This window comes from Streptomyces sp. CNH287, from assembly GCF_000424825.1.
Map to the genome: position 1 here is coordinate 1 of NZ_AUKQ01000012.1, position 54,795 is coordinate 54,795.

The following is a 54,795-nucleotide window of genomic DNA, read 5'->3' on the forward strand; positions in this document are numbered from 1 at the left end:
CAACTTCCACCGCCACTACGACCCCACCACGGCCCGCTACACCACCCCCGACCCCCTCGGCCTGTCCCCAGCCCCCAACCCCCTCGCATACGTCCCCAACCCCCACACCTGGACCGACGTTCTAGGTCTGGCGCCAGGCGAATGCTCGGAGGAGTCCAAGGCTCAGAAAAGCAGAGGAAGAGTTGCTCAAGAGTATGGGGATGCATACGAAGCCCACCTGCTAGAAGAGTTGGGCGGCGGCGGAGGATTCTCCGAAATGGGTCGGCAGTTCGACGGCGCATTCATCGACAGGGCGACCGGGCATGGGACTTGGTACGAGGCGAAGTCTGGGAATTTTTGGGATAACCTTGAGGCGAACCCGAAGCGGATGGCTAAATTTCTGTCTACGGAAGGTCAGAAATTTGGAATAGCAGTTGAGAAGGGTATTGACTATATGGTTATATCGGAGAAGCAGATTCCTGAGAGTGTTACTAAGTGGCTGGACAAGAAGGGAATCCCTCATCGAGTGATTCCTGCTAGTTAGAGGTGCGTGAATGATATGAGTAGGAGTGCCGACATTGATTTCGTGTTCGAACGGCCAGTAACCGTGTCGGCTGTTCTGGATAGACTTTCGCGGGAGGGGATTCGCACGGCGAATGGCGGCATGATCTCGTATGTGGTCGACTCGGATCAGAGTTTCGACTGGGTGCGAGTCGCTGAGAGCGAGATCGAGCACGTCATTCACGAAGCGGATGCTGCGGACGTTGAGGGTACCAGTTTCGGTATCTCAGTTTATTTGGATGACCGAGAGACGGGAGGAGATTTTCTCTTTCACCCTGGACGAACTGAAGTATCTTTTATGGTTGAAATAAATCGAAAACACCTACCGGGGTCGAGGTTCTGTGACTTTGGCTGGTATATGCAGCGACTGGTGCCTTCTTTGGAGGAACTGGGCTTGATGGAACTTGTTGCACGTGATTCCTGAAGGCGTGAGTATCCGCGCGCGTAGACGGGTTGGTACCCGAGGAGTTGTGAGAGCACCGGCGAGCGAAGAGCTATCGCGAACTTACTGGAGCAGTACGTGGTTCGGTGGAAGTTCTCGGCCGTCTCAGAGTTTTTACTCCAGTCGTAGATCACGATTCTCATGACTGATTCGCGGCTTCTCGTCCGTAGTCGCGTGGTGCGGCTTGCCAGCTTGAAGTCCAGCGACCGGCGGGTGCGCCCGCGATCGTTCTGGTTTGGGCACTTTGGAAACGATGGATTGCTGCTGTGCTGTCAGGGCGCAAGGACGGATGGCGTCAGCAGCGGCAGGTTTTCGTATATGACAGATGGAAGAGAGGCATACACATTCGAATCTGATCTGCTTGTGCAAGAAGAACTTCCGGAGGGATTCTCATACCCTTCCGAATTTCTTCGCGTCGTTGAACTCGGACTTGTAAATCTGGAGCCGTGGTGGGTTTTCGACGGGCAGCAACTGCGTACGCGGGTGTCAGGATTGAAGACACGATTCCCCGACAGGAAGCTCATTCCTTTCGCCCGACGTGAGGACAACGACGATGTTGCCTGCTGGGACCTGGTCGCAGGTGACGTCGTCTTGATCCATGACTTTTCGAGTCCGGGTTACGAGCAGCGGAAGCGGTACGCGGATTTCTATGGATGGCTTCGCGAAGCAATTGAGGACTTGATCGAGCACGGGTGATTCTTCTGCTCCTGGCTGCACAGGAACGGAAACTGGATGCTGCATCGACGCTCATCGAATTTGGTGCACAAGTCGGCATAGTGAAGAGGGGAGAAGATGGCGAACAACCGTATTGGCATGTGTGACTTTAGTAAGTGGTGAATGAGTCGACTCTGACACGCAGAAGATCAAAGCTGGGAAAGTTTCAAGTTTGGCAATGCTCTGTCAGTCACGCGACTCTACTCTTGCGTAGCTATCAACCTAGTGTCCTGCGCCGGAAATTCTGGCGTTAAGTTGCTACGGTTTCAGGATGTCGTTTCCGGGACGTTCTTCCGTCGAGTTCGTGTTGACCGCTGGCGAGCGTGACCAGTTGGTGCGCTGGTCACAGGGGGCGTCTAGATTGGCTGTCCGGGCGCGCATTGTGCTGCGGTGTGCCGAGCCGGATGTTGTGTACGCACGGGTCGCCGATGACTTGGGTGTGTCGGCTATGACGGTCGGCAAGTGGCGTAAGCGGCTTTCGGAGTCGCGGCTGGAGGGCCTGGCGGACTCTGACCGGCCGGGACGGCCGAAGACGGGCCTGGTTCTGAGTGATCTTGAACGTGAACAGCTGACGCGTTGGGCCCGTCGGGCGAAGTCCTCGCGGGCTTTGGCGTTGCGGTCGAGGATCGTGCTGGCGTGCGCCGAGGACACGTCGAACAAACGGGTCGCCGCCCGGCTGGGGACCTCGGTGTCCACTGTGGCCCGGTGGTGACGCCGGTTCGTTGAGCTGCGGCTGGAAGGTCTGGCCGACGTACTGCGTCCGGGCCGGCCACCGTCGATCCTCCTCGACCGGGTCGAGGAAGTTGTCGTTGCCACGCTGGAGACGTCGCCGCGTGATGCCACGCACTGGTCGCGGGCGTCGATGGCCGAGCGGACCGGCCTGTCGAAGTCGACGATCGGCCGGATCTGGCGGCAGTTCGACCTCAAGCTGCACGTCCAGGACACGTTCAAGCTGTCCGCGGATCCGCAGTTCGTGGAGAAGGTCGTTGATGTCGTCGGCCTTTATCACCACCCGCCGGAGAAGGCGGTGGTGCTGTGTGTGGACGAGAAGTCCCAGGTGCAGGCTCTGGACCGCACGCAGCCGGCCCTGCCGATGATGCCCGGCATGCCGGAGCGGCGCACCCACGACTACCAACGGCACGGCGTGACCAGCCTGTTCGCCGCGTTCGACATCGAAAACGGGAGCGTCATCAGCTCCCTTCATCGCCTCCATCGGGCCGTGGAGTTCAAGAAATTCCTGGTCAAGATAGACAAGGCAGTGCCGGCTGAACTCGACGTTCACCTGATCTGTGACAACTACGCCACCCACAAAACGCCCGCCATCAGAGCCTGGCTCGGACGGCACCCCCGATTCCAGGTCCACTTCACACCGACTGGCTCCAGCTGGATCAATCAGGTCGAGCGGTGGTTCGGGCACCTCACCGACAAGCTCATCCGCCGAGGGACCCACCGATCGGTCCAAGCGCTCGAGGCCGACATCCGCACCCACATGGACCAAGAGCGCCGACGAGATCCTCAACTCGTTATCGAAATATATCGCCAGGATTTCCGGCGCAGGACACTAGCGTCCTGAGCAGTTAATTCGTGTGCAGCAGGTGGTGAGGGTTTCCAGGATCTCGTCAGCGGTTTTGGCCCCCACGAAGGGCTGGAGGCGCTGGGGCTCGACGGCGACGAGATCGTTCACGGGGTGGGGGTCCGGACGGCGTCGACGACGAGGAGTACTTCACGCTGTACTTCCTCGCCCTCAAGGAGGCGTACAGTGCGGCCGTTCGGGCGGACGCGGGGATGACGATGTCCTGGTACTGACGGTCCGTGCCGGCGTCCTGAGCATGCCGCCCACCGCATGGAGTGAGAACCCGCTCCGTCCCTCGCGATCACGTTTCCGGTCCGGCGGACCAGCGGTGCGCGGGCCGTCTACGCTGGGCTGGTGCAGGGTTCTCGGGCTGGGTCGGGCAGTGCTGACGCACTGGTGGCGGCCTTCCCCGTTCGGCTCGCCGGGGACGTACGGAGCGTGCTCGCTGTCCTGCCCGCCGCTGAGTTTCCGCCGGTCCGGCCGTTCCAAGTCCTGGTGCAGGGTGAGCCGGTCACCATTCCCGGGCGGATCTACCACGACGAGCCGGACGTCGGCGCCGAGCGTTCCCTCACCGGGACCCAGCGCTTGATTCTGGACTGCCTGTACTCGCGGAGCAGCGATGGCCGGGTTCGGCAGCGTCGACTGGAGCAGCTCGTGGGCTCGGGTGAGCCGTGGGTGGCGCCGTTCGTCGTGCAGTTGGCCGGTGAGTACGTGGTGGAGATCCTGGAGTCGATCCGCCGGGGGCTGCCCGGACTTGACGTGCCGGGGTCGCCCCAGCGGGAAATGTACGGGGATTGCCTCAGCCGGAACGCGTCGTTCTCCGCGCGGACAGAACGGCGATTGGTGAGCTACTGGTCCTGCTATTACCGAGCGAAGTTCCCGGTGTTCGGCACCTATCCGGGAAGTGCGCTGGCCGAGGCGTTCCGGGCCGCGGCTGCGGAGCACGCCGGTGTGGCGTGGCCCCGCCAGACGCCCCGCCCGCCCCGGTCGGGCCTGGGAGGATGAAGCGCGCACAATTCAGAACCCTGCGTGTTTATGGGGGCGGCGGTGCGACCCGTCGGTGGGGCGCTGGCAGGGGTGGGATACCGTGGTCGGTGGTGGATTGCCGGATGTGTGCCGATGAGCCGTGGGGTGATTTCGTGAGCGCGAACGCTACGCTGATTTTTCTGATCGATTTGTACGTGTCCGGCGAGAATCGATCGATGAAGCTTTTGGGCCGGGTCGAGAGCATGCTCGTCGAGGAGTTCTTCGGTACCGAGGTGTTCGACGCGCTGGCCGAGCCGATTTCGCTCTACCGGCCCGGGAAGAAGCCGCCGTACATCGGCGAGGCGGAGATGGTTGAGGCGTTCACGAAGGCGCGCGCGCTCGTCGCGTAGCGGGTGCCCGCAGGCGCGGCAGCGGTCCCGGCCGTCAGGCGGACTTGCGGTGCCGGATGAGGGCGGCGAGCGCGGTCGGTGTGGTGCGGATGGTCTCCCCGGGGGTGGCGCTCTCCCGCAGGGCTATGGAGGCGGCGGTGCTGGCCGCTGCCACTTCGACGCAGTTGTTGCCGTCGCCGCCGCCTGAGAACGAAGATTTCTGCCAAGAGTGATGCGCCATATCCAGTTCTTCCCGTCAGGTTCGTCGGTTACGCGGGGGCACTGGTCGCGTAGCGGGGTTGGCGGGTGCGCAGTCGTGGTCGCGGTGGTCAGGTCGCCTTCAGGTGGAGTATGAGGCGGGCGAGGGCCGTGGGAGTGGTGACGATGATCTCGGTTGGGGTGTCGCTTTCGCTCAGGGCGATGCCCGTATCGGCAACCGCGATTTGGGAGGCCTCAGAGTTCTCGTGCGATGTGGTGAATGAGATCCTGTGACGGGCCGGGCTCCAGCGAGGTGTACTGGGCCCGGAGATAGAGCGCACGGAAGCGGGCCAGCTGCGGTTCCGCGTCGACGAATCCGCTGCCGTACGGGGCGTCGCGCTGCACTGTGTCGAGTTTGGGCACCATGCCGCCCACATGGAGCATCGCGCACCCGGCTCCGGCGAAGCCGTCCACCACGAATGGGATGACGCGGACGGTGACGTGGTCAGCTTCCGACAAGTCCAGGATTTGGCGCAGCTGTTGCCGCGCGATGCCCCGGTCACTCACCTTGGTTCGGAGTGCTGCCTCGTGGACCAGCGCATCATAGGTGAGGGCAGCGGTGCCTTCGAGGACGCATCGTCTGTGCATCCGGTGCGCGACCCATGCGGCGAGGTCGCCCCGAGGCAGTTCGGGGACGGTGTAGGAGAAGACCGCTGCGGCGTAGGCCTCGGTCTGGAACAACCCGGGGACGTGCGCGATGTCCACACCACGCAGGAACGTGGCGTGGTGCTCCAGTTCGGCCAGGTCGAGGAAACCCGGCGGCAGGATGCCCCGGTACTCCTCCCACCAGCCACGGGTGCGGTCCGTCGCCATGGCGACCAGGGCGTCCACGAAGGCGTTGTCCGGGCAGGCGTAGTGCGAGGCGAGTCTGCGCAGCCGGGCCTCGCTGATGCCCGCGCGGCCGGTCTCCATGTGGCTCATCTGCATGGGATTGGTGCCCTGGAGCGCGGCGGCCTCCCGCGCGGTCATGCCTGCCGCTTCCCGTAGCTTCCGAAGCTCGGTGCCCAGCCTTTCCTGGCGGGCGGTGGGCTGGTTTCTGGGCGGCATGTGTCCCCCGAACGCTGGGCCTGCACGCTGTACGTACCCCATGACGCCCGCGCCATCGGCGTCGCGCGGGCCACGCTGCACGCCGTCCTCGTGCGCAACGAGCTGCCCCAACTGCTGGACACGGCAGTGCTGTTGGCTTCCGAGCTGCTGACCAACGCCTATCTGTACTCCGCCGGGCCCGCCTCGCTGCGGCTGCGCCGTTCGCACGGGACGCTGCGCCTGGGCGTGTGGGACACCGAGCCGCAGCCGCCGCTGCCCGGCAGCCCCGGTGCCGAGGAGGAGGGCGGGCGGGGGCTGCTGCTGGTCAAGGTGTACGCGGACCGGTGGGGGTGGTTCCCGCTGGGGGGCGAAGTGGGCGGCGTGCGGGGCAAGTACACGTGGTGCGAGCTGGGGACGGAGACGGTGGACGATCCCGCGTGCTGGGACGTCGCCGCGTAGGCGGGGCGGGGCTCGGGTCGGGGACGGAAGACCGTGGCGGGTCACGGCCAGGGGATGGCCGTGACCCGCCACGGTCTCGCTGGGCACGCGTCCCCGCCGACCTCGTCAGCGCAGCAGTTCGTCCACGACGCCCGTGCCGCCCTCGTCGGCGTGGCCGTCGGCGAGGCGCTGTGCCATCAGGTTCATGTACGGGGTCATCAGCTCGGTGCTCACGCCCTGGCTCTCCGCCGTGTTCAGCAGGGTGGAGTTGGCCGCGACCATCATGCCGAGGTTGTTGACGACGTCCTTGGTGTAGTCCCCGTCGTGCAGGTGCGCGGGCGTCGTACAGGGCGGCGGCGCCGGGCTCCGCACCGGCGTACGTGGTGCCCACGGGTTTGGCCAGCGTTGCCTGGTGGGTGTCGAAGAGGGCGGGACCGCCATGATCCCGGCGTCCAGGAAGCGGGCGCCGCGCTCCTGCGCCCAGGTGGCGCGGGTGCGGGCCTGGGCCGGGGTGGTGGTGGTGAGGTTGACCAGGTCCTTGCCGGTCAGGTCGGCGTCGGCCAGCGTGTCGTCCACGGAGGTGTCGTCGAGGAGGCAGAGCACCACGAGGTCGTTGGCGGCCACCGCCTCGGCCGCGGTGCGGCGACGGTCGCGCCCTCGGCGGCGAGGGCGTCCGCCTTGCCCCTCGTGCGGTTCCAGACGGTGAGCGGGTGGCCGGCGGCGAGCCAGACGCGGGCGAAGGCGGTGCCCATGGCGCCGAGGCCGAGGAGGGCGAGCGGGCGCTGCACGTCAGCGGCCTCACGTCCTTCCACGAGTGCTTCGGCAAAGCGTTCCACCCCGGCGCCCCGACGCGGGCGGTGGCCAACCTGGAGTGGGCGGGCCTGCCGCGGGCCGTGCTGCTGGACCGGGCAGTGCCGTACGCCTCGGCGCGGCACGTCTGGTTCGAGGGGGCGGACGCCGGGTCCTTCGACGGTGTGGACGGCCTCACCTACCTCAAGGAGGGGCGACCCGGAGGTCCGCGTCGCTGGCCCGGGCCGCCCGCGCCGGATCGAGGACAGAAGATGACCGGAACGCTCACTAGCTTGCCGGTGACAGACGCCTTCGAAAGGACCGCCATGCCTGAGTCGACCCACCCCGCCCCGCAGGGGTACACCACCGTTTCGCCCTGGGTGGTCACCGAGGACACGGGCGGATTCCTCGACTTCGTCACCCGGGCGTTCGGCGGCGAGGAACTGTCGAGGGTGGCGACCGAGGACGGCTCGATCGGGCACGCGGAGATCCGCGTCGGCGACACCGTCGTGATGGCCTTCGACCGCCAGGCGGACTGGCCCGCCATGCCGAGTCTGCTGAACGTGTTCGTGGCCGACGTGGACGAGACCTTCGCGCAGGCCCTCGAAGCCGGCGGCCAGGTCGTCACTTCGCCGGCCGATGACGCGTTCGGGCAGCGGGGAGGGCGCCTCAAGGACCCCTTCGCCAACATCTGGTGGGTGACCAGCCACATCGAGGACCTCTCGGAGGATCAGATGTGGCAGCGGCTGCAGAATCCCGTGTACGCCGAGGCCATGAGCGCTGCACAGCAGACGCTGGACGCCGAGTTGAGCGGCCGGCGCCATGGACGCAGCAGCGCCCCGGTGCAGGACGTGGGCTGACCGCTGCGCCCTCCGGCCCGAGGCGCGACGTGCGGGGCGGAGCAGGGCGTGCTCCGGGGCGGGTGTGCGGCGCGGCTGCCGGTGCTTCGTGCACAATCGTCTCCGGCCCGTCGAGAGCATCCAGAGGACACCCTTGAGTATCCGCACGACGCAGCGCGCCCTGCTGACCCGCCTGCTGCCTGACGACGAACCGGCTGAGCTGACGGAGCGTCAGGGTCAGTTCCACCTGGTGGTCATGGGCTCGGACCGGGTCGTGTGCCTGCCGCGCACCCCGGCGGCAGCCGCCCGCCTGCCCCAGCGGGCGGCCGTCCTGCGCGCCCTGGCCGGACTCGACCTCGGCTTCCGTACACCGGAGCCGCTGCTCCAGGACAGCCTGCCGGGCGCCGACGAGGGGCCGTTCCTGGTGCTCAGCCGCATCCCCGGGGAACCGCTGGAGCCCGGTGCCCTCGGCGATGCCCAGGTGGCCGCCACCGTCGCGGCGCAGTACGCCGCGCTGCTGTCCGGTCTGGCCCGTGCCGGCGCCGAGGAGACGGTACGGGCGGTACTCCCGCAGGCGGCGGAAGGCCAGTGGCGGCAGTTCGCGGAGCACGTACGCGCGGAGCTGTTCCCGCTCATGTCCGAGGGCGGGCGCCTGCGGGCCGAGCGCGAACTCACCGCACTCGACGGCCTCCCCCACCGCACCGGGGCGGTGGTGCACGGCGATCTCGGTGCCGAGAACGTCCTCTGGGAGTGGACGCAGGGCCTGCCGCACCTCTCGGGAGTACTCGACTGGGACGAGGTCACGCTCGGCGACCCGGCCGAGGACCTCGCCGCCATCGGCGCCAGCTACGGCCCGCAGTTCCTGGAGCGGGTGCTCGCCCTGGGCGGCGGGTCACAGCACGGACTCCGCACCCGCATCGCCGCGATCCGTGGCACGTTCGCCTTGCAGCAGGCCCTCTCCGCGCTCCGCGACGGCGACGAGGAAGAACTCGCGGACGGACTGGCCGGCTACCGCTGAGGCGCAGCGGCACGTCGGTACCTCCGCTGCCTCGCGCAGGTGACCGCAGCAGTCAGCCCGTCACGGCGTCGGGGCGGTCCGGTCGAGGAAGCTGCCCACGGCGGCGGCGAAGGCGGCGGGGTCGTCCGCGTAGAGCCAGTGTCCGCAGCCGGGGAGTTCGACCAGTTCGGTGTGCGGGCGCGCGGTGGCCATCCAGCGTGCGGTGTGCGGGGTGAGGAGGAAGCTCTCGGCGCCGCGAAGCAGCAGCGCGGGCTGCCGGGACGCGGTCCAGTCGGCGGAGAAGTCGCCGGTCAGGGCGTGTTGGGAGGCCATCATCCCGTCGGTGTCGAAGAGCAGGCCCCAGCCGTCGGGGAACTCGTGGGCGCTCTCCAGGAAGTAGCTCGCGTCCGGGATGCCGCGGGCTTCGATCGCGGCGCGCAGCGCGTCGCGGGTGGCGGTGCGGCGGGGCCAGCCGGTGATGTCGAGTACGGGGCGGGTCTCGGGTTCGTGGTTGCGGACGGTCATGTCGGCCACCACGAGGGAGGAGACCAGGTCCGGGTGGCGCGCGGCGAGGAGGTAGCCGACGGCGCCGCCCATGGAGTGGCCGAGTACGGCGGCCGGGGCCAGGTCGAGGGCGTGCAGCAGGTCGGCGGCGTCCTGGACGTACGCCTCGGGGGTGTAGTCGCCGCCGTGGTCGGAGAGGCCGTGGCCGCGCAGGTCGAGGGCGACGACGCGGTGGCGTCCGGCGAGCGAGGCGGCCAGCGGGGCGAAGATGCGGCTGCGGCCGAAGTGCCCGTGCAGGGCCAGTACGGGCGTCCCGTCGCCGCCGAAGTCGCGGTAGGCGAAGCGGCGTTCGCGTAGCTGGAGGAAGGTCTCGACGGGGAGCATCGGTGCGGGCCCTTTCGGGGAGGGATGGCGGGTGAGGTGGTGGGGCGACTCGTCATCGTGCCAGGGTCGGGGTGGGTGTGCCCGCTGGTTTTCCGTGGTGGGCCGCGCCCGGGCCGTGTCCGGGGCAGGCCGGTGGGTGAGGCGGGAGCAACGGGAGGTGGTCGCGCGATGGTGACGGGCATGGGCGGGTACGGCGACGCGGACGCGGACTTCCCGGACGCGGTGCGGCTCGTCGGGAGGGTCCTGTCGGCCGATCCCGGGGAGCGGGTGGCCGGGGCCGAGGAGGTGGTGCGCGGCGCGGCGGAGTACCCGGCGCGGCAGGCGGTGCTGCTGGCCACGAACCTGGCGCTGGCGGCCTGGGAGGAGGAGGACACGGAGTGCCGGAGCAGCCAACTGCGAGCGCTGGTCGAGCTGGTGGAGGCGGGCCAGCCGGTCCACACCGTGCTGTGGCCGGTCGGGCAGTTGGCCAAGGCGGCGCTCGACGTCTGGTCCCGTCGGTATCTGGACCATCTGCTGGCGGTGCTGGCCGCGCCGACGGCGGCCTCACGCGAATCGATCATGGACTACTGGCGGGTCCACTGGCACCACGACCACCCGGACGAACCCGCCGTCCTCTACAGCGAGATCGGCCCGGACGGCTACGAGGCGCGCAAGGTCGAGGAGTTCCGGGACGGGCGGCTCGCCTGGGCGGACGAGCACGGCGGGGCGGGCGGGGCGGGGCTGGGCGAGATTCCCGTCGGGTCGATAGAGGAGGTGCGGGCGCAGGAGGAGTTCACGGCGGCCGTGATCACCCGCGAGGAGTTCCGGGGCGTGTGGGGGCGGGCGATCCGGCAGGGCGGCTGAGCGGCGGCGCGGGGCTGAGCGGCGGCGCGAGCCGCCTCGGCAGGGCGCGGCGGCCCCGTCAGCGCACCGGCTCGCCGTCGCGGGGCTGGGCCCAGCCCGCCAGCAGCCGCAGCGCCGTCTCGGACGGGGAGCCCGCCTCCACGGTGTGGGCGATGAGCGCCTGGTCCGGGTCGTCCGGGAGGCGCAGGGTCTCGAAGCCCAGGTCCAGGTCGCCGACGGCCGGATGCCGGTACGCGTACCGCCCGTGCGTCTTGTCCTTCAGCTCGTGCGCCGCCCACGCGGTGCGGAACTCCGGGCTGCGGCGGGTGAGTTCGTCCAGCAGCGCGGCCGTACGGGCGTCGCCGGGATGGCGCGTGGCGTCCAGGCGCAGGTACGCGACGATGTCGCCCACCTTGCCGTGCCAGTCGGCGTACAGGCTGCGCATGCCCTCGTCCAGCAGGACCAGGCGGGCGAGGTTGCGCTCGTGGGGCGGGAGGGCGCCGAAGTCCGTGATCAGGGCCGCCGCGAGCCCGTTCCAGGCCAGCACGTCGGTGTCGCGGCCGACGACGTACGCCGGTACGTCGGACGCCGAGTCCAGCAGCCGCCGCAGCCCCGGCCGTACGTGCTGCCGCTCGCGGACCGGCTCGGTGGAAGGCGCGGCGGAAGGGTCGGCGGAAGGGTCGGCGGGCCGCTCGCCGGCCGGGGGCGTCTCCGGGCCCGGCCAGGGGCGGGCCAGCCGGTAGAGGTGCCCGCGCTCGACCGGGTCCAGGCGCAGCGCGCGGGCCACCGCGTCGAGTACGGCCTCGGAGAAGTGCAGGGTGCGGCCCTGCTCCAGCCGGACGTAGTGGTCGATGCTGACCCCGGCGAGCTGGGCCAGCTCCTCCCTGCGCAGGCCGGGGACGCGGCGGCGGCCTCCGTAGTGCGGCAGCCCCAGTTCCTCGGGTCGCAGCCGGGCCCGTCGTGATCTGAGGAACTCGCCCAGTTCGGTACGCCGGTCCAGTGCCATGCGGCGAGTATGGCCCGGCCGTGTGCCCGGGGGGAGTCCGGAGCCTGGTCGCGGGGTGACCAGGCTCCGGTGTCCCAGGCAGCCGACGGCGCTGGGCGGGCGGGCTGCGGGCGCCCAGAGTGTGGTGCGCACAGTGCGGTGCGGGACGATCGGCCGTCCCGCTCGACAGCGCACCCCCAACCTCCGCTCGCAGCACAGGAGTTCACCCGTCATGACGCTCACCGTGATCGCCCACTTCCTGGCCGCCCCCGGCCGGGAGGCCCGCATCCGCACCGCGCTGGAGGCGATGATCGAGCCGTCGCTGGAGGAGCCGGGCTGCCTCTCGTACCGCCCCTACGCGGACCCCAACGACCCGGCCCGGTGGGCAGTCGTCGAGGAGTGGACGGGCCCGGAGGCGCTGGCCGCGCACTTCACGACGCCCCACTTCCGGCACGTGCGGGCGGTGCTGGACGAGGTGCTCGCCGAGCCGATGACCATCAGGAAGCTCGTGGCCGCGCCGTAGCGGCACGGGATCGGGGGCGGGAGCGCCGCGGTGGGCACCACCGCGGCGCTCCCGGCATGCCGAGGCCGCCCGGCCGGCCCGGACTCAGCTGTGCTCGGAGACGAGGACGGCCGCGGTGTCGGGCTCCAGGGCGCTGAAGACGTGCGGGAGGTCGCCCGGGTAGGCGGTGTAGTCGCCCGGCCGCAGCTCGACGGGGTCGTCGAGCAGGCCGACCAGGGCGCGGCCGGTGCTGAGCACGACATGTTCGACGACGCCGGGCATGTGCGGCTCGGACTCGCGGGGCGCGCCGGGCTGGGCGTGGATGAGGTACAGGTCGCGGCGGGTGTGCGGGGGCGCGGTGGAGAGCACGGTGGCCAGGTAGTGGGAGCGCTCGGCGGCGATGCCGGGGCCCTCGCCCGCCCGGATGACCTGGACGGTCGGACGCGGGGGCTCGACCAGGTGCGCGAACGGCACGTCCAGGGTCACGCTCAGCGCCCAGAGCGTCTCGACGCTCGGGTTGCCGCCGCCGGACTCCAGCTGCGACAGGGTCGACTTCGCGATGCCCGCCCGCCGGGCGACCTCGGCGAGTGACAGCCCGGCACGCCGGCGCTCCCGCTGGAGGGCGGCGGCGATGGCCGCGAGGGGGGCGCCGCCGTGCTCCCGGGCGGGTGTCTGTTCGCCGTGCTGCGGGGGCATGCGGGGGCTCCGTTCGGACTGGGCCGGATCGTTCGTCGTACGAGTCGATACGTTCGATTTGCCGAACGCCGTCTTCTCGTCCAGTCTAGAAGGCATGCGTTCGATATGGCGAACCCCCGGTGCGCCGCACCCCCCGCGTGCCCTGGACCCCGCCCTGCGCCGGGACATCGCGCTGGTGTGCCTGGCCGACGGGGTCGTGGGCATGTCGTACGGCGCGATCAGCGTCGGGCTGGGGCTGGACCTCTGGCTGCCGCTCGTCCTGTCCGTGCTCGTGCTGGCCGGGGCCTCGGAGATCCTGTTCGTGGGCATCGTGGCCGCGGGCGGCAGCCCGGTCGCGGCGGCCGTCGCGGGACTGCTGGTCAACTCCCGGCACCTGCCGTTCGGGCTGGCGGTCAGCGACGTGCTGGGGCGTGGCTGGCGGCGGGCGTTCGGCAGCCACCTGCTCAACGACGAGTCCCTCGTCTTCGCCCTCGGCCAGCGGGACGCGGAGCGGCGCCGGGCCGCCTTCTGGGCCTGCGGGCTCGGCATCCTGCTGTGCTGGCCGCTGGGCACTCTGGCGGGCGCGCTGCTGGGCACGGTGGTGCACGACACCGACGTCTTCGGGCTCGACGCGATGTTCCCGGCCGTGCTGCTGGCGCTGGTCCTGCCGCAGCTGCGGGAGCGGGGCGCGGGCGCGCGGCGTACGGCGGCGCTGACCGGTGCGGTGATCGCGCTCGCCGCGACGCCGTTCCTGCCGGCGGGGCTGCCGGTGCTGCTGGCGCTGGTCGCGCTGTTCGCCCTGGTGCGGCGGCGGCCTGGCGGGTACGGGGGGTCTGGCGGGCCTGTCGGGTCTGGCGGGCCTGGGCGGACGGAGCGGGTGGACGCGGTCGGCGGCGGCGCCGAGGGGACCGCGCCCGCGCCCGGGGCACCGGCCGAGGCGGCGGAGGAGGCGCGATGAGCGGGAGCACCGCCGTACTGCTGGCGGCCGTACTGGTGCTGGCGGCCGGGACCTTCGCGTTCCGCTTCGCCGGACCGCTGCTGCGGGACCGGATGAGCGTGTCCGGGCGCGCGGAGGAGCTGATGACGACCGCCGCGCTCGTCCTCCTCGCCGCGCTCGTGGCCACCACGGCGCTGAGCGAGGGCGCGGACTTCGCCGGGTACGCCCGCCCGGCCGGGGTCGCGGTGGGCGGGGTGCTGGCCTGGCGGCGGCTGCCGTTCGTGGCCGTGGTGCTGACGGCGGCGGGGGTCACGGCGCTGCTGCGGCTGCTGGGCGTGCCGTGACCATGCCGCCGCCCGCCACCGCCCGCGCACCGCTCGCCGTCCCCGTGCGCGGCGAGCGGTGCGCGGCGGCGGACTCGTCACCACGGCACCCGGTCGGCGTCCGCGAAGAAGCCGCCGGTGGGACCCGCGTCGTCCAGTGTCGCGAGCCGGATCGCGATCACCGCGCCGTCGGCCGCCGTACGGGTCAGGCCGCGGACCGAGGCGGTGAAGTCGGTGGCGCAGGCGCCCGGGTCGGCCGCGTTGACGAGGATGCCCTCCGGCCGCAGCTGCTTGGCGTACTGCACGGTGAGCTGGTTGAGCGCCGTCTTGGACGGCGCGTACGCGAGCAGCGCGGGCAGTTGCGCGAAGTAGTGGCCCTGGTCGCTCATCAGGCCCAGTGAGCCCACGCTCGACGACATGTTGACGATCCGCGCGGACGGTGCGCGCCGCAGCACCGGCAGCATCGCCTCGATCACCAGGAGCGCCCCGAACACGTTCGTCTCGAACACCTCGCGCACCGTGGCCAGATCGGCGGTACCGGGCAGCTGGCTCGGCACGTCCCCGGCGACGCCCGCGTTGTTGACCAGTACGTCCAGGCGGCCGAAGCGCCGCTCGACGTCCGCGGCGGCCTCCAGCACCGAGTCCTCGTCGGTCACATCCAGCCGCAGCACGTGCAGTTCGCCCGGCTCCGGGCCCGGCCCCGCCGCCTCCGCCTCCGCCCGCAGCTTGCCGGCCGCCTCGGCGCCCCGCTCCAGGTCCCGTACGCCGAGGAGCACGGTCATCCCGAGCGCGCTCAGCCCGGCGGCGATCTCCCGTCCGATGCCCCGTGCGGCGCCGGTCACCAGGGCGGTTCGTCCCGCTGTGTGCGTGTTGAGGTCCATGGCTTCAGCGTCGCAGCGGAGTGGGGGAATGCCCAGGACCAGGTGGGTCTGGGCGGATACCCTGACGGTATGGACCTGTTGGAGACCAGGGTGCTGGGCTACTTCGTGGCGGTCGCCGAGGAGTTGCACTTCGGGCGGGCCGCAGAGCGGCTGGGCATCGCGCAGCCGCCGCTGTCCCGGGCGATCCAGCAGCTCGAACGGCGGCTGGGCGTGGCCCTGTTCGAGCGCACCAGCCGCCAGGTCGCGCTCACGGCGGCGGGCGAGGTGCTGCTGCGCGACGGCACCCGGGCCCTCGACGCGATCGCCGGTGCGGCGCGCCGCGCGCAGCGGGCGGGCCGCGCCGCACCCGCCCTGGTGCTCGCCGTGAAGGCGGGTACGGATGCGGGGTTGCTCCCCGGCATCCTCAGCGCCTTCCGGGCCGAGCCCGAGGCGGTGCCGGTCGAGGTCGTCCACTCCACGGACGAACGGGTCGCCATGGTGCACGACGGCCGCGCCGACGCCGCGCTGCTGCACCTGCCGTGCAACGACATGACCGGGCTGGACACCGAAGAACTGCGGGTGGAACGGCAGTTGGTGGTGGTGCGGCCGGGCCATCGGCTGGCGGGGCGGGAGAGCGTGCTGCTCGCCGACCTGGAGCACGAGGTGCTGCCGCGCAGACCCGCCGAGCCCGGCCCCGACCCGGCGCCGCACATCCCGCACGCGCAGGCCCCGGACCTGGAGCCGGACCCGGACCCGCCGATCCCGGGTTCGCCGGGGCCGGAGGGCCCGCCCGGGCCGGACGGCAGGATGGTGCGCGATCTCGGGCTGCTGATGCACTACGTCTCCTCCGGCGCGGGCGTGGCGCTGCTGCCGGAGTCCGCCATCGGGCTGATCCCGCGTGCGCTGGTGTGCGTCCCGGTGCGCGACGCCCCGCCCGTCACGCTGGTGCTGGCCTGGCCGCAGCACAGCCGCTCCCGGGCGCTGGCGGCCCTCGCCCGCGTGGCGGGGGCCGTGTGCCGAGGCGGCGGGGGCCAGGGCGACGGGGGCCCGGTCGCGGTGGCGGTTTAGGACGTGTGACCTGGACGAGTGGTCCCGAAGTCTCGTCTGTGGGGCGGTGCCATGCACGCACGCTCCCCGCGTGGTGGGGAAGGCGAGCGCGGGTGCTGCGGGTCAACCACGCTCGATGCCGGTCGTGTGGTGGAGGAGTCTGCGGCCGTGGGGTGTGTGTACGAGGAGGGCGGGGCCTTGCCGGCCGACGGCGAGATGCCAGCTGCCTGCTTCCAGGTGTTCTGTCGGCGTCAGGGGGTTGCCTTCTTCGTCGGTCAGTTCACGGCGCTCCGGTACCGCGAACCAGAACGGTTGGAAATCCGCTGATGCGACGGGGTTCCGACACCTGGCGGCCGGGTCAAGCTCTGTGGGCGGATGTACCGCGGAGCTGCGACTCCGCGTGGGGAGGTCCCCCGCGGCGCTGCCCACCCCCGCAGTCGTCGTGCAGGCCATGCCGACGGGGGACAACGAGGCTAGGACCTCGGCCGTGGTTGGCCGATCGGACGGAGCGCGCTGGAGGCAGCGTGCGGCGACAGACCGCAGGGACGGGGGGAGGGCGGATACGTTCGCATCGATGTGTGCGGCCCGGTACATCAGGGCCATCGGCGAGCCCTCACCGAAGGCCCGGCCACCTGCCGCGTGTACCAAGACGGCTCCCAGCGCGAACAGATCGCATGCCGGCCCCACCTGCTTCCCGGTGATTTGCTCGGGTGAGAGAAATCCAGCGGTGCCGATCACTCCGCTGGTCACCGTCACCCCGGTCCCCTCCAGGGCTCGGGCGATACCGAAGTCAAGAACCCGCGGCCCGTCCTCACTCATCATGATGTTGGATGGTTTCAGGTCACGGTGGACCAGACCGCAGCCGTGGATGGCTCGCAGCGCTTCCGCAAGCGCTGCCCCTAGCGCACGCAGTGCGCTCTCGCTCAACGGGCCGTCCTCCGTAACCACCTGAGCCAGGGGCCGTCCGGGGATGTAGGCAGTGACCATCCATGGCGGGTCGGCTTCGGGGTCGGCATCCACCACCTGCGCCGTGTGGAAACCGCCGACCCGACGGGCCGCTTGGACCTCGCGGTGGAAGCGCACCCGGAATTCGGGATCGGCAGCCAGTTCTGCCCGGGCGACTTTCACCGCGACTGCACGGCCTCCAGGTGATCTCCCCAGGTAAACCTGGCCCATGCCGCCTTCGCCCAGTCTGCTTTCGATGGAATAGTCACCGACCAGACGCGGGTCGGTCCCGCTGAGACCGGACACATGCCCCTCCCCGACAGTTGGGCTGCCCGCCCGAAGGATAGCGACCTCGGTGCGTGGTGGGGCTCTCGAGGAGCGGTAGTTCCCCGAAGCCCCCGCCGTGCGTTCAGGTGGCGACGGGCACCCGGACCTCGTCGCGTATGCGGGCCACCTTCTCCGCGAGGGCCGCGAGGTCGACCTCGGCAGGGCCCGCCGCGACGGTCCCCGGGCTGCTGTCCAGCACGATGCCCTGCGTGTGCGGGTCCGCCCAGGAGCAGCTGGGGAGCGTCTCCGATCCGTCCCGCGAGGTCCGCACCTGCACCTCGCACACGATCTCCCCGCGCCCGTCCGGGCTGTACGACCTGCGCGGGACGGCTATCCGCACGCCCGGGTCGTCGGCCATGCCGTCCAGAATCGCGTAGCGCGGGTAGGCGGGGTCCGCCAGCGTCGAGGTGACGCCCTGGTAGACGAACTCGCCGTCGCCGGACGGCGCCGCGTACACCCCCGCCGTCGGCTCCAGCTGCCGGGCGAACGCGGAGTCGCGGGGCAGCGTACGGGCCGCGCTCGCGGACAGGTCGCGGGAGAGCGCGTACTTCTGGCCCAGCAGGGAGTCCGGCAGCGTCAGGGCGTACGCCGTCCCGGCCGGGTCCTTGCCGTCCGCCGCGTCCGGGTCCGGGTGGTACGCCTCCCAGACGATCCAGGCCACCATGAGCAGCGCCAGCACCCCGGTCACCACGGCGAGTACGGCGACCCGGCCGGAGCTGGGACCCCAGCCGGAGGCACCGCCCGAGCCCTCGTACGGGGCATCGCGAGCCGCCGCCGGAGGGGGCGCTCCGCAGCCGCCGGGGTGGTGCGGAGGCGGTGGCACGGACATGAGTCCCCCTCATCGGTCGTGGCAGGCGCCGGTACACCGTAGTGGCTGCGTACGAACAGGTGGCCAAAGCAGCGAAGACACCGAAAGTACTCTCGCAGTCACGGTGCGGCGCCACCAGGGTGCGGGAAGCACACGCACGACGCGGGCCGCCGCCGGTCGGCAGAAAAGTGCGGCGCGCGCGGGTTCCCCGCGTGCCACGATGGCGCCATGGCAGACGATCAACGCAGACTCCTGGCGGCAGAGTCACCGTTCCCGGACACGCTGGACGCGCGGCTGCGCGACCAGTTCACGTTCCTGGTGGAGGTGGACGCGCTGAAGACGGTGCTGCGCAGGTCCCCGCTGGCCGCCGCCCGGCGCCTGGAGAACGACGCGGAGCACTCCTGGCATCTGGCCATGATGGTGCTCGTCCTTGCCGAGCACGCCGACGAGCCGGTCGACATCGGCCACACGGTGCGGCTGGTCGTGGTGCACGACCTGATCGAGATCTACGCGGGCGACACCCCGCTCTACGACGCGGAGGCGGGCAAGGACCAGCGCGAGCGTGAAGTGGCCGCCGCCGACGAGCTGTTCGCGCTGCTGCCCGCCGACCAGGCCCACTGGCTACGGGAGTTGTGGGACGAGTTCGAGGAGCGCCGCACCCCCGAGGCGCGGTTCGCCAAGGCGATGGACCGGCTCCAGCCGCTGCTGCTCAACTGGATGGCGCAGGGCGGTACATGGAGTACGCCGGGGGTCACCGCCGACGACGTCCGGGCGCGCAAGGCCGTCATCAAGGACGCCTCCGGAACGCTGTGGGAGGCGGGGCGGCAGCTCATCGATGCGGGCGAGGAGCGCGGCTGGGTGCGCGGCGCGCGCCCCGGCATACAGCCCGGCGAGCCGGTGGAGGGCCCGCGTGCTTAAGGGGCTGCCGCAGTGCCGGGTGCGCCCCCGGCAGGCGCACGACCTGGACGTGTGCGTCGAGGTGCTCGCCGGGGTGCACGAGCGGGACGGCTATCCGGTCAACTGGCCCGAGAAGCCCGCCGCCTGGCTCGACTACCCGGCACTGCTGGCCGCCTGGGTGGCCGAACTCGACGGGCGGATCGTCGGCCACGTCGGGCTCTCCCGCAGCGAGGAGGGCGACGTGGCGGCGGCCCTGTGGAGCATGCGGGAGGGTGTCGCCGTCGAGGGCACCGCCGTGGTGAGCCGCCTGTACGTCGCCCCCTCGGCGCGCGGCCACGGCATCGGCGCGCTGCTGATGGCCCGCGCCGTACGGGAGGCGCGGGCGCTGGAGCTGCACCCCGTGCTGGACGTGGTGGCCTCCGACACCTCGGCGGCCGCCCTCTACGAGCACCTGGGCTGGGCACTGCTGGCGACCGTCGAGCAGCAGTGGGGCCCCGCCCAGACGGTCACCGTACGGTGCTACGCGGCCCCCGAGGACCCCTGAGCCTGCGGCGCGCGCAGCATGTCGATGAGCGCCGAGATGCTGTGCTCCCGGTGCCCGGCGGCGACGGCCCGCCGCAGCAGTTCGTGCTGGGGCTCGTGCCAGGAGGTGTCGAGGTTCGCCTCCTGGCCGATCTCGTGGTCGTAGGGGATGCCGTCGTGGAAGACGCCCACGGTGCTGAACGGCCGGGTGAAGTCGCCGCTGTCGATCTCCTCGGCCAGCATCGGCAGGACGGAGGAGATCATCTCCAGCCACTTGACGGTGTACCGCACCATCGTGCTCGCCGGGATGCCGCGCTCCGTCACGAGCGCGGCACCCTGGAAGAAGCCCAGCAGGGCGGGCAGCAGCAGGCCGCCCACCGCCGCCTCGTACAGGGCCGCGAGGTCCACGTCCTCCCCGAGGTGGACGGTGTCGCCGCCCAGCACCCGCAGCACCGGCTCGTAGGTGTCGAACACCGACCGGTCGCCGCTGTAGTAGAGCAGCGTGTCCGGCTTGCCGACGGCGTCCGGCACGTTCTTGACGGCGCCGCCGAGGAAGCGCGCGCCGTGTCCGTCCGCCCAGGCGGCCATCGTGCGGGCGCCGCCCGGGGTGCCGCTGTTCAGGGTGATCAGCGTCCGTCCGGCGAGCGCGGGCCCGGCCGGTTCCAGGGCTTCGGCGGTGGCGTCGAACGTGGAGAGGCAGGAGATGACCAGCGGGCTCGCGGTGACCGCCGCCTCCACCGTCGCCGCGTGCGCGGCGCCCTTGCCGATGAGGGGCGCGGCCTTGGCGGGGGTGCGGTTCCACACGGTCGTGGGGTGGCCGGCCGCGAGGAACGCCTCGGCCAGGGCGGTGCCCATCAGGCCCAGGCCGATCACGGTCACCGGGGTGCGTTCGGGGGTGTCGGTCATGCGTGTGCTCCGGTCCTTGGGGTTCCGTGGGTGTCGGGTCCATGCTGGGTGCCACACAGAACTCTGATCAAGTACCTACAATTTTGTCGGGTACCGGCAAAAATGTAGGTGGCAGCAGACCGAGGGAGGCGTGATGCAGAAGCGGCCGTACACCTGCGGGCTGGACGCGGCGCTCGACGTGATGGGCGGCAAGTGGAAGGCGCTCATCCTGTGGGACCTCCTGGACGGGCCGTGCCGCTTCGGCGAGCTGCGGCGCTCGGTGGCCGGGATCAGCGAGCGGGTGCTGATCCTCCAGCTCAAGGAGCTGGGCGCGGCCGGGCTGGTGCACCGCGAGAGCTATCACGAGGTGCCGCCGAAGGTGGAGTACTCGCTGACCGACTTCGGACGCTCGCTGATGGACGCGCTCGCCCCGCTCGGCGAGTGGGGCCAGGAGAACATGCAGCACATCACCGACGCCCGCCCGGACGCGTGACCCGGCCGCCCTTGGCGGCGGGAACGGCACACGGCTCGCGGTGCTGCTGACCGCGTATCCGATGCTGCGCGCGGCACCGTGGGCGAACTCGTGAGCCCGTGGGCGCGGGCCGCGTGAGGGTCCGCGCCTGGACTACCGGATGTCCGTGCAGATCCGGCGGGCCTCTGCCAGGTACTTCTTCACCTCGGCGTCGAACTTGAACACGCTGGAGTGACGCTTCTGCGCCTGGGCGAGGGCGTCCGAGAGCGGCTTGTACTCCCGGTCTTCCCGAGCCGCTGCGGCGGACAGGTCGAAGGCACCGCTCCAACGGTGGTGGGCCACCCAGCGTTCGTTGGCCTTCTTCGCCGTGTACTCCGACTCGTCGAAGCCGGCGAGAGCGTTGCAGGCGCCACGTGCGTCGGCCGCCGGCCCTGGCTTGGAGGTTTCCGCGGTGTCGCCGCCGGTGACCGCCCAGGCCACGCCCACACCTGCGGCGCCGAGCACCAGCCCGATCGCCAGGGCCGCCGCCAACAGGCCGGTGCGACGTGGCGCGGCGGCGGAGCCGCTGGGGCTGAGGGGTGCGGGCGGGACCGGCGGCTGCTCTGGCATGGCCCTGACCGTACCCTCCGGCCTTCAGGCAGCGGCAGGCGGTACCGGCCACAGCTCTGACCTGGAGGGGCACCACCGGGCCACGCCCAGGCGGGGTGCTCAGCGGCGGGTGGTGCCGCTGTGGAAGAGGGAGCGCGACCAGCCGTAACCGATCAGCGTGACCACCGCGCACCAGACGAGCGCGATCCAGCCGTCGTGGCCGATCGCTGTGCCGGTGAGCAGACCGCGCACGGTCTCGGTCATCGGCGTGAACGGCTGGTACTCGGCGAACCAGCGCAGGCCCGGCGACATCGACTCGGCGGGCACGAACGCGGAGCCGAGGAACGGCAGGAACTGGACGAGCAGCGGCTTGTTGCTCGCCGACTCGACCGTCTTGGAGATCAGCCCGAGCGCCACCGACAGCCAAGTCACCGAGAACGCGATGGCCGCCAGCAGTCCGGCCGCCGCCAGCCACTCCAGCGGGTTCGCGTCCGGCCGGAAGCCGACCGCGAGGGCCGCGCCGACGACGAGGACGACGCAGAGCATCGTCTGGATGACGCTGCCGAGGACATGGCCCGTCAGGAACGAGGAGCGCGTGATGTTCATGGTGCGGAAGCGGTTGATGATGCCCTCGGTCATGTCGGTGCAGACCGCGACCGAGGTCGACATCGAGCCGGCGGCCACGCCCATGATGATGATGCCGGGCGTCAGGTAGTTCACATACACGTCCCGGCTGCCGCCCGTGCCGCCCGTGCCGCCGAGCCCGGTGCCGAGGGAGTCGCCGAAGGCGTACGCGAACAGCAGCAGCATGAGGATGGGCGTGGCGGCCGTGGCGAACCCGACGGCGGGGTAGCGGATCGCGTGCTTCAGGTTGCGCCGCAGCATCGTTACGGAGTCCTGCACGGCGTAGGTGAGGGTGCTGCTCATCGGGGGGTCTCCTTCAGGTGCGGCACGGGTGCGGTGCTGGCGGCGCCGGGGGTGCCGGTGCGGCCGTCGCCGGTCAGGGCGAGGAAGACGTCGTCGAGGTCGGGGGTGTGCACGGAGAGATCGGCGGTGCGTACGCCGGTGGCGTCGAGCCGGTCCAGCAGGGCGCGCAGCGCGCCGAGGCCGCCGTCGCCCGCGATGCGCAGGGCGAGTTGCTCCTCGTCGCGGGCCGCGTCGGGGAAGGCGGTGGCCGCGCGGGCGTACTCCTGGGGGCCGGCGAAGCGCAGGCGTACGTGGCCGCCGGGGATCTGCGCCTTGAGCTGGTCGGCGGTGCCCTCGGCGACGATCCGGCCGCCGTCGAGCACGGCGATCCGGTCCGCCAGCTGGTCGGCCTCCTCCAGGTACTGGGTGGTGAGGAAGACGGTGACGCCGTCGGCGACCAGTTCGCGGACGATCCCCCACATGGTGCGGCGGCTGCGCGGGTCCAGGCCGGTCGTCGGCTCGTCGAGGAAGATCACCTGGGGGTCGCCGACCAGCGTCATGGCGAGGTCGAGCCGGCGCCGCATGCCGCCGGAGAAGAACGCGGCGCGCTGGCGGGCGACGTCCGCGATGTCGAAGCGCGCCAGCAACTCCTCGGCGCGGCGGCGCCCTTCGCGCTTGCCGAGGTGCAGCAGGTCGGCCATCAGGAGCAGGTTCTCCTCGGCGGTGAGGAGGTCGTCGAGCGCGGCGAACTGTCCGGTGACGCCGATGGCGGCGCGTACGTCGTCCGGTGCGGTGGCCACCGGGTGGCCCGCGACCTGGGCCTGGCCGCCGTCCGCGGCCAGGAGGGTGGAGAGGATCTGCACGGTGGTGGTCTTTCCGGCGCCGTTGGGCCCGAGCAGGGCGAACACGGTGCCGGCCGGGATGCGCAGGTCGATGCCGTCCAGGACGGTCTTGTCGCCGTAGGACTTGCGCAGGCCCACGGCGGAGACGGCGGCGGGCTGGCCGCCAGGGGTAGGCATGGGCATGACAGATGAAGGCATGTGCCCTCCCGTTTCGCGAGTGAAGTGGGTGAAGTGGGTGAAGAGGCGCAGCTGTGCCGTGAGTTGACGTGGCGTCAGGGGCGGGCGCGGCGGATGTCGATGTTGCCGCGCTGGGTGCGGGCCTTGATCTCGACGGTGTTCTCGGTCTTGTCCGGGCCGTCGGAGACGTCCAGCGTGCTGTGCACCTGGCCGGAGCCCGAGATGGCGTCGAGCCAGGCGGCCGTGCCCTCGCGGATGCCGATCTCGATGGCACCGTAGGAGGTCTCCAACTGCACGCTCCCGCGCGCGACTTCGTCGAGGCGCAGGGTGCCGTACGCGGTGGTGGCGGCGACGGAGCCCTCGGCGCGCTCGATGATGACGTCGCCCTTGGCGCCCCTCACGCGCAGATCGCCCAGGATGTGGCCGACGGTCGTGGTGCCGTGCGAGTTCTTCAGTACGGCCGGGCCGTCGACGGTGCCGACGCGCAGGCTGCCGGAGCTGGTGGAGATCTCGGCGGACCCCGCAACGCGGTCCACGGTGACGCTGCCGTGTGCCGTGTCCAGGTGCAGCGGCCCGGTGGTGTCGAGGCGGACATCGCCCGAGGAGATCTTGGCCCGCACCTCGCCGAGCCGTCCCTCGCCGTGCATCTGGGTCCAGGCGCCGGTCACCTCCACCTGTGAGCCCGTGGGCAGTTCGACCGTCACGTCCACGATGCCCGTGCGCCCCACGAGGTAGCGCGGCTTGGGCGTACGGACGGTCAACAGGCCGCCCGCACAGCGCACTTCGGTCTGCTCGGCGGCCTTCACGTCCTGGTCCCGCTTCGGGTCGCGGGGGCGCACCTGGACGAGGGTGTCGAGCCGTTCGGCGGTGATGAACCGGATGGAGCCGGCCGTCACATGGGCGGTGGCGGAGATCGTCGAGGGGGTGTCGAAAGAAGGCATGGCTGTCCCGTCCTCCTGGGTCTGGGTGGTGTCGCTGCTGGTGGGGCGCGGTGGGACGTGGTGCGGGTGCGGGGCGGGGCGCTAACGCACCCAGCCCGTGAAGCTCTGCCCGCCGGTGCGGGTGGCGCGCGTCCGCTCCGCCGTACGGGGCGGGGCGCCGCCCTCGACCGCGGCCGAGACGGCCCGTACCAGCCAGGCGTTGACCGACAGGCCCTCGCGGCTCGCGGCCTCCTCGGCGCGCCCCTTGAGGTGGGCGGGCAGCCGCAGGTTGACGCGGGCGGTGCCGCCGTCGTCGCCGTCGGCCGGTGCCGGGTCGGGGGCCGGCGCCTTGAGCGGCTCGGCGGGGGCGCGCTCGCCCTCGTACGCCTCGTCGCCCGCGGGCCGGGTGACCACGAAGTCGGGGTCGAGCCCGCGCAGCCGTACGTCGACCGAGCCGGGGGCGAGGTCGCGGGTGATCTCGTCCATCGCGGCGGAGAGCACGTGGAGCATCGTCAGGCGGGTCGCCGACTCCAGAGGGGCGGTGAGCCGCTCGGCCAGCTCGCGGGCTTCCTCGCCGCCCGCTTCGGCGGCCACCGCCAGCTCGCGGCGAAGGGTGTCGACATACGGCGTGAGGTCCATGACGCCATGATGGCGCCATTGTGGTGCCATATGCAAGTCGTTTCGAGATGCGACTTGAGGATGATCTCCGTGAGGCGGCCCTGAGCTGGGAAAATGTACGGACATCAATGATGTGCCATTGTGATGTCAGGGTGGCACATCTTTGATGTCAGGGTGGCGCATCGGGTGTCACGGGCGCCAGTGCTCCGCCCCGCCGTAGGCGTTCATCTCCACGACCTCCGCCGCGATGTGCACCGGCACGGTGCTCTCGCCCAGGTGTGCGCGGACCTGTTCGACGGCGATACGTGCCAGCGCGCGGTGCTCGTCCGAGAGCCTGAGAGGAGTCGCGATCTCAAGGTGCACGACCGCGCAGTCCGCACGGTCCCCGACGACCACCGGCTCCTCTATCCGCTGGAACCGGGTGACCGCCTCCCCCGCCCGCTTCTTCGGCACCGCCGCGAGGGCCGGGTGCAGGGCGAGCGCGAACCGCCCGCGGGCGAAGGCGTCGGCCAGGGCGGCGGAGTAGGCCACGGTCACGCGCGTCATGGGTGGTTCGGAGATCTGCTTCATCGCGGCAGCGTAAGCCAGTCGCCCGCGCCCTGCGCCCGCCCCTGCGCCAACTGCGCGGCGTACGCGCGCTCGCCGAGCGCCGTCCGCAGCGTGTCGCCGATCCGCTCGACGTCACCGCGCTCCCCCGGCGGCAACGGCGCCCCCACCGACTCCCGGGCGGCCTCGGCCGCGCCCAGCAGCCGGGCCGCCTCGTCGTACCGGCCGGCCAGCGCGCGCGCCCCCGCCGTCCCCTCCAGCGCGAGCGCCACCGCGCGGACGTCACCGGTGCCGCGCGCCGTCGTGAGGCCCTCCTCGTGCAGCGCGGTCGCGGCGGCGGTGTCGCCGCGCAGCTCGGCCACGAAGCCCAGTTCGGCCAGGATCAGCGCGACGCCCGGGGCGCCCTCCCACTGGCGGCACCAGGCCAGCCATTCGCGCAGGTGCGCCTCGGCCACCGCCAGCCTGCCCTGCCGCCGGGCGCCCAGGGCGAGGCCGACCTCGGCGACCTCCCGGGCCCGCTGGTCGGCGTGGTGTACGGCCAGTCGGCGGGCGCGCTCGTGGTACTCCTCGGCCTTGGCGAGGTCGCCGCGCAGCAGCGCGGTGCGGCCGGTGCGGGAGAGCAGGGCAGTGATCTCGGAGGACAGGCCCAGCTCCTCGGCGATGCGCAGGCCGTCCCGGTCCAGGCGTTCGGCTGCCGCGTAGTCCCCGGCGATCTCGACCAGTCCGCGCCGCACGCGCATCGCCCGGAGCATCCCCCAGCCGTCGCCGACCTGTTCGAACAGGGCCAGGCTCCGTCCGCTGTCCCGCAGCGCGGTGTCGGCGCCGGACGCGTGCAGCTGCGACGCCCGTACGCTCAGCGCGGCGGCCGTACCCCACGGGTCGCCGAGGGCGGTGAACCCGGCGTGGGCGCGGTCGATCAGGTCCCGGCTGACGGCGGGATCGCCGAAGCCGGTGTGCGCGAAGCCGAGGAACCACTGCGCCATGGCACGCGCGGCCGGATCGGTGACGGCTGCCGGGAACTCCGGGACCCGCTCCAGCGGGGCGCGGTCGGCGCCGTCCAGGATGAGCAGCGCGATGCCCGCGCGCCAGGCGCGGGCCCGCGCGCGCAGGTCCGGTACGGGGGTGGGCACGGGCGCGGGCACGTCCAGCGCCAGCGCCAGGTCCAGCGCGCCGCGCGCCTCGCCGAGCCGGCCGCGCAGGTACCAGTACCAGGACAGCGCGTTCACCAGCCGCAGCGCGAGTTCCGCCGCGTCCTCGCCGGTGCCGCGCGCCGCCAGGCCGTCCAGGGCCGCCCGCAGGTTGGCGGTCTCGGCGTCCAGACGGCGCAGCCAGTCGCGTTGCCCGTGGCCGCGCAGCCGGGGCTCCGCCCGCTCGGCCCACTCCACGTAGTAGCGGTGGTGCCGCGCCCGTACCCGCTCGGCCTCGCCCGGCACCGCGCACTCCGCCAGCCGTTCGCGTGCGTAGGCGTGTACGGACTCCAGCAGCCGGTACCGTGCCGGGGCTCCGGCCACCGCCACGACCAGCGAGCGGTCCACCAGCTGCCCCAGCAGTCCGAGGACCTCCTCCCGCCGCACCCCGTCGCCCGCGCACACCGCCTCGGCCGCCTCCAGCGTGCAGCCGTCCGCGTGCACGGACAGCCTGCGCAGCACGGTCCGTTCGGCTCCGGTCAGCAGCTCCCAGCTCCAGTCGATCACGCCGCGCAGAGTCTGCTGCCGCGCCGGGGCGGCGCGCCGCCCGCCGGACAGCACCGGGAAGCGGTCGTCCAGCCGGTCGGCCAGTTCGGCCGCGCCGAACATCCGCATCCGGGTGGCCGCCAGCTCCAGCGCGAGCGGCAGCCCGTCCAGCCGGCGGCAGACGGCGGCCACCGCGGCGGCGTTGTCCTCGTCGACGGTGAACCCGGGCGCCGCGGCGGCGGCCCGTACGGTGAACAGCCGTACGGCGGCCGACTCCCGCAGCGCCCCGTGCGGCGCGCCCGGCGGCGGGGTCTCCAACGGCGGCACCGGACACAGCAGTTCGCCGGGGATCTCCAGCGGCGCGCGGCTGGTGGCCAGCACGCGCAGTCCTGGTGCCGTCCGCAGCAGCGCCTCGGTCAGCTCGGTGACCGGGCCGATCACGTGCTCGCAGTTGTCCAGGACCAGCAGCATCCGGCGGGTGCGCAGCGCGTCGGCCAGCTGGTCGGCCGTCGTGGTGCGGCCCTCGTCCCGCAGGCCGAGGACGGTCGCCAGCGCCCGCGCGACCCGGGGCACGTCCGACGTCCGCTCCAGCGCGGCGAGTTCGGCCAGCCACACGCCGTCCTCGTACGGGCCGTGCGGGCCCTCGGGCGTGTGGGGCTCGGCCGCCTCGGCGGCTGCTGCCAGCGCGAGCCGGGTCTTGCCGACGCCGCCCGGGCCGGTGAGGGTGATCAGCCTGCCCCGCCCGAGCAGTTCCCGTACCCCGGCGAGGGCGGCTTCGCGGCCGATCAGTCCGGAGAGCGGGGCGGGCAGGTTCGTGGGCCAAGGCGGCGCGGCGCCGGTCGGTGCGGCGGCGTACGGGGCGGGGCCGGTGCCGGCGCCGGGGCTGAGGGCGGGCTCCTGGCGGAGCATCGCCGCGTGCAGCGCGGCCAGTTCGGGCCCCGGATCGACGCCCAGCTCGTCGGCCAGCAACCGGCTCAGCTCCCGGTAGGCGGCCAGCGCCTCGCCCTGGCGACCGGCCCCGTACAGCGCCCGCAGGTGCGCCGCCCGCAGCCGTTCGCGCAGCGGGTGGGCGGCGGCCGGTGCGCTCAGCTCGCCCGCCAGCGCGCTGTGCTCGCCCAGCGCGAGCCGCGCCTCCGCCCGGTCCTCCAGGGCGGTCAGCCGCTCCTCCTCCAGCCGGGCGCTCTCCGGCCGGACGAACGCCTCCTCGGTGAAGTCGGCGTACGCGGGACCGCGCCACAGGGCCAGCGCGTCGCCCAGCAGCGCGGCGCGCTCCGCCGGGGCGGCCGTCGTACGGGCCCGCGCCGTCAGCATGCGGAACCGCTCGGCGTCCACGGTCGCGGCCCCGTCGCCGGTCCGCAGCAGGTACCCGGCGGGGGTCCACCGCACCAGCTCCCGCGCGCCCGGTTCGGCCCGCTCCAGCGCCGCCCGCAGGCGCGACACCTTGGCCCGCAGCGCCGCCGCCGGGTGGACGGGCTGCCGCGTACCCCACAGGCCGTCGATCAGCCGGTCGGCCGTCACCGGACGCCCGGCGTGCACGAGCAGTGCGGCGAGCACGGCGCGGACCTTGGTCTCGCGGATCGCGACCGGCTCCCCGTCCGCCGCCCGGACCGCCAGCGGGCCCAGCACCCCGAATCGCATGCCTCCACGATAGGCGCCGCCCGACCGGCACCGGAGCGGCACCCGAGCGGCACACCGGCCAGCGACAGTCCCCCCATGACAACGAACGACAGCACCCCCGCCACCCCCGCCCAGGCCCCGGCCCCCGCGCCCGTGGCCGTGCTCGGCCTCGGCCTGATGGGCCGGGCCCTGGCCGCCGCCCTGCTGGCCGCCGGCCACCCCACCACCGTCTGGAACCGCTCACCCGGGAAGGCGGACGCCCTCGCCGCCCAGGGCGCCGTGCGCGCGCGGACCGCCGCCGACGCCGTCCGGTCCGCCCCCGTGGTGATCGTCTGCGTGTCGACGTACGACGTGGTCCACGAGGTGCTCGACCCGCTGGCCGCCGACGTGGACGGCCGTACGCTGGTCAACCTCACCAGCGGCACCCCCGAGGAGGCCCGCCGGGCCGCGTCCTGGGCGGCTGTGCACGGCGCCGACTACCTCGACGGGGCGATCATGGGCGTGCCCCAGATGATCGGCCTGCCCGAGACCCTGCTCCTGCACGGGGGCCCGCGGAAGGTCTTCGAGGCCCAGGAACCCCTGCTCCGCGTCCTCGGCGGCGTCAACACCTACCTCGGCGAGGACCCCGGGCTCCCGCTGCTCTACGACATGGCGCTGCTCACGCTGCTCTACGCGACCGGGCAGGGGCTCACCCACGCACAGGCCATGGTCGGCACGGCGGGCGTCTCCGCGACCGAGTTCCAGCCGCACGCCGCCAGCGTGTTCCACACGGTGCTCGCCGGGCTCTTCGACACCGAGGGTGCCCGCGTCGTCGACGAGGCCGACTACGCCACCGAGGTCTCCAACATCTCCACCAACCAGCTGACCGTCGGCCACATCATCCGCACCAGCCGCGAACTCGGCCTCCCGACCGACTGGCTGGTGCCCGTCCAGGAAGGGCTCGACCGGGCGGTCCGGGAGGGGTACGCGGCCGACAACCCGGCCCGCCTGATCGAGTACGTCCGCCCGGACGCCCCGGACGCCCGCTAGCCCTCCCGCTCGATCCACTCGCCGCCGCCCAGCGGGTAGTCGTAGCCGGGGCGGCCGGCGCCGGCGCTCGTGCGGAACGGTGTGCCGCTGCTGTCGATGTGCACGGTGCCGCGGCGGTCGCCGCTGGACCAGTCCAGCGAGAGGTCCCAGCTGACATCGTGCGCATCGGTGCGGGCGGTGACGTAGAAGACCTCCGGGTCCGTCTCGCTGATCTTGTACGGGAAGTCCCGCTGGCCGTTCTTGACCTCGACGGTGGGACTGCCGCTGTCGAGGTCGACGTCGAACGACTTGGTCTCGACGTTTCCTCCGCAGCCGACGCCCATCGAGTAGTCGTTCCACGCGAGCGGCGCGCCCTTGGTGACGACCCGTACGTGCAGCGCCTCCAGGACGACCGTCTCCTCCGCGGTGCCCTGCACGGTCAGCGCGACGCGCTGCTCCCCCGAGGAGACCGCGCCGTACGCACCGGCCCAGCGGGGCGCGTCCTGCTCGCCGGCGGGCGGGCCCACCTTCTCGGGCTCGTCGTCGACGAGGAAGTGCTGGCTGCACGGGCTGTCGTACACGTAGGGGCGGGTGGCGACGTTCAACGGCGCGCCCTCGTCGGGCCGGGCGGCGGGCCCGTCGTCGCGGGCGGCGGACTCCGGGGACGGCGCGGCGGGACGACCGGTCTCCGCGCGCTTGGCCGGGGGCCGGGAGGCGGACGCGGACTGCCGCCCGCCGTCCGCCCGTTCGGAGCCGGCGTCGCTGTCGCCGTTGCCGTCGGCGCGGGGCGCGGCGTCGCTCCCGGCGACCTCGGCGGCCGTCGGGCCGCCGTCGCCGCCTCCGGAGGAGGGGAGGTTCACGGCGAGCACGACGGCTCCCAGCACGGCGGCAGCGGCGGCGGAGGCGATGAGCGCGGTACGGCGCCGTGAGCGCCGCGCGGGTGTGGACGGGACGGCGGCGCTGACCACCGGTTCGGTCGGCTCGGTCGGCTCGGCGGGCTCGGGACGCTCGGCACGCTCGGCGCTGGCGGCGGGATCGCGGGATTCACCGCCGCCGCCGGCGGACGCTGCGGGCTCCGCCGGGCCTGCCGTTGGCGTCGCCGCCGCGTCTGTCCCCGCCGCGTCTGCCCGCGGTCCCGCCCCCGGCGCCCGGCGCCCCTTCGCCGCGTCCGCCAGAATCCACCGCCGGTGCAGCTCGACCAGTTCCTCGGGAGTCGCCCGGCACACCCGGGCGAGCCGTTCGACCGGCGCGTAGTCGGCGGGCACCGCGCTGCCGTTGCAGTAGCGGTGCAGCGTCGACGTGCTCAGGTGCAGTCGCCGGGCGAGCGCCCCGTAGCTCTGCCCCGAGCGTTCCTTGAGCCTGCGCAGCAGCTCCGCGAACGCGTCCGCGTCCCCGGCGCCCCCCGCCGCTCCCGTGGACCCGGTGGAGCCCGTCACCCCTGACACGGTCGATCCCCTTCCCCCTGCGGCACCCGCGCGTCCCAGGACCGCGTTCCAGGCGCCTGGTGTTTTCCCTGGTCAGAGCCCGTTCCGCGTCCCAGCGTCCCCAACTGCCCGGCATACGTGGCGGCTGGGACGGATCACCCCGCAGGCTCAGGCCATCCAAGCATCACATCCGCCGTACCGCCGAAGGGGCTCAGCCATGTTCCGCATCCGCAACTCCCGTACCCGCAATTCCCGTACCCGCCTTCTGACCGCCGCCGCGACCGGCACGCTCGCCCTCCTCTCCCTGACGGCGTGCGGCGACGGCTCGGGGGTACGCGACGAGGGCTCGTCCGCGAAGCCCGCCGCCGCGTCCCGCTCGGCCGACTCGCCCGCCGACTCCCCTTCGGCGGAGGGCGCGAAGCCCGCGCCCCACGGCGCCAAGGGCGGCGGTAAGGAGCCCGCGGAGAAGACCGGTGCGGCGGGGAAGGCCGTCACGTGCGAGAGCGGCACCACCAAGACGACCGCGGCCCCGCTCAGCCGCCCCGTCAACCACCTGCTGCTCACGGTCACCAACACCGGCAGCAGCACCTGCCACCTGTACGGCTATCCGGCCGTCAACTTCGGCGACGCCCAGTCCGTACCGCCGGTCATCGAGGAGTCCCAGCCGCAGGCCGTCGTCACGCTCGCCCCGGGCGAGGCGGGCTACGCCTCGGTGAACCTGTCCTCGACCGACGGCAGCGGCCAGGGCGGCAGGACCGCGAAGTCCCTGGCCGTCTTCCTCCAGGACCGTGACGGCGAGTTCGCCTCCGCGTCCGCCCGGCCGACGCTGCCCGACGCGGGCGTGTACGTCGACGACTCGCTCAAGGTGACGTACTGGCAGCAGTCGCTGGACGACGCCGTCAGCTGGTGACACCGCCGCACGCCGACGCAGCGCAGCGCACGCGGGGGCCGTCGCCCCGGCGTGCGCTGCCGCGTTCGAGCCGCCGTTCAAGCCGCCATGCCGGCCGCCGCGTTCAGGCCGTGGCCGTGCCCGCCGCCGCGTCGGCGAGGGCGCGGAAGACCAGGGCCGTGGAGGTGGCGCCCGGGTCCTGGTGCCCGACGCTGCGCGTGCCCAGGTAGGAGGCGCGGCCCTTGCGGGCCTGGAGCGGGATGGTGGACCGCATGCCCTCCTCCGCCGCTTCGGCGGCGGCGCGGGCGGCCCTGGCGAAGTCGCCTTCCGCCTCGGCGGCCTGCTGGAAGGCGGCCAGCGCCGGGGCGTACGCGTCGACCATCGTCTTGTCGCCGACGGCTGCCGCCCCGAGCCGCTGGAGGCTCTCCAGTCCGGCGGCGAGTGCCTCGGCGAACTGCCGGGCGTCCGCGGTCGGGCCGGTGAGGGCCTTGCCGACGGCACGGAAGACGCTGCCGTAGAGCGGGCCGGAGGCGCCGCCGACCTTGGAAACCAGCGTGCGGCCCGTCAGGGCCAGCACCTCGCCGGGACCGGCCGCCTCCTGCTCGTCGAGCGCGGCGGTCACGGCGGTGAAGCCGCGCGCCATGTTCGCTCCGTGGTCGGCGTCGCCGATGGCGGAGTCGAGTTGGGTGAGCTGGTCCTTGTGTGCGTCGACGGCCGTGGCGACGGCCTGCACCCAGGTGCGGGCGAGGGCGATGTCCACCGGAACTCCTTCGTGTGGCGGGTCGGTCGTGCGGGGTGGGGAGCGGTGCCCGGAGGGGGTCTACACGCCCCAGCGCAGGGCGGGGGTGTCGACGGGCGCGTCCCACAGGTCGAGCAGCGCGGCGTCCGCCCGGCACACGGTGAGGGATACCCCGGCCATGTCGAGGCTGGTGACGTAATTGCCCACCAGGCTGCGGGCGATCCGCACCCCGCGGTCGGCGAGGACGGCGGCGACCTCGTGGAAGACGACGTACAGCTCCAGCAGCGGTGTCGCGCCGAGGCCGTTGACCAGCACGAGCGTCTCGTCGCCGGTGCTCAGCGGCTGGTCGGTGAGGATCGCGTCCAGCGCGTCGGCCACGATCTCGCGGGCCGGGCGGATGCGCTCGCGGCGGCGGCCGGGCTCGCCGTGGATACCGACGCCCACCTCGATCTCGTCCTCGGGCAGCTCGAATCCGGGCTTTCCCGCGGCCGGGGTGGTGCACGCGGTGAGCGCGACGGCGAAGGAGCGGGAGGCGGCGTTGACCTGGCGGGCCGCCTCCGCGACGGTCGCCAGGTCGGCGCCCCGCTCGGCCAGCGCGCCCGCGATCTTCTCGACGAACAGGGTGGCTCCGGTGCCCCGGCGGCCGGCCGTGTGCGTGGAGTCCTGGACGGCGACGTCGTCGTCGACCAGGACCGTCTGCACGGTGATGCCCTCGTCCTCGGCCAGCTCGGCGGCGACCTGGAAGTTCAGCACGTCCCCGGTGTAGTTCTTCACCACCAGGAGCACCCCGGCCCCGGTGTCGGCGGCGCGGGCGGCGGCCAGCACCTGGTCGGGCACGGGCGAGGTGAACACCTCGCCCGGACAGGCCGCGTCCAGCATGCCCGCGCCGACGAAGCCGCCGTGCAGCGGCTCGTGGCCCGACCCGCCGCCGGAGATCACCGCGACCTTGCCGGGCGCCTTGCCGGTGCGCCGGGTGATCACCCGCGCCTCCGCGTTCACCCGCAGGCCGGGATGGGCGGCGGCCATCCCGGCGAGCGCGTCCTCCAGGACCGTCTCGGGGGAGTTGATGAGCTTCTTCATGAGCGGGCTCCTTGGGAGGGACAGCGACCGACGCCCTGGTCTCGTTCGTCATGAATGAACGATGTTCGGAAGTTAAATCGCTGTTTCACGGCTGTCAAGAGGCGCGCCGTACGGGGGCGCCGCGCGGGGCGCCCAGGTCGCGGGAGAGGCTGCGCGCGGTCTCGCGTACGGCGACGGCCAACTCCTGGCGCGCCGCGCCGTACGGGGCCGCCGACCCGTCCGCGCCGTGCGTCCCGCCCGCGCCGTCCGCGTCGCCCGGTGGGGCCGCGAGCAGCCGCTCGACCGGACCGACCAGGCCGATCGCGCCCGCCACCTCGCCCGAACGGTCGAAGACCGGCGCGGCGATCCCGGCGTCGCCGAGCGCCGACTCCTGGTCCTCCAGTGCGTACCCCGTCCCCGCCACCCGCTCCAGCTGCGCCGCGAGCACCGCCGGGTCGGTGACGCTGGCGCCGGTGAGCACCGCCAGCTCGGCGCCCAGCAGCCGCGCGCGGTCCTCCTCCGGGGCGAACGCCACCACCGCCTTGCCCAGGGCGCAGGTGCTCCACGGGATGCTCGCGCCCACCTCCAGGATCTGCACGGCGCCCGCGGGCCGGAACGCGTGGTGCACGACGAGCATCTGGTCCCCGTTGCGCACGGCCACCCACACCGCCTCGCCCGTACGCGTGGCCAGCAGGTCGGCCCAGGTCACCGAGCGGGTGCGCAGCTCCTGGGTGTCCAGGTAGGCGTTCCCCAGCTGCACGAGGTCGGGCCCGAGCTGGTACTTGCTGCTCTCCCGGTCCTGCACCACCAGGCCCTCGGCCTCCAGGGTGCGCAGCAGCGCGTGGGCGGTCGGCTTCGCGACGCCCATGCGGTCGGCCAGCTCGGTCACGCCCAGGCGGGGCCCGCTGGTGGCCAGCTCCCGGAGTATCCGGGCGGCTCGCTGTACCGCCTGCACCATGGAGTGTCCTCGCAATCTCGGCGTGCGGGTCCGGATGCGGATTCAGTATTCGGTATTGCTGAACGCTGTTCCGGAATCTAGTATCCCCGTTCATGACCAGTTCAGTCGGCATCGTACTCGTGTCCCACAGCGCCGAGATGGCGCTCGGCCTGCGCCGGCTCGCGGAGCAGATCGGGTCGGACAGCGTCCCCGTGGCCACCGCGGGCGGCACCGAGGAGGGCGGCGTCGGCACCAGCTACGCCCTCGTCCTCGCCGCGCTCCAGGAGGCGGACCGGGGGGCGGGCGTCGTCGTGCTGCCCGACCTGGGCAGTTCCGTCCTGACCGCCCGTGCCGTCCTGGAGGATCACCCCGATTCCCGGGTGCGGATCGTCGACGCGCCGTTCGTGGAGGGGGCGGTGGCCGCCGTGGTCACCGCCGCCACCGGCGCCGACCTGGAGACCGTCGTGAACGCCGCCGAGGAGGCCCGCCATGTCCGTAAGCTCTGACACGCCCGCAGGCGCGGAGACAGCCGCAAGCGCCGCCGCCCCCGATCCCGGGGCCCGGCACGAGGCGAGCGTCGTCCTGCCCGCCCCGCTGCACGCCCGCCCGGCGGGCCAGCTCGCCCAGGCGGCGGGCCGCTTCACCAGCACGCTGGAGCTGGCCGTAGGCGACCGCACGGTCAACCCGCGCGGCGTGCTCGGCCTGATGAGCCTCGGTGCCGCCGAGGGCACCACCGTGGTCGTACGCGCCCAGGGTGACGACGCGGCGGAGGCGGTCGCGGCCCTGGCCGAGGTCCTGCGCGCGGCCACCTGACCGGCGGGGCGAGGCGCGCAGCGGCCCGTCACGCCTCCGGGCCGAGGTCCGTCTCCTCGAAGACCAGCAGGGTGCGGGTGCTCAGCACCTCCGGGATGGCCTGGATGCGGGTGAGGACCAGGTCGCGCAGTGAGCGGTTGTCGACGGTGTGCACCAGCAGCAGGACGTCGAAGTCGCCGCCCACCAGCGCCATGTGGGCGGCCCCCGGCAGCTCCTGGAGGCGCTCCCGCACCGAGCGCCAGGAGTCCTGGACGATCTTCAGCGTGATGTACGCGGAGGTCCCGTGCCCCGCGCGCTCCTGGTCGATGCGGGCACTGAAGCCGCGGATCACGCCGTCCTCGATCATGCGGTTGATGCGCGCGTACGCGTTGGCGCGGGAGACGTGCACCTCGTCCGCCACGGACCGTATCGACGCGCGCCCGTCCGCGCGCAGCAGGCGCAGGATGTCGCGGTCGATGGAGTCCAGCGGGCGGACCGGGGGGCGGGGCTCGGCGTCCGGTGCCCTGGACGGCGGAGTGCGCAGCGGGGGCGGGCTGGCCATTTGTTCGTCCGGCATAGGTTCAGGCTTCCCGCTGGTGGACGTCCTGCACTCAGCATTTGTATTACCGGGCAGTTTGTCCACAGCGTGGGGCTGTGTGTAGCCAAAGTGTGCGGGCGACCGAACAATCGGTAGGGAAGCCCGCCACGCTTTCGTCCATCCCGGAGCCGTAGCCGGAGCCCGCCGTCGCCCGGCGACCGCCACCAGCGGTCCGCCGCCGCCCGCGCCCCCGTCCGCGTCGCCCCGGTGCCGACGCCCCCGTACGGAGGAGGTGCTCACCATGACGGTCCTCGAGCAGCCCGGTGCCTACCATCTCGCCCCGCCCCCCGGCTGGCGCCCGCAGGCCGACCCGGCGCCCCTGCTGCCGGACGCCGAGCCCTACCGGCTGCTGGGGACCGGCGCCGGGCCGGACGAATCCGCCGCGCTCGATCCGGCCCTGCTGCTGCGGCTCTACCGCGAGCTGGTGCGCGGCAGGCGGTACAACGAGCAGGCCACCGCCCTGACCAAGCAGGGCAGGCTGGCCGTGTACCCCTCCTCCACCGGCCAGGAGGCCGCCCAGGTCGCGGCGGCGCTCGTCCTGGAGGAGCGGGACTGGCTCTTCCCCAGCTACCGCGACACCCTCGCCGCCGTCGCGCGCGGCCTCGACCCGGTCGAGGTGCTGTCGCTGCTGCGCGGCGACTGGCACAGCGGCTACGACTCGCGCGCCACCCGGGTCGCCCCGCTGTGCACCCCGCTCGCCACCCAGCTCCCGCACGCGGTGGGGCTGGCGCACGCCGCCCGGCTGGCGGGCGACGACGTGGTGGCCCTCGCGATGGTCGGGGACGGCGGCACCAGCGAGGGCGACTTCCACGAGGCGCTCAACTTCGCGGCGGTGTGGCGCACGCCCGTCGTCTTCCTCGTCCAGAACAACGGCTTCGCGATCTCCGTACCGCTGGCCAAGCAGAGCGCGGCTCCCTCCCTCGCGCACAAGGCCGTCGGCTACGGCATGCCCGGGCGGCTGGTGGACGGCAACGACGCGGCGGCCATGCACCAGGTCCTCCAGGACGCCGTTCGGCGCGCCCGCCGGGGCGGGGGGCCGACCCTCGTCGAGGCGGTCACCTACCGGATGGAGGCGCACACCAACGCCGACGACGCCACCCGCTACCGCGCCGAGGGCGAGGTCGACTCCTGGCGCGAGCACGACCCGATCGCCCTGCTGGAGCGGGAGCTGCGCGCCGGGGGAGCGCTGGACGAGGACGCCGTACGGGAGGCGGCGGAGCGCGCGGAGGAGCTGGCGGCCGGGATGCGCACCCGCCTCAACCAGGACGCGCGGCTGCGTCCCGACGACCTCTTCGCCCAGGTGTACGCGACCGGGACGGCGCAGCTGCGGGAGCAGCGCGAGCAGCTCGCGGCGGAGCTGGCGGCGGACGAGGCGGCGGGCCAGGCGGCGAGCCAGGCGGCGAGCCAGGCAGCCGCCGCGGCGCAGAGGAGCGGCCGGTGAGCACGCAGGAGACCGCCCGCGCCGCAGCCACCGCCGCCGCCGTCCCCCCGGACGCAGCCGCGCCCCGGAAGCCCGCCAGCATGGCGCAGGCGCTGAACCGCGCGATGCGCGACGCCATGGCCGCCGACCCCTCGGTCCACGTGCTCGGCGAGGACGTCGGCACGCTCGGCGGCGTCTTCCGCGTCACCGACGGGCTGGCCGCCGAGTTCGGCGCCGACCGCTGCACGGACACCCCGCTGGCGGAGGCCGGAATCCTGGGTGCCGCCGTGGGCATGGCCATGTACGGGCTGCGGCCGGTGGTCGAGATGCAGTTCGACGCCTTCGCCTACCCCTCGTTCGAGCAGCTGGTCTCGCACGTGGCCCGGATGCGGAACCGCACGCGCGGCGCGCTCCACATGCCGATCACCGTGCGCGTCCCGTACGGCGGCGGCATCGGCGGCGTCGAGCACCACAGCGACTCCTCCGAGGCGTACTACGTGGCGACGCCCGGCCTGCACGTCGTCACCCCCGCCACCGTCGCCGACGCCTACGGGCTGCTGCGCGCCGCCATCGCCTCCGACGACCCGGTGGTCTTCATGGAGCCCAAGCGGCTCTACTGGGGCAAGGCCGACTGGTCGCCGGAGGCGCCCGAGGAGGTGCCGGGGATCGGCCGCGCGGTGGTGCGCAGGCCGGGGACTTCCGCGACACTGATCACCTACGGGCCGTCCGTGCCGGTGTGTCTGGCGGCGGCGGAGGCGGCCCGCGAGGAGGGCTGGCAGCTGGAGGTCGTGGACCTGCGCTCACTCGTGCCGTTCGACGAGGAGACGGTGGTCTCCTCGGTGCGGCGGACGGGGCGCGCCGTGATCGTCCACGAGTCGCCGGGCTTCGGCGGGCCGGGCGGGGAGATCGCGGCCCGCGTGGGGGAGCGCTGCTTCCATTACCTTGAGGCACCGGTGCTGCGGGTCGCGGGATTCGACATCCCCTACCCGCCGCCGATGCTGGAGCGGCACCACCTGCCGGGCGTGGAACGCGTCCTGGACGCGGTGGCGCGGCTCCAGTGGGAGAGCGACTGGACGGAAGGCGGCGGTAAGTGATGGCGGAAGTCCGCGAGTTCGCGCTCCCCGATCTGGGGGAGGGCCTGACCGAGGCGACGATCGTCCGGTGGATGGTCGCCGTCGGCGACATGGTCGCGGTGGACCAGGCGGTGGTCGAGGTCGAGACGGCCAAGGCGCTGGTGGACGTCCCGTGCCCACACGCCGGCGTCGTCACCGCGCGGTACGGGGCGGAGGGGGACGAGGTCCCGGTGGGGACGCCGCTGGTGGCGGTGGCGGTGGGCAGCAGCCCCGGGGACGCGGGAGCGGCTGCCGCGCCGCCTGAGTCCGCGCCCGGGTCCGCATCCGGGTCCGGGTCCGCATCCGGGTCCGCGTCCGGGTCCTCCGCCGCGGCACCGCCCGCGCCTGCCGGTGACGACGGCTCGGGCAACGTACTCGTCGGCTACGGCACCCGCGCCCCCGCCGCCCGCCGCCGCCGTCCGGTGCGCACCGGCGGTGCGGGCGTGCCCGACGCGCGCGCCGTCGGCGGCGAGGCGACCGGCGGCTCGGTGCCCCGCACCGACGACGCCGAGCGCGCCTCGGTCGCCGTCATCTCGCCGCTCGTGCGCCGCGTCGCCCGCGAGCACGGCATCGACCTGCGCACCGTGACCGGCTCCGGCCCCGAGGGCCTGGTGCTGCGCGCCGACGTCGAACGCGCCGTACGCGCCCCGGCCGCCGCCCCTGCCCCGGCCGCCGTCCCTGCCCCTGCCGCCGCGCCCGCCGCCTCCGCCACAGCCCCCGCGGCCTCCGGCACCCGCCTGCCGCTGCGCGGCCTGCGCGGCGCGGTCGCCGAGAAGATGTCCCGCAGCCGCCGCGAAATCCCCGACGCCACCTGCTGGGTGGACGCCGACGCCACCGAACTCCTGGCCGCGCGCCGGGCGATGAACGCCCCGCCGGCCACCCCCGGCGCCGCCCCCCGCGCCCCCATATCCCTGCTCGCGCTGCTCGCCCGGATCTGCACGGACGCGCTCACCCGCTTCCCCGAACTGAACTCCACCGTCGACACCGAGGCGCACGAGGTGGTCCGCCTCGACGCCGTCCACCTCGGCTTCGCCGCCCAGACGGACCGGGGGCTCATCGTCCCCGTCGTCCGCGACGCGCACACCCGCAGCGCCGAGCAGCTCTCCGCCGAGATCACCCGGCTCACCGGCGCCGTCCGGGGCGGCGCGCTCTCCCCCGCCGAGCTGACCGGCGGCACCTTCACGCTCAACAACTACGGCGTCTTCGGCGTGGACGGCTCCACCCCGATCATCAACCACCCCGAGGCGGCGATGCTCGGCGTCGGCCGCATCGTGGAGAAGCCCTGGGTGGTGGCGGGCGAGCTGGCGGTGCGCAGCGTCGTTCAGCTGTCGCTGACCTTCGACCACCGGGTGTGCGACGGCGGTACGGCGGGCGGATTCCTGCGGCATGTCGCGGACTGCGTGGAGCAACCGGCGGTGCTGCTCCGTACTCTCTGAGCGTGACCCCGCACCCGTACGGCCCGCCCGCCGCGTCCGCCGCCCTGCCGTACGGCCCGCCGTACGACGCCGTCGTGCTGGCGGGCGGCGGTGCGCGCAGGCTGGGCGGTGCGGACAAGCCGGCGCTCACCGTCGGCGCCCGCACCCTCCTGGACCGCACACTGGCCGCGTGCGCCGACGCGTCGGCCACCGTCGTGGTCGGCCCGCGCCGCGCCACGTACCGCCCCGTCACCTGGGTCCGTGAGGACCCGCCCGGCGGCGGCCCGCTCGCCGCGCTGGAGGCGGGCCTGCGGCGTACGGCGCGGGAGACAGTCCTGGTGCTCTCCGCCGACCTGCCGTTCCTGCGGCCCGCGACCGTACGGGCGCTGCGGGAACTGCGCACGGCCGGCGACGCCGCGGACGGCGCGGTCCTGCACGACGGCCGGGACCAGCCGCTGGTGGCGGCGTACGGCGCGGAACCGCTCCGCCGCGCGCTGGACCTGCTGCGTGCCGGACACGGCACCCTGCACGGGCTGCCGCTGCGCCTGCTGCTGCCCGGACTGGAACTGCGCCGCGCCGCCGCGCCGGACGCACCGGACGCCCTGGACTGCGACACCTGGCAGGACCTGGCCACGGCCCGGGCCCGGATCAGGGAGCATGGCAGCGTGCTGGACGAATGGACTGCCGCAGTCAAGACCGAACTGGGAATCGACCTCGACGTCGACACCGCCGCGCTGCTCGACCTCGCGCGCGACGCGGCGCACGGCGTGGCCAGACCTGCCGCACCGCTGACCACCTTCCTCGTCGGGTACGCCGCCGCGCAGCGCGGCGGATCGGCCCAGGACGTCGCGGAGGTCGCCCGCCGGGCGGCGGAACTCGCCCGGCGCTGGGCGGCGGAGGCGGAGCCGGGGGAGGCGGAGGCTCCGCCGGGAGCGGACGCGGGGCCGGGGACGCCATGAGCGGCCCGGACGAACTCGACGAGGCCCTCGCCCTCGCCAACGGCGCCCAGCCCGAGGCCGTACGCCCCACCGCCGCACCCTCCGACGACGACGGCCTCCTCCCCGGCTGGCTCAGCCCGGGTACGGAGTCCGGGGGCCGCGCAGGCCCCGTCCCAGGTGCGGATCGTGCGGCCGTTCGGCGGGATGGCGCGTCGCCGACCGGCGCGCCCGGGGACGACGTCTTCGCCGCGCCCTGGGTGCCGCCCGAGCGCCGCCCCGGCCCCTCCGCACGGGGCGGCGCCGAGCGGCCCCCGGCCCCCGGCCGTCCGGCGCCTCGCGCCACGGGAGCGGATGCGCCTGTGTCACCGTCTGCGGCGCGTTCCAGCCGCCCCCGGCCCCCCGCCGCCCCCGCGCTCCGCGCGGTCCGCTGGGGTGAGGCCCGCCGCCTCGCCACCCGGGCGGCCACCACCGCGCCGCCCGTCACGCTGCCGCTGGAGCGGGCCCTGCACCACGTACTCGCCGCACCGGCCGAGGCGCTGACCGACCTGCCCTCCTTCGACACCTCGGCCATGGACGGCTGGGCCGTCTCCGGCCCCGGCCCCTGGCGGCTCACCCCGGCCGGGCCGGGGGCGTCGCCGCACGGCCTCCTCGCGGGCTCCGGTTCGGCCTCCGGCTCCGGCGCCCCCGCTCCGCTGCCCGACGGCTGTGCCGTCCGCGTCGCCACCGGCGCCCGCATCCCGTACGGCGCCACCGCCGTCGTCCGCCGCGAGCACGCGTACGAGCACGCGTACGAGCAGGAACAGGCGCAGGAGCACGCGCACAGCACCCGGCTCCGGCTCCGCGACGACGCCCCCCGCCACGCGGCCACGCACGGCACCGACATCCGCCCGCGCGGCCAGGAGTGCCGCTCCGGCGACCAGTTGCTCACCGCCGGTACGCCCGTCACCCCCGTCGTGCTCGGGCTCGCGGCGGCGGCCGGCTACGACCAGCTGACCGTCACGCCCCGCCCGCGTGCCGAAGTACTGGTGCTCGGCGAGGAGTTGCTGCACCGGGGCCTGCCGCGCGGCGACCGCGTACGGGACGCGCTCGGCCCGCTGGTCGGCCCCTGGCTGGCGGCGCTGGGCGCCGACGTGCTGGTCACCCGGCGGCTGGGCGACGACGCCGAGGCCCTGCACGAGGCCCTCAGCACCACCACCGCCGACCTGGTGGTCACCACCGGCGGCACCGCCGCAGGCCCGGCGGACCACGTGCACCCCACCCTCCGCCGCCTCGGCGCCCGGCTGCTGGTGGACGGGGTGCGGGTCCGCCCCGGCCACCCCATGCTGCTCGCCGCCCTGGACGGCCCCCCGCCCGGCGAAGCGACGCCCCCCGGCCACGCCCCGCCCGGCGGCACCGGCCGGTACCTCGTCGGCCTGCCCGGCAACCCGCTGGCGGCCGTCTCCGGCCTGGTCACCCTCGCCGCCCCGCTCATCCGCACCCGTGCGGGCCGCCCCGCCCCGCTGCCCGTACACGCGGAGCTGACCGAGGACGTGCAGGGCCATCCCCGGGACACCCGCCTGGTTCCGGTGGCCCGCACCGCCGAACGGGGCGGCTCCAGCCCCGGGGTGGTGCCGCTGCGTTACGCGGGGCCTGCCATGCTTCGCGGTATCGCGGCGGGGACCCACCTCGCCGTCATCCCACCCGGTGGCGCGCCCGGCGGCACGCCCGTACAGCTTCTGGACCTGCCCTCTTGAACGCACGGAAAGTACGGAAGCCCAAGCGGGAGCCCGCGGACCAGCGCATCCTGCTGCCGCGCCCCAGCGTCGGCCCGCTGTGGCAGGTGGGGCGGCGGCTGCTCACCGCGCTCGCCGTGCTGTGGGCGACGGTCCTGCTCGTCTACATGGACCGCGACCAGTACTCGGACAACGACGACGGCAAGGTCGGTTTCCTCGACAGCGTCTACTACACGACGGTCACCCTCTCCACCACCGGCTACGGCGACATCGCCCCCGTAGGGGACGGCGCCCGCCTGATCAACATCCTGCTCATCACGCCGCTCCGCGTCGTGTTCCTGATCATCCTCGTCGGCACCACGCTCGAAGTCCTCACCGAGCGCACCCGCGAACAGTGGCGCCAGACGCGCTGGAGGTCCGCCTTGCGCGATCACACCGTCATCGTCGGCTACGGCACCAAGGGCCGCTCCGCCGCCGAGACCCTGCTGTCCACCGGCACGTCGCCGGAACGGCTGGTGCTCATCGACCCCAACCACCACGTCGTCAAGGCCGCCACGGAACAGGGCTTCGCGGGCGTGGTCGGCGACGCGACCCGCAGCGAGGTGCTCGTGCGGGCCGAGGTGCAGCGGGCCCGGCAGATCGTCGTCGCCCCGCAGCGCGACGACACGGCCGTGCTGGTCATCCTCACGGCACGGCAGCTCAACCCCAAGCTGCGGATCGTCGCGGCGGCGCGGGAGGAGGAGAACGCGCCCCTGCTGCGGCAGTCCGGCGCCGACTCGGTGATCATGAGTTCCAGCGCGGCGGGCCGCCTGCTGGGCCTCTCCATGCTCAGCCCGCACGCCAGCTCGGTGATGGAGGACCTCATCCAGCAGGGCACCGGCCTCAGCCTCAGCGAGCGCCCCGTCACCAAGCAGGAGGCGGGCCGCTCCCCGCGCGAGTGCGAGGACCTGGTCGTCACGGTCGTACGGGGGCACCGCCTGCTGGGCTTCGACGACCCCGAGGCGGCGCAACTCCAGCTCACCGACCGCGTGGTGGTCATCCACCGCTCCACCCCGTCCCACCCCTCGGTCGTGGACTAGACGAGGGGACCTCGGCGCGCATGGACCCGGAGCACGTACGCCTCGGCCCCGCCCCGTACGGCGGCCTCGCGGAGCTGCTGGGACGGCGTCGCAGCACGCGCCGCTTCGGCACGGCCCCGCTGACCCTCGGCCAGCTGACCGCGCTCGTCTGGGCGGCCCAGGGACGGACCGGCGACGGGCAGCGCACCTGCCCCTCGGCCCACGCGCTCCACCCGCTGGAGGTCACCGTCGTCGCGGGGCACGTCGAGGACCTCGCCCCCGGCGTCTACCGCTACGGCCCCGAGGAGCACGTGCTCACCCCGACCGCCTCCGGCGACCACCGTGCCCAGGTCGCGGACACGACCCTGGCCGACCGGGACTGGCTGCACCGTGCGGCGGCCCTGCTCCTGCTCAGCGGCGATCTGGACGTGGCCGCCCGGCACTTCGCGGACCAGCCGCCCAGGGGTCGCCGGGGCGAGCGGTACGTGTGGCTGGAGGCCGGGCACGCCAGCCAGAACGTCTACCTCCAGGCCACCGAGTCGGGCCTCGGCGCCGTCCTCGTGGCGGGCTTCGACGACGACGCCCTCCGCGCCCTCGGCCCCGCCCTGCTCCCCGCCGGACAGGCACCCCTCGCCCTGCTGGGCCTCGGCCCCGGCCTCGTCGGCGAGCGGGAGGGCGTGGGGTCTTCCCGCAGGCGCCCTGTCGGATGATGCCGTGCGGTTGCACCATGGATGGTCAACACCACCTGGGAAGGGGCGACCATGGGTGAGCATCGGAAGCCGGAGAAGGACGCACCTCCGCAGGAGAACCTGAGTGTCGCGGTTCGACGTGTTGCGGGAAGCGCTGGCGGTCGGGATGGAGCGTCGCGGGGAGTGGCCCGAGCGGTCCCCGTGGATCAGTCGAATCCCTGAAGCCGACGGAGGGGCACCGCGTACTCGAACTGGGCACGGGGACGGGTTGGAACGCCGCGTTGCTGGCTCAGCGTGCGGGCAGCACGCGGATCACCAGACTCCCCTCGGTCTCAGCCGGACAGCTCACCGCGCTTGAGCGCGGACACGAAGTCTGCCCAGCCGTTCACCCCGAAGAGCAGCGTCGCGTGCGGGGACTTGCTGTCACGGACGGGGACGACTCCGGAGCTGACGCAAGTCGGCGCCCACTCAACGCAGTTGGCGCCACCGTTGCCGCTGTAGCTCGACTTGACCCAGCGCGCACGGCTGAGGTCAGACGTGATGCTCATGTCGGAAGTGCCTCCATCACGGACCGGATGAATGCCGCCGAGTCGCCCGGCGACAGGGCGGACGCCCTCAGCAGATCGTATGCCCGCTGACGTTCTGCCACGCTCCTCGGCTCCTCCAGCAATGTGCCGGTGGTGATGCTCTCCTCGTAGGCCGCGCGTGAGCCGTCGTCCGAGGTTGTCAACGCCAGAGAGCCACCGACCAGCGAATGTCCTCCGTGTGCGAAGGGGAGAACCTGCACCATGGTGGTTTCCGTGTGCGTCAGCGCGACGAGCCGGGCCAGCTGTGCGTGCAACACGGCGGGTCCCCCGAAGTCCCTTCGGAGCACCGCCTCGTCCAGCACCGCCGAGTAGTCAAGCGGAGGGCCGCCCGTCAGCCACGACTGTCGGCTCATACGCGCGGTGACCAGCTCCTCGATCCTCTCCTTCCTGTCCCAAGGATTCGCCTCGCTGAACTGGGCCCGTGCGTAGTCCTCCGTCTGCAGGAGGCCTGGCACGATCTGCCCTCCGTACTCCCCGATGACCTGCGCCCGCGCCTCCAGCTCCATGCGGCGCTGGAACTGGTCCGGATGGATCTCCTTGCTCGCGAGCCGGTACAGCTCTTGGAAGATGCCGTCCGTACCGAAGGCGACATCCAGCTGTGCGGGCAGTCCGGGCGGCGGCATCGACTCTGCCGTCTCGATCCGGGCCAGATGGCTGCGACTGAAGTTCACCACGCCTGACAGTGCCTCAAGACTCATGCCTGCCAGCTCGCGCAGAGCACGCATCTTGGCTCCGAACAGGTGCCGGGCGCTCCGGTCGGGTGTCAGTTCGCGCGGGCGTGTGGGCATCGTGCAACTCCCATCTCCCCTATGACACATGGGACATGAACGCCTTCAGATTTCGGGCGCGCCGGGCGACTCTACACACGTACGGTAGTTGAACCCACACAGTGGTGACAGGGGGTGCATTCCAAGAGGGCGGCGCGCATCGACCGCAACCGCTGACCCCAGCTGAGCCGTCGCCGCGGCCTGGGCCCAAGATTCCCGGGCCCACTCCGGGCCCCCGGGACCTGCACCACCGAGTGCCGAGGAGGCATGTATGACCGTTCAACCGGAACGACCGGCCAGTCAGCACGGCGTCGGCAACGAGAGCCCCGGACAGGTCGGCTTCGACCTGGACGTCTCCCTCGTCGAGGTCTCCGACCCGGCAGGTCTGGTCAACCTGACCGACGACGGGTGCGGCAGCACATGCGGCGCCTGCGTCACCAACGTCGCGTGACCTGACGACTCGTGCTCCTAGAGGCCGGTGCCGGCCACACATCGCTGCGTGGCCGGCACCGGCCGTCCGCCCCTTCGCCCAACGGAGGTATGTGGTGGCTGCTCCGCTCTCAGGATTCCGAACCGGCACGACCGCTCTTGTACGAGCCGTAGCCCGGCAGACACCGCCGTGCCCTCCGCTTCCCGACCCTGACGACCGCTCTCCGGACGCCTCGGACGCCTGTGTCGCATGGCTGCGCACCGTCTGGTCGAACAGCGAGGTCGTCGAGGCCCTGCACCATGCCAGCCCGGTCCTGGGCGCGCAGGTACAGACGGTATGTGCTTCCGGGAATCCGTCTTTGCGCGACGTGCGGCGTACGTCCGTGTCCGTGGCCCGCTATCTGCTGCGGGCCGGACACCGGGCGACGCCCTTCGGGCTCTTCGCCGGTGTGACCACCGCAAGGTTCGGCCCGCAGGCAGACGCGGAATGGGGCACGGAGCACGTGGCAGTCGTCCGTGCGGGCGCGGAGTGGCTGTCCGCCATCGTCGGGCGGCTGGAGTCGTGCCCCGGCCTGCTCGAACGGCTGCCCGTGGTCATCAACAACACCGTGACGAGCCGGGGTGACCGGCTGATAGTTCCGTTTCAGTCGGACGACCAGGGCGAGCGGACGCGCGCGGTCGAAGTGTCCCTGTCCCTGACCGAACCGGTGCGCGCGGTCCTGGCCGCGGCCCGGGTCCCGGTCCGGTTCGGCGCGCTCGCTGACCAGCTCCGGGCACAGTTCCCCGCAGCCGGGCCGGAACAGGTCTGCCGCATGCTGGCGGAGCTGATCCGGCGGCGGGCGCTGATCACGAGTCTGCACGCGCCGAGCACCGAGACCGACGCGCTCGCGTATCTGCTCGGGCAACTCGATGCGATCGGCGCCGGCTCCCTCGCCGGGATTGCGGAGACGGTGCGGGAACTGCGGGCAGTCCAGGCAGGCCTGAAAGAGTCCACCACCAGCGTCGCCCGGGATGCAGCGGCTGCCCGGATGCGGGCCCTTGTGCCCGGCCTGCGCCGTCACCCGCTCGCACTCGACCTGCGCCTGAACGCGCGTTTCGTCCTGCCGGATGCGGTCGCCCGCGAGGTAGAACGCGCGGCCCTGGTCCTGACCCGCGTATGCGCCCGCCCCTACGGCACCGCGGCGTGGGGGGCCTACCACCAGCGGTTCTACGAGCGATACGGCATCGGCACGATGGTGCCGCTCCCAGAGGTCCTGGCGGACAGCGGCACCGGATATCCCGACGGCTACCCGGGCACGCCCACCGGTGCGCGTCGGCCACGCGTATCCGTCCGCGATGACGTCCTCGTACGGCTTGCACAGGGCGCCGCGCTCGACGGCCGCGACGAAGTGATCCTCAGAGACGAACAGATCGAGGCCCTGGGCGTGGGTCCCGACGAGCCCCGGCTACCGCCGCACATGGAGGTCGGGGTGCAGGTGCACGCGGCCAGCCTGCAGGAGTTGCAGCGTGGCCGGTTCCGGCTGGAGGTCGTCAGCGTGTCCCGTGGCGCCGGTGTCTGCTCGGGCCGGTTCCTGAGCGTGCTGGCCCCTGACGAGCGCCAGGACCTGACAGCGGAGCTGGCCGAGCTACCCGCGGCCGACGGCACCACCGTGCCCGTACAGCTCTCCTTCCCGCCACTTCTGCCCGTGAGCGCCCACGTCACCCGTACCCCGCGCGTCCTGTCCACGGTGCTCAGCCTTCAGGAGCACCGCGCCCCGGCAGACGACGTCCTTACCCCCGCCGACCTGGCAGTGGGGTGCGACGGCCGTCGCATGTACCTTGCCGTCCCCCGGCGCGGGCACCGCGTCGAGGCCGTCGGGATGCACGCGCTGCACCTCAGGACGCACACCCCGCCGTTGGTGCGATTCCTCACCGAACTGCCCCGCGCCCAGTGCGCGCAGGTCACCGTCTTCGACTGGGGAGCCGCGGCGGCCATGCCGTTTCTTCCGCGCCTGCGCTACGGGCGCACGGTGCTGGTCCCGGCCCGCTGGCGCCTGGAGACAGCCGAACTGCCCAGCGCTGCGCGCCCTCGGGCCGAGTGGGATTCCGCGCTCACCGAATGGCGGTCCCTGCGGCGGCTGCCACGGCGGGTCTGCCTCGTTCAGGACGACCGGCGCCTCTTCCTGGACCTCGACCAGGCCGGCCACCGAACCCTCCTGCGCCAGCACCTTGGCCGTACACGCGCGGCTGTGCTCACCGAGGCCCCGGAACCCGAGGCGTACGGCTGGTGCGACGGGCACCCGCATGAGGTCGTCGTACCGCTGAAGGCGACCCGGCCGTCGGCGTGGCCGCCTCTGCCTGCACCTACCCGGGACCGCGCCCTGTCTGCTGCCCAGATGCAGACGCCCGCCGCCTCCCCGGTGCTCCTGGCCGCCCTGTACGGCGACCCGCGCCGCCAGGACGTGCTGCTCTCACAGCACGTGCCCGGTCTCCTCGAGCAACTCGGCAATCCGCCTTGGTGGTTCATCCGCTTCCGCGACCCCGACCAGCACCTGCGCCTGCGCATTGCCCTCCGCAGCCCGGACGCCTTCGCCGAGACGGCCCGTACGGTGAGCGCATGGGCCGACACCTTGCGCGGGCTCGGCCTCCTGGCTGATCTGCGCTACCCCACTTCCTACCGTGAGATGGGCCGCTGGGGCTCCGGCGCCGCGTGGGAGGCCGCCGAGGAGGTGTTCCGGGCGGACTCACGCGCCGTCCTTGCCCAGCTCGGGCAGCCGCAACGCCCCGGTCAGCGCCCGATGGTGGCGGCCCATTCCGTCGCCGTCGCCTCCGCGTTCCTCGGCAGCACCGAAGCCGGGATGCGGTGGCTGATCGAACACATCCCGCCCACCGCCCCCGCGCCCGTTCCGCGTCCGCAGTTCGCCGAAGCCGTACGGCTCGCCGACGCGCGCGACAACTGGACGGCACTGCGCTCAGTGCCCGGCGGGACCGCCATCGTGTCGGGATGGGCCGACCGGGATGCGGCGCTCGCCGCGTACCGGCCGCACCTGCCCGGCCCTCACACCCAGGGCATCGCCATCGATGACGTCCTCACGTCCCTGCTGCACGTTCACTTCGTGCGGCACGTCGCTGTGAACTTCCCGGAGGAAGAGGCGTGCCTGCACCTGGCGCGCGCCGCCGCCCTAAGGGCTGTCCCGTAATCCGCGGTGGATCAGCGCACGGCGTCAGATGCGGTGCCCTGCAAGGCGGAGGGTCGTCCTCATACCGGGCCGTATTCGGACGATCCGACAACGCGGCAGGGGACCGTAGCTGGCGTCGTGCGCCCGCCGGGGATTACGGGACGGCCCTTAGCCTGGACTGCCCGCACAACCGGGAGGAAGCCGTGACCGACCGCCCCGTGCCCGGCCTTGCTGCCGCCGTCGCCGACCGGCTCGCCGACCCCGGCACAGCTCCTGTCGGGCCCCGAGCCGTCTCTTCGGACCGGCAGCACCTCGCCTACGGCCCTGCCGGGATTGCGCTGTTGCACATAGAGCTGGCCGCGAGCGGCCTCGGCCCGTGGCGGCGGGCCCACGACTGGCTTGCCGCCGCCGCGCAAGAGCCGCTCACCAGCGGCCCTGACAGCCACCCCTTCTACGGGGCCCCTGCCTTGGCCCACGCCCTGGCCTGTGCGGCCGACCATCTTCCCGGCGCCTACCGACGTGCCCTGGACACGATGGACCGGCAGGTCGCGGCCGACGCCGGGCGACGTCTCGACGCCGCACACCGTCGCATCGACGCCGGACGCCTGCCACAGCTCGCGGAGTTCGACACGATCCGGGGCCTCGCCGGATACGGCGCCTACCTGCTGCGCCGCGACCCCGGCGGCCCCATCGGTCAAGCCGTCTTCGACTACTGCGTGCGCCTCACCGAACCTCTCACCCACCATGGCGAGACCGTGCCGGGCTGGTGGGCGGAGACCGGACCCTCGGGCCGTCCGGACGACCGGTTCCCCGGCGGCCACGGGAACAGCGGCATGGCGCACGGCATCAGCGGTGTTCTCGCCCTCTTGGCCCTCGCCGCCCGCAACGGGGCCCTCCCCGACAGGCACCACGCAGCACTGCACACCATCCTTGCGTGGCTGGGCCGCTGGCGTGAGGAGACCGGCTGCGGGCCGGCCTGGCCGTATTGGGTGACCCGGGGTGAACTGCGCGCTGGGCGGCTTTCCCCGTCCGCGCCCCGGCGCCCGTCCTGGTGCTACGGCACCGCTGGCCTCGCCCGCGCCCAGCAGCTTGCGGCGCTCGCCCTCGGCGACACCGGCCGTCAGATCGACGCGGAGAACGTGCTCCTGGCCGCCCTCACCGATCCTGGCCAGATGAAGGCGACCACGGACAACGGCTTGTGCCACGGTTTCGCCGGCATCGCCCACCTCGCCGCCCGTACGGTCGCCGACGCCCACCCCTCAACCGAAGGACGGCTGCGCGCCGTGATCCCGGCACTTGCGGCCACGATCCACCCACCCGGCGTCGATCCTGCGCGCGTCGCGGAAGCACTGGTCCAGGACGAGGAGCGTGGGCCCGGCCTGCTCGACGGGGCCGCCGGAACGGCCCTGGCCCACCTCACGTCCGCCACCGTCGCGCCGCCCCGGTCCGCCTGGGACGCCTGTCTGCTCATCGCCTGACATCCCATCGACCGAAGGACCCCTGATGCCCACAGGCCACTGGCAGCAGCACGACATCACCTTCCCCGACCGGGAGACCGCACGGTGTGCCATCGCCGGACGTCTCGGCCCGGCCCTGCTCACGGCCGAGAGGCAAGGGCAGCTCACCGGCTGGTGGTTCATGAACAAGCAGCCCTGGCCGCTGCGGTACCTGGCCGACGAACCCTCACCCATCGTTGAAGCGCTGCTGCGTGAACTGGTCACCGACGGCGTGGCCACCTCATGGCTGCCGTACATCTACGAGCCCGAGACCGAAGCATTTGGCGGTCCGGAAGCCATGGACGCCGCCCACGAGCTGTTCCACCGCGACTCCCGCCACCTGCTCGCCCATCAGCGCGGGCCGGAACATCTGGGGCGCCGGGAGACGGCCGTGCTGCTGGTGGGCGCGATGATGCGGGCGGCCGGGCTGGACTGGTTCGAACAGGGTGACGTGTGGGCCAAGGTCGTGGCGTTCCGGCCTCCGGTCGTCCCTGTGACGCCCGAGCAATCGGCGGACCTGGCGCCTGCCATGCGAAAGCTCATGACGGCCGACACCCGCAGCCTGTGTCACCCGGGCGGCCCGCTCGCCGGACACGACGGATGGGTGGATTCCTTCGAACGCGCGGGAGCCGCGCTCGCGTCCCTCGCCCACGGCGGTGGTCTGGTCCGCGGTCTGCGAGCTGTCATCGCCCATCACGTGATCTTCCACGCCAACCGCTCCGGTCTCCCCCGGGACGACCAGAGCGCCCTGTCCCACATCGCGCGAGAGGTAGTCATGGGAACAAGGGGCAACACCGCGCCGACCGGCGAGTCCACGCCCGGGACCGATAGCGTCAAGGCGGTGAACTCAGCTACGCCCACCGCCCCGACGGCGGATGCCGAACGTCTCCGCAACGCCCTGGTCGACCAGCTCCACAAGGACGGACACGCCCGCACGCCCAGTGTCGAGAACGCGTTGCGCACCGTGCCCCGCCACCTCTTCGTGCCCGATGCGACTCTCGAGGACGCCTACGCCAACGCGCCGGTGAACATCAAGTACGACGCCGACGGCACGTCGATCTCCTGTGCCTCCCAGCCGGGCGTCGTCGCCCTCATGTTGGACCAGCTCCAGGTGGAGCCCGGACAACGCATCCTCGAACTCGGCTCCGGAACCGGTTACAACGCCGCTCTCCTCGCCCACCTAGCGGGCGAATCCGGGCACGTGTTCACCCTCGACGTCGATGACGACCTCGTGGAGGGCGCCCGAACACACCTCGCCGCCGCCAGGATCACCAACGTCCAGACGGTGACCCGGGACGGGGCACTCGGCCACGCCGAAGGAGCACCGTACGACCGGATCATCGCCACCGTGGGCGCGCACGGCGTACCGCACGCCTGGCTGAAGCAGCTCGCCCCCGGCGGCCGTCTCCTCGTCCCCCAACGCCTCAAGGGCAGCGTCTCCCGTTCCATCGCCTACGAGCAACGCGACGGCCGGTGGGTGTCCCTCGACAGCAAGATGAACACCTTCATGCCGCTGCGCCGGGGCATCGCCGACGACGGGCGCCGGGTCATCCCGCTCAGCGCCGATGGCACGGTCCGGCTTCAGGCACCCGCCGGGCAGAACATCGACGGCGATGCCCTCACCGGTGTCCTGGAGCAGCCGCACAACGAGGAGTGGACCGGTATGACGGTCCACGGCGTGGAGTCGCCGGAGTGGATGGAGCTGTTCGTGTCCTGCTCCGTACCCTCCGGTCTGATCCGGATGCTGTTCCCCCAGGCCGCCAAGGGCACTGTGCTCACCGCTGACCCCTACCCCTCGTCGACTGCGGCCGTCGACAAGGGCGCCGTCAGCTACCTCGCCCGGCGTCTCTCGGAGAAGAAGACCCCCGAGGGCGGCAAGCTCTGGGAGTTCGGCGTCATCGGCCACGGCCCCGGCAGCGACGAACTGGCCGCCAAGGTCGCCGACGCCGTCCGCACCTGGGACCGCGACTACCGCGGCCGTGAGGCCACATTCGAGATCCAGCCTCGCGACACCCCCGGCATCGAGCAGCGGCCCGGCCTGTTTGCCCTGGACACCCCGCTGAATCGCATCGTCGTCGACTGGCAGTGACGTCCCACGCCCAGCCGACGGTGGCCGCCAGCCGCACCGCTGGCGGCCACCGCCACCCGAGCTGTCACTCACACCCGGGGGACTCATGGACCCGCTCGGACCCATAGCCCAGCGCTTCCCGCTCGTCGCCCGCACCCGCCCCGCATGCCTCCCTCTGCCCCAGCGCGTGCACGCCCTGGCCGAACTCGCCGACACCGCGGCGAGACACGGAGACGCGAGCGCGGCCTCGACGGTCTGCAACCAGGCCGCGCTGCTCGCCTCCGACGCAGGAGACACAGACCTCGCCCGCGCGATGTGCCACCAGCACGCCGACGCCTACCTGCACGCCGCCCCGCTGTCCGGCGAAGCGGCGATCCGCGCCCTCGAACCCGTCGTCAACCTCGCACGCCTCCAGCTCCGCGCCGGACACCACGACGACGCACGACGACGTCTCCTGACCCTGTTCGACGCGGTCAGCACCGGGGCCCCGGCCTGGATCGAGGACATCGCCGTACCCGCCGACCTCACCGCGGATGCCGAAGGCCGCCACCAGGTCCGCGCGTGGCTGTGGCGGGTCGTCCTCGCCGACGGAACCCGCGCCCTGGCATGCGCCGGCCGCTGGCTGGAGGCACTCGTCCACGTCGAGGAGCACCGAGGCGTCGGACAGCGCATGCTCGACGGCCGCCAAGTCGCCGTCCTCGCCGCCCTCACCACCGGAGACAGCCCCGGGGCGCACCGCCTGCTGGCCGGCACCAAGCCCGGGGAGCCCTGGGAGAACGCCGTCACGCAATGCCTGGCCGTCCTCTGCCGCCGGGGTGCGGGCCGATCGTGGCAAGACCCCCTGCAAGGCCTGGTGAGCACCTTCCTCGAACGGCCCGACGAGGACGGCATGACCGTCTTCAACACGCGGCTCGGACTCGTAGCGCTGGACGTGATCGCCTCGCCCGCGGACCCGGCCACGCGCCTGGTGGTCGCGGAACTGCACCGCCGGACGATGGAGGCGAGCGACGGCTACGCCGCCCGGGAGACCCTGGCACACCCGTTGTTCACCGCGCTCGCCACCGAGCGGGAGGCGCAGGACTGCCGAAGTCTCCTCCACGCCTGCGCCCTCGGGACAGGGGTACTGCCCAGCGGCCTGCGCCGCCGACTTGCCGGGGCAGTGCGTAGGAGCGACCACACGATCAGGAGGAACGTCGCCCAGCGAGACCCGTCGGCCGCACCGTGAACCGCTCACGGCGCAAAGACGTGGATCGCGGGCGGACCGGTATATCACGAGAAGCGAAGGAAGGGGGATTCCCGGAGTCCTCGCCTTCGTGCCGGGCGGATGAGCCCGGAGTAGCGTCGGGGTCATGTACGCGATCACGATTTCCGAGCCCGGTGGACCGGAGGCCCTGGTGTGGGCGGAGGTTCCCGACCCCGTGCCGAGTGACGGCGAGGTGCTGGTCGAGGTGGCGGCCAGTGCCGTCAACCGCGCCGACCTGCTGCAGCGGCAGGGCTTCTACGAACCGCCGCCCGGCGCCTCGCCCTACCCGGGGCTGGAGTGCGCGGGGCGGATCGTCGCGCTGGGCCCGGGGGTGAGCAACTGGGCCGTCGGGGACGAGGTGTGCGCGCTGCTGTCCGGCGGCGGGTACGCGCAGCGGGTCGCCGTACCGGCCGGGCAGCTGCTGCCGGTGCCGCGCGGCCTGGACATTGTGGAGGCGGCGGCGCTGCCCGAGGTGACGTGCACGGTCTGGTCCAACGTCTTCAT

56 protein-coding genes and 2 pseudogenes (1 of these 58 only partly in view) are annotated in these 54,795 nt (G+C 72.8%); 34 read left to right on the forward strand and 24 right to left on the reverse strand.

Annotated features, from left to right (window positions below):
- From H299_RS38295 to H299_RS0112800, 6 genes and pseudogenes are all read left to right on the forward strand, one after another.
- On the forward strand, positions 1 to 523 hold a 523-nt coding region (locus H299_RS38295; RefSeq protein WP_486587255.1), incomplete at its 5' end, for an RHS repeat-associated core domain-containing protein.
- Between the two features lie 42 nt (positions 524 to 565).
- On the forward strand, positions 566 to 964 hold the full coding sequence (locus H299_RS39590; protein WP_158692319.1) for a hypothetical protein: 399 nt from the start codon (positions 566 to 568) through the stop codon (positions 962 to 964).
- A gap of 159 nt (positions 965 to 1,123) precedes the next feature.
- Positions 1,124 to 1,678 carry a hypothetical protein gene (locus H299_RS38300; RefSeq protein WP_199782438.1) on the forward strand — a complete coding sequence of 185 codons (555 nt, stop codon included), beginning with the start codon at positions 1,124 to 1,126 and terminating at the stop codon, positions 1,676 to 1,678.
- 289 nt (positions 1,679 to 1,967) lie between these two features.
- A pseudogene (locus tag H299_RS33825) lies at positions 1,968 to 3,261 on the forward strand (IS630 family transposase).
- A 446-nt stretch (positions 3,262 to 3,707) separates the two neighbouring features.
- A complete protein-coding gene (locus H299_RS33830) occupies positions 3,708 to 4,274 on the forward strand; it encodes a hypothetical protein (protein WP_486587256.1) in 567 nt (188 codons plus the stop codon).
- A 197-nt stretch (positions 4,275 to 4,471) separates the two neighbouring features.
- The gene (locus tag H299_RS0112800; RefSeq protein ID WP_158692320.1) at positions 4,472 to 4,645 is read left to right on the forward strand and encodes a hypothetical protein; all 174 of its coding nucleotides are present in this window, start codon (positions 4,472 to 4,474) and stop codon (positions 4,643 to 4,645) included.
- Positions 4,646 to 4,679: 34 nt separating this feature from the next.
- Here the strand turns inward: H299_RS0112800 and H299_RS38305 are convergent, their stop codons facing one another.
- Complete coding sequence (locus H299_RS38305; RefSeq protein WP_078512690.1) at positions 4,680 to 4,865, reverse strand: DUF397 domain-containing protein; 186 nt, start codon at positions 4,863 to 4,865, stop codon at positions 4,680 to 4,682.
- Positions 4,866 to 5,077: 212 nt separating this feature from the next.
- On the reverse strand, positions 5,078 to 5,929 hold the full coding sequence (locus H299_RS0112810; protein WP_027748737.1) for a Scr1 family TA system antitoxin-like transcriptional regulator: 852 nt from the start codon (positions 5,927 to 5,929) through the stop codon (positions 5,078 to 5,080).
- Between H299_RS0112810 and H299_RS33835 the strand changes: the two genes are divergently transcribed.
- Positions 5,930 to 6,367 (forward strand): ATP-binding protein, encoded by a 438-nt coding sequence (locus H299_RS33835; RefSeq protein WP_051262409.1) that lies wholly within the window; start codon positions 5,930 to 5,932, stop codon positions 6,365 to 6,367.
- 105 nt (positions 6,368 to 6,472) lie between these two features.
- Here H299_RS33835 and H299_RS33840 read toward each other — a convergent pair.
- A pseudogene (locus H299_RS33840) lies at positions 6,473 to 7,098 on the reverse strand (NAD(P)-binding domain-containing protein).
- A 363-nt stretch (positions 7,099 to 7,461) separates the two neighbouring features.
- On the opposite strand from H299_RS33840, the gene H299_RS40405 reads away from it, so the two are divergent.
- Both H299_RS40405 and vph read left to right on the forward strand, forming a co-directional pair.
- Positions 7,462 to 7,995, forward strand: coding sequence for a VOC family protein (locus H299_RS40405; RefSeq protein ID WP_027748738.1), 534 nt, complete (start codon positions 7,462 to 7,464; stop codon positions 7,993 to 7,995).
- Between the two features lie 133 nt (positions 7,996 to 8,128).
- Positions 8,129 to 8,992 carry a viomycin phosphotransferase gene (gene vph, locus H299_RS0112830; protein WP_027748739.1) on the forward strand — a complete coding sequence of 288 codons (864 nt, stop codon included), beginning with the start codon at positions 8,129 to 8,131 and terminating at the stop codon, positions 8,990 to 8,992.
- A gap of 60 nt (positions 8,993 to 9,052) precedes the next feature.
- On the opposite strand, the gene H299_RS0112835 is transcribed toward vph, so the two are convergent.
- Positions 9,053 to 9,859 carry an alpha/beta fold hydrolase gene (locus tag H299_RS0112835; protein WP_027748740.1) on the reverse strand — a complete coding sequence of 269 codons (807 nt, stop codon included), beginning with the start codon at positions 9,857 to 9,859 and terminating at the stop codon, positions 9,053 to 9,055.
- A gap of 168 nt (positions 9,860 to 10,027) precedes the next feature.
- On the opposite strand from H299_RS0112835, the gene H299_RS40410 reads away from it, so the two are divergent.
- Positions 10,028 to 10,702, forward strand: coding sequence for a DUF6881 domain-containing protein (locus tag H299_RS40410; RefSeq protein ID WP_486587257.1), 675 nt, complete (start codon positions 10,028 to 10,030; stop codon positions 10,700 to 10,702).
- 58 nt (positions 10,703 to 10,760) lie between these two features.
- On the opposite strand, the gene H299_RS0112845 is transcribed toward H299_RS40410, so the two are convergent.
- The gene (locus H299_RS0112845) at positions 10,761 to 11,687 is read right to left on the reverse strand and encodes an MmyB family transcriptional regulator (protein WP_037758889.1); all 927 of its coding nucleotides are present in this window, start codon (positions 11,685 to 11,687) and stop codon (positions 10,761 to 10,763) included.
- Positions 11,688 to 11,898: 211 nt separating this feature from the next.
- Here H299_RS0112845 and H299_RS0112850 point away from each other — a divergent pair, with 211 nt between their 5' ends.
- A complete protein-coding gene (locus H299_RS0112850) occupies positions 11,899 to 12,189 on the forward strand; it encodes a putative quinol monooxygenase (protein ID WP_027748743.1) in 291 nt (96 codons plus the stop codon).
- A gap of 84 nt (positions 12,190 to 12,273) precedes the next feature.
- Here H299_RS0112850 and H299_RS0112855 read toward each other — a convergent pair whose 3' ends face one another.
- Complete coding sequence (locus H299_RS0112855) at positions 12,274 to 12,864, reverse strand: helix-turn-helix domain-containing protein (protein ID WP_027748744.1); 591 nt, start codon at positions 12,862 to 12,864, stop codon at positions 12,274 to 12,276.
- A 94-nt stretch (positions 12,865 to 12,958) separates the two neighbouring features.
- On the opposite strand from H299_RS0112855, the gene H299_RS33845 reads away from it, so the two are divergent.
- Both H299_RS33845 and H299_RS0112865 read left to right on the forward strand, forming a co-directional pair.
- Positions 12,959 to 13,801, forward strand: coding sequence for an AzlC family ABC transporter permease (locus tag H299_RS33845; protein WP_078512692.1), 843 nt, complete (start codon positions 12,959 to 12,961; stop codon positions 13,799 to 13,801).
- Entirely contained in the window at positions 13,798 to 14,124 is a 327-nt protein-coding gene (locus H299_RS0112865; protein WP_027748745.1) for an AzlD domain-containing protein, read from the forward strand. The genes H299_RS33845 and H299_RS0112865 overlap by 4 nt, the downstream gene beginning before the upstream one ends.
- A gap of 77 nt (positions 14,125 to 14,201) precedes the next feature.
- On the opposite strand, the gene H299_RS0112870 is transcribed toward H299_RS0112865, so the two are convergent.
- Positions 14,202 to 14,984 (reverse strand): SDR family NAD(P)-dependent oxidoreductase, encoded by a 783-nt coding sequence (locus H299_RS0112870; RefSeq protein ID WP_027748746.1) that lies wholly within the window; start codon positions 14,982 to 14,984, stop codon positions 14,202 to 14,204.
- Positions 14,985 to 15,053: 69 nt separating this feature from the next.
- Here H299_RS0112870 and H299_RS33850 point away from each other — a divergent pair, with 69 nt between their 5' ends.
- A complete protein-coding gene (locus tag H299_RS33850) occupies positions 15,054 to 16,031 on the forward strand; it encodes a LysR family transcriptional regulator (protein WP_051262410.1) in 978 nt (325 codons plus the stop codon).
- Positions 16,032 to 16,133: 102 nt separating this feature from the next.
- Here H299_RS33850 and H299_RS33855 read toward each other — a convergent pair whose 3' ends face one another.
- Complete coding sequence (locus tag H299_RS33855; protein WP_486587258.1) at positions 16,134 to 17,261, reverse strand: serine/threonine-protein kinase; 1,128 nt, start codon at positions 17,259 to 17,261, stop codon at positions 16,134 to 16,136.
- A 103-nt stretch (positions 17,262 to 17,364) separates the two neighbouring features.
- Positions 17,365 to 18,111 carry a hypothetical protein gene (locus H299_RS0112885; RefSeq protein WP_027748747.1) on the reverse strand — a complete coding sequence of 249 codons (747 nt, stop codon included), beginning with the start codon at positions 18,109 to 18,111 and terminating at the stop codon, positions 17,365 to 17,367.
- A gap of 207 nt (positions 18,112 to 18,318) precedes the next feature.
- Here H299_RS0112885 and H299_RS33860 point away from each other — a divergent pair, with 207 nt between their 5' ends.
- On the forward strand, positions 18,319 to 19,008 hold the full coding sequence (locus H299_RS33860; RefSeq protein ID WP_051262412.1) for an HD domain-containing protein: 690 nt from the start codon (positions 18,319 to 18,321) through the stop codon (positions 19,006 to 19,008).
- A 61-nt stretch (positions 19,009 to 19,069) separates the two neighbouring features.
- Positions 19,070 to 19,531: a GNAT family N-acetyltransferase gene (locus H299_RS0112895; protein WP_486587264.1), complete on the forward strand. Its 462-nt coding sequence runs from the start codon at positions 19,070 to 19,072 to the stop codon at positions 19,529 to 19,531.
- Here H299_RS0112895 and H299_RS0112900 read toward each other — a convergent pair.
- Positions 19,507 to 20,415, reverse strand: coding sequence for an imine reductase family protein (locus H299_RS0112900; protein ID WP_027748749.1), 909 nt, complete (start codon positions 20,413 to 20,415; stop codon positions 19,507 to 19,509). The genes H299_RS0112895 and H299_RS0112900 overlap by 25 nt on opposite strands.
- A gap of 133 nt (positions 20,416 to 20,548) precedes the next feature.
- Here H299_RS0112900 and H299_RS0112905 point away from each other — a divergent pair, with 133 nt between their 5' ends.
- Positions 20,549 to 20,887: a winged helix-turn-helix transcriptional regulator gene (locus H299_RS0112905; protein WP_027748750.1), complete on the forward strand. Its 339-nt coding sequence runs from the start codon at positions 20,549 to 20,551 to the stop codon at positions 20,885 to 20,887.
- 132 nt (positions 20,888 to 21,019) lie between these two features.
- On the opposite strand, the gene H299_RS0112910 is transcribed toward H299_RS0112905, so the two are convergent.
- The 7 genes from H299_RS0112910 to H299_RS33870 form a co-directional block, all read right to left on the reverse strand.
- Complete coding sequence (locus tag H299_RS0112910) at positions 21,020 to 21,475, reverse strand: hypothetical protein (protein WP_486587259.1); 456 nt, start codon at positions 21,473 to 21,475, stop codon at positions 21,020 to 21,022.
- Between the two features lie 99 nt (positions 21,476 to 21,574).
- A complete protein-coding gene (locus tag H299_RS0112915; protein ID WP_027748752.1) occupies positions 21,575 to 22,381 on the reverse strand; it encodes an ABC transporter permease in 807 nt (268 codons plus the stop codon).
- Positions 22,378 to 23,400: an ATP-binding cassette domain-containing protein gene (locus H299_RS33865; protein ID WP_051262414.1), complete on the reverse strand. Its 1,023-nt coding sequence runs from the start codon at positions 23,398 to 23,400 to the stop codon at positions 22,378 to 22,380. Before H299_RS33865 ends, H299_RS0112915 begins: the two co-directional genes overlap by 4 nt.
- A 74-nt stretch (positions 23,401 to 23,474) precedes the next feature.
- Complete coding sequence (locus tag H299_RS0112925) at positions 23,475 to 24,320, reverse strand: DUF4097 family beta strand repeat-containing protein (RefSeq protein ID WP_027748753.1); 846 nt, start codon at positions 24,318 to 24,320, stop codon at positions 23,475 to 23,477.
- Between the two features lie 81 nt (positions 24,321 to 24,401).
- Positions 24,402 to 24,938 (reverse strand): hypothetical protein, encoded by a 537-nt coding sequence (locus tag H299_RS0112930; protein WP_027748754.1) that lies wholly within the window; start codon positions 24,936 to 24,938, stop codon positions 24,402 to 24,404.
- A gap of 168 nt (positions 24,939 to 25,106) precedes the next feature.
- Entirely contained in the window at positions 25,107 to 25,487 is a 381-nt protein-coding gene (locus H299_RS0112935; RefSeq protein WP_158692321.1) for a hypothetical protein, read from the reverse strand.
- On the reverse strand, positions 25,484 to 28,774 hold the full coding sequence (locus tag H299_RS33870; protein ID WP_051262415.1) for a BTAD domain-containing putative transcriptional regulator: 3,291 nt from the start codon (positions 28,772 to 28,774) through the stop codon (positions 25,484 to 25,486). The genes H299_RS0112935 and H299_RS33870 overlap by 4 nt, the downstream gene beginning before the upstream one ends.
- A 75-nt stretch (positions 28,775 to 28,849) precedes the next feature.
- Here H299_RS33870 and H299_RS0112945 point away from each other — a divergent pair, with 75 nt between their 5' ends.
- Positions 28,850 to 29,782 carry an imine reductase family protein gene (locus tag H299_RS0112945; protein WP_051262450.1) on the forward strand — a complete coding sequence of 311 codons (933 nt, stop codon included), beginning with the start codon at positions 28,850 to 28,852 and terminating at the stop codon, positions 29,780 to 29,782.
- Here the strand turns inward: H299_RS0112945 and H299_RS0112950 are convergent.
- A complete protein-coding gene (locus tag H299_RS0112950; RefSeq protein ID WP_027748757.1) occupies positions 29,779 to 31,197 on the reverse strand; it encodes a transcriptional regulator in 1,419 nt (472 codons plus the stop codon). The two genes, H299_RS0112945 and H299_RS0112950, sit on opposite strands and share 4 nt — an antisense overlap.
- 205 nt (positions 31,198 to 31,402) lie before the next feature.
- On the opposite strand from H299_RS0112950, the gene H299_RS0112955 reads away from it, so the two are divergent.
- Complete coding sequence (locus H299_RS0112955) at positions 31,403 to 32,095, forward strand: DUF4232 domain-containing protein (protein WP_027748758.1); 693 nt, start codon at positions 31,403 to 31,405, stop codon at positions 32,093 to 32,095.
- 103 nt (positions 32,096 to 32,198) lie between these two features.
- Here H299_RS0112955 and dhaL read toward each other — a convergent pair whose 3' ends face one another.
- From dhaL to H299_RS0112970, 3 genes are all read right to left on the reverse strand, one after another.
- The gene (gene dhaL / locus H299_RS0112960) at positions 32,199 to 32,834 is read right to left on the reverse strand and encodes a dihydroxyacetone kinase subunit DhaL (RefSeq protein WP_027748759.1); all 636 of its coding nucleotides are present in this window, start codon (positions 32,832 to 32,834) and stop codon (positions 32,199 to 32,201) included.
- Between the two features lie 60 nt (positions 32,835 to 32,894).
- Positions 32,895 to 33,893 (reverse strand): dihydroxyacetone kinase subunit DhaK, encoded by a 999-nt coding sequence (dhaK, locus tag H299_RS0112965; protein ID WP_027748760.1) that lies wholly within the window; start codon positions 33,891 to 33,893, stop codon positions 32,895 to 32,897.
- A gap of 94 nt (positions 33,894 to 33,987) precedes the next feature.
- The gene (locus tag H299_RS0112970) at positions 33,988 to 34,830 is read right to left on the reverse strand and encodes an IclR family transcriptional regulator (protein WP_027748761.1); all 843 of its coding nucleotides are present in this window, start codon (positions 34,828 to 34,830) and stop codon (positions 33,988 to 33,990) included.
- A gap of 92 nt (positions 34,831 to 34,922) precedes the next feature.
- Between H299_RS0112970 and dhaM the strand changes: the two genes are divergently transcribed.
- Positions 34,923 to 35,315 carry a dihydroxyacetone kinase phosphoryl donor subunit DhaM gene (gene dhaM, locus H299_RS0112975; protein WP_027748762.1) on the forward strand — a complete coding sequence of 131 codons (393 nt, stop codon included), beginning with the start codon at positions 34,923 to 34,925 and terminating at the stop codon, positions 35,313 to 35,315.
- Complete coding sequence (locus H299_RS0112980; RefSeq protein WP_078512726.1) at positions 35,299 to 35,622, forward strand: HPr family phosphocarrier protein; 324 nt, start codon at positions 35,299 to 35,301, stop codon at positions 35,620 to 35,622. Before dhaM ends, H299_RS0112980 begins: the two co-directional genes overlap by 17 nt.
- Before the next feature lie 28 nt (positions 35,623 to 35,650).
- Here the strand turns inward: H299_RS0112980 and H299_RS0112985 are convergent, their stop codons facing one another.
- Positions 35,651 to 36,178: an Lrp/AsnC family transcriptional regulator gene (locus tag H299_RS0112985; RefSeq protein ID WP_027748763.1), complete on the reverse strand. Its 528-nt coding sequence runs from the start codon at positions 36,176 to 36,178 to the stop codon at positions 35,651 to 35,653.
- A gap of 262 nt (positions 36,179 to 36,440) precedes the next feature.
- Between H299_RS0112985 and pdhA the strand changes: the two genes are divergently transcribed.
- The 7 genes from pdhA to H299_RS33885 all read left to right on the forward strand — a co-directional run bounded on the left by pdhA (position 36,441) and on the right by H299_RS33885 (position 44,564).
- A complete protein-coding gene (pdhA, locus tag H299_RS33875) occupies positions 36,441 to 37,640 on the forward strand; it encodes a pyruvate dehydrogenase (acetyl-transferring) E1 component subunit alpha (RefSeq protein WP_051262452.1) in 1,200 nt (399 codons plus the stop codon).
- 80 nt (positions 37,641 to 37,720) lie between these two features.
- A complete protein-coding gene (locus tag H299_RS0112995) occupies positions 37,721 to 38,713 on the forward strand; it encodes an alpha-ketoacid dehydrogenase subunit beta (RefSeq protein WP_051262453.1) in 993 nt (330 codons plus the stop codon).
- A complete protein-coding gene (locus H299_RS0113000; RefSeq protein ID WP_027748765.1) occupies positions 38,713 to 40,167 on the forward strand; it encodes a dihydrolipoamide acetyltransferase family protein in 1,455 nt (484 codons plus the stop codon). Before H299_RS0112995 ends, H299_RS0113000 begins: the two co-directional genes overlap by 1 nt.
- 2 nt (positions 40,168 to 40,169) lie before the next feature.
- Entirely contained in the window at positions 40,170 to 41,105 is a 936-nt protein-coding gene (locus H299_RS0113005; protein ID WP_027748766.1) for an NTP transferase domain-containing protein, read from the forward strand.
- Positions 41,102 to 42,817 carry a molybdopterin-binding protein gene (locus H299_RS33880; RefSeq protein ID WP_051262417.1) on the forward strand — a complete coding sequence of 572 codons (1,716 nt, stop codon included), beginning with the start codon at positions 41,102 to 41,104 and terminating at the stop codon, positions 42,815 to 42,817. The genes H299_RS0113005 and H299_RS33880 overlap by 4 nt, the downstream gene beginning before the upstream one ends.
- Complete coding sequence (locus H299_RS0113015) at positions 42,814 to 43,875, forward strand: potassium channel family protein (protein ID WP_027748767.1); 1,062 nt, start codon at positions 42,814 to 42,816, stop codon at positions 43,873 to 43,875. Before H299_RS33880 ends, H299_RS0113015 begins: the two co-directional genes overlap by 4 nt.
- 20 nt (positions 43,876 to 43,895) lie before the next feature.
- A complete protein-coding gene (locus tag H299_RS33885) occupies positions 43,896 to 44,564 on the forward strand; it encodes a SagB/ThcOx family dehydrogenase (RefSeq protein WP_051262418.1) in 669 nt (222 codons plus the stop codon).
- 311 nt (positions 44,565 to 44,875) lie between these two features.
- Here H299_RS33885 and H299_RS0113025 read toward each other — a convergent pair whose 3' ends face one another.
- Positions 44,876 to 45,091, reverse strand: a complete 216-nt coding sequence (locus tag H299_RS0113025; protein WP_027748768.1) for a DUF397 domain-containing protein — start codon at positions 45,089 to 45,091, stop codon at positions 44,876 to 44,878.
- Positions 45,088 to 45,918, reverse strand: coding sequence for a Scr1 family TA system antitoxin-like transcriptional regulator (locus H299_RS0113030; RefSeq protein ID WP_027748769.1), 831 nt, complete (start codon positions 45,916 to 45,918; stop codon positions 45,088 to 45,090). Before H299_RS0113030 ends, H299_RS0113025 begins: the two co-directional genes overlap by 4 nt.
- Positions 45,919 to 46,168: 250 nt before the next feature.
- Between H299_RS0113030 and H299_RS0113035 the strand changes: the two genes are divergently transcribed.
- The 6 genes from H299_RS0113035 to H299_RS0113060 form a co-directional block, all read left to right on the forward strand.
- Positions 46,169 to 46,348 (forward strand): FxLD family lanthipeptide, encoded by a 180-nt coding sequence (locus tag H299_RS0113035; protein ID WP_027748770.1) that lies wholly within the window; start codon positions 46,169 to 46,171, stop codon positions 46,346 to 46,348.
- A 232-nt stretch (positions 46,349 to 46,580) separates the two neighbouring features.
- Positions 46,581 to 49,505 carry a lantibiotic dehydratase gene (locus H299_RS0113040; RefSeq protein ID WP_027748771.1) on the forward strand — a complete coding sequence of 975 codons (2,925 nt, stop codon included), beginning with the start codon at positions 46,581 to 46,583 and terminating at the stop codon, positions 49,503 to 49,505.
- 182 nt (positions 49,506 to 49,687) lie between these two features.
- Positions 49,688 to 50,962 carry a lanthionine synthetase LanC family protein gene (locus tag H299_RS0113045; protein ID WP_027748772.1) on the forward strand — a complete coding sequence of 425 codons (1,275 nt, stop codon included), beginning with the start codon at positions 49,688 to 49,690 and terminating at the stop codon, positions 50,960 to 50,962.
- 25 nt (positions 50,963 to 50,987) lie between these two features.
- Positions 50,988 to 53,069 (forward strand): methyltransferase, FxLD system, encoded by a 2,082-nt coding sequence (gene fxlM / locus H299_RS0113050; protein WP_027748773.1) that lies wholly within the window; start codon positions 50,988 to 50,990, stop codon positions 53,067 to 53,069.
- An 85-nt stretch (positions 53,070 to 53,154) separates the two neighbouring features.
- Positions 53,155 to 54,273 carry a hypothetical protein gene (locus H299_RS0113055; protein ID WP_027748774.1) on the forward strand — a complete coding sequence of 373 codons (1,119 nt, stop codon included), beginning with the start codon at positions 53,155 to 53,157 and terminating at the stop codon, positions 54,271 to 54,273.
- A gap of 124 nt (positions 54,274 to 54,397) precedes the next feature.
- Positions 54,398 to 54,795: the 5' end (the start) of an NAD(P)H-quinone oxidoreductase gene (locus H299_RS0113060; RefSeq protein ID WP_027748775.1), read on the forward strand. 580 nt of this gene lie beyond the right edge of the window; 398 of the gene's 978 nt are visible here — the first part of the coding sequence; the start codon lies at positions 54,398 to 54,400; its stop codon lies beyond the right edge, outside the window.

Coding starts and splice junctions, on each gene's coding strand:
- H299_RS0112945 (WP_051262450.1), top strand. CDS start 28,850: ATGACAACGAACGACAGCACCCCCGCCACCCCCGCCCAGGCCCCGGCC.
- H299_RS38305 (WP_078512690.1), bottom strand. CDS start 4,865: ATGGCGCATCACTCTTGGCAGAAATCTTCGTTCTCAGGCGGCGGCGAC.
- H299_RS0112915 (WP_027748752.1), bottom strand. CDS start 22,381: ATGAGCAGCACCCTCACCTACGCCGTGCAGGACTCCGTAACGATGCTG.
- H299_RS0113055 (WP_027748774.1), top strand. CDS start 53,155: ATGGACCCGCTCGGACCCATAGCCCAGCGCTTCCCGCTCGTCGCCCGC.
- dhaM (WP_027748762.1), top strand. CDS start 34,923: ATGACCAGTTCAGTCGGCATCGTACTCGTGTCCCACAGCGCCGAGATG.
- pdhA (WP_051262452.1), top strand. CDS start 36,441: ATGACGGTCCTCGAGCAGCCCGGTGCCTACCATCTCGCCCCGCCCCCC.
- H299_RS33850 (WP_051262410.1), top strand. CDS start 15,054: ATGGACCTGTTGGAGACCAGGGTGCTGGGCTACTTCGTGGCGGTCGCC.
- H299_RS0112925 (WP_027748753.1), bottom strand. CDS start 24,320: ATGCCTTCTTTCGACACCCCCTCGACGATCTCCGCCACCGCCCATGTG.
- dhaK (WP_027748760.1), bottom strand. CDS start 33,893: ATGAAGAAGCTCATCAACTCCCCCGAGACGGTCCTGGAGGACGCGCTC.
- H299_RS0113030 (WP_027748769.1), bottom strand. CDS start 45,918: ATGCCCACACGCCCGCGCGAACTGACACCCGACCGGAGCGCCCGGCAC.
- H299_RS0112835 (WP_027748740.1), bottom strand. CDS start 9,859: ATGCTCCCCGTCGAGACCTTCCTCCAGCTACGCGAACGCCGCTTCGCC.
- H299_RS0112865 (WP_027748745.1), top strand. CDS start 13,798: ATGAGCGGGAGCACCGCCGTACTGCTGGCGGCCGTACTGGTGCTGGCG.
- H299_RS0112850 (WP_027748743.1), top strand. CDS start 11,899: ATGACGCTCACCGTGATCGCCCACTTCCTGGCCGCCCCCGGCCGGGAG.
- H299_RS0112810 (WP_027748737.1), bottom strand. CDS start 5,929: ATGCCGCCCAGAAACCAGCCCACCGCCCGCCAGGAAAGGCTGGGCACC.
- H299_RS0112885 (WP_027748747.1), bottom strand. CDS start 18,111: ATGTCCGTGCCACCGCCTCCGCACCACCCCGGCGGCTGCGGAGCGCCC.
- H299_RS33870 (WP_051262415.1), bottom strand. CDS start 28,774: ATGCGATTCGGGGTGCTGGGCCCGCTGGCGGTCCGGGCGGCGGACGGG.
- H299_RS0113035 (WP_027748770.1), top strand. CDS start 46,169: ATGACCGTTCAACCGGAACGACCGGCCAGTCAGCACGGCGTCGGCAAC.
- H299_RS0112905 (WP_027748750.1), top strand. CDS start 20,549: ATGCAGAAGCGGCCGTACACCTGCGGGCTGGACGCGGCGCTCGACGTG.
- H299_RS0112855 (WP_027748744.1), bottom strand. CDS start 12,864: ATGCCCCCGCAGCACGGCGAACAGACACCCGCCCGGGAGCACGGCGGC.
- H299_RS0112955 (WP_027748758.1), top strand. CDS start 31,403: ATGTTCCGCATCCGCAACTCCCGTACCCGCAATTCCCGTACCCGCCTT.
- H299_RS40405 (WP_027748738.1), top strand. CDS start 7,462: ATGCCTGAGTCGACCCACCCCGCCCCGCAGGGGTACACCACCGTTTCG.
- H299_RS33860 (WP_051262412.1), top strand. CDS start 18,319: ATGGCAGACGATCAACGCAGACTCCTGGCGGCAGAGTCACCGTTCCCG.
- H299_RS0112800 (WP_158692320.1), top strand. CDS start 4,472: ATGAAGCTTTTGGGCCGGGTCGAGAGCATGCTCGTCGAGGAGTTCTTC.
- H299_RS38300 (WP_199782438.1), top strand. CDS start 1,124: ATGACTGATTCGCGGCTTCTCGTCCGTAGTCGCGTGGTGCGGCTTGCC.
- H299_RS0112980 (WP_078512726.1), top strand. CDS start 35,299: ATGTCCGTAAGCTCTGACACGCCCGCAGGCGCGGAGACAGCCGCAAGC.
- H299_RS0112845 (WP_037758889.1), bottom strand. CDS start 11,687: ATGGCACTGGACCGGCGTACCGAACTGGGCGAGTTCCTCAGATCACGA.
- H299_RS0113000 (WP_027748765.1), top strand. CDS start 38,713: ATGGCGGAAGTCCGCGAGTTCGCGCTCCCCGATCTGGGGGAGGGCCTG.
- H299_RS0112900 (WP_027748749.1), bottom strand. CDS start 20,415: ATGACCGACACCCCCGAACGCACCCCGGTGACCGTGATCGGCCTGGGC.
- H299_RS0112935 (WP_158692321.1), bottom strand. CDS start 25,487: ATGAAGCAGATCTCCGAACCACCCATGACGCGCGTGACCGTGGCCTAC.
- H299_RS40410 (WP_486587257.1), top strand. CDS start 10,028: ATGGTGACGGGCATGGGCGGGTACGGCGACGCGGACGCGGACTTCCCG.
- H299_RS0112930 (WP_027748754.1), bottom strand. CDS start 24,938: ATGGACCTCACGCCGTATGTCGACACCCTTCGCCGCGAGCTGGCGGTG.
- H299_RS33880 (WP_051262417.1), top strand. CDS start 41,102: ATGAGCGGCCCGGACGAACTCGACGAGGCCCTCGCCCTCGCCAACGGC.
- H299_RS0112995 (WP_051262453.1), top strand. CDS start 37,721: ATGGCGCAGGCGCTGAACCGCGCGATGCGCGACGCCATGGCCGCCGAC.
- H299_RS0112985 (WP_027748763.1), bottom strand. CDS start 36,178: ATGCCGGACGAACAAATGGCCAGCCCGCCCCCGCTGCGCACTCCGCCG.
- H299_RS0112910 (WP_486587259.1), bottom strand. CDS start 21,475: ATGCCAGAGCAGCCGCCGGTCCCGCCCGCACCCCTCAGCCCCAGCGGC.
- H299_RS0112870 (WP_027748746.1), bottom strand. CDS start 14,984: ATGGACCTCAACACGCACACAGCGGGACGAACCGCCCTGGTGACCGGC.
- H299_RS33885 (WP_051262418.1), top strand. CDS start 43,896: ATGGACCCGGAGCACGTACGCCTCGGCCCCGCCCCGTACGGCGGCCTC.
- H299_RS0113025 (WP_027748768.1), bottom strand. CDS start 45,091: ATGAGCATCACGTCTGACCTCAGCCGTGCGCGCTGGGTCAAGTCGAGC.
- H299_RS0112970 (WP_027748761.1), bottom strand. CDS start 34,830: ATGGTGCAGGCGGTACAGCGAGCCGCCCGGATACTCCGGGAGCTGGCC.
- H299_RS33845 (WP_078512692.1), top strand. CDS start 12,959: ATGCGTTCGATATGGCGAACCCCCGGTGCGCCGCACCCCCCGCGTGCC.
- H299_RS33865 (WP_051262414.1), bottom strand. CDS start 23,400: ATGCCTTCATCTGTCATGCCCATGCCTACCCCTGGCGGCCAGCCCGCC.
- fxlM (WP_027748773.1), top strand. CDS start 50,988: ATGCCCACAGGCCACTGGCAGCAGCACGACATCACCTTCCCCGACCGG.